The organism is Kitasatospora sp. NPDC001119, from assembly GCF_053598475.1.
On record NZ_JBSFKI010000026.1, the window covers coordinates 56,890 to 114,560 of the forward strand.

Below are 57,671 nucleotides of genomic sequence, written 5' to 3' on the forward strand. Positions count from 1 at the left end.
CCTCGGCCAGCTCACGGGAGGCGGCCTCGGCCAGGCCCTCGTCCGGGCGGACGAAGCCGCCGGGCAGCGCCCAGTACCCCTGGAACGGCGGCTCGCCTCGTCTGACCAGCAGGGCGCAGAGCGAGTGGTCGCGCACCGTCAGCACCACGAGGTCAACCGTGACAGCGAACGGGGGGAAGGCCGACGGATCGTAGCGCGACATGGCGACGATCATAGTCGTCTCTCTGACGATAAGCACAGGCCCGTGCGTGGCCGCTCCTGGCCGGTGGCCCCCGCCCGACCCGGCGCGGTTCGTGTACGGGCCGCGCCGGGCCGGGAGCGGACGGGCCCGGTGCCGGTGACCCGGTGTCACCGGCGCCGGGCCCGGACGGGCGGTGGCGGGCGGCGGCGGGCTCAGCGGGCGACGAGTTGCAGATCCTCGGACGCCTCCTCCACCATCGCCACGCCGATCCTGCTCACCCGGACGGAGAAGGGCTCGCCCGCCACCCGCAGACCGGTCAGCTCCAGCTCGCCGAGCGGTGCGGTGCTGGCCGGGCGGACCAGCACCCGGCCGCCCGGGACGTCGGGCCGGACCCCGGCGAGGGCGAACACCGCGTGCACGGCACCGGCTGCGGAGACCGCCGCCGGGCGGCAGGCGGCCGGGTGCGGCACCGGCGGGCAGCCGGGGGTGCGCTGCTCCCCCGCGTACATCTCCGGCAGGCGCCCCTCGAAGTGGGCGCTCGCGGCGAGCAGGCCCTCCAGCAGGGTGCCGGCCTCGTTCTCGTGACCGGCCTCGGCCAGGCCGGCGACCGCCAGCGCCGTCTCGTGGACCCGCACCGCGCCGCCGCGGTGGCCCAGCGGGTTGAAGCGGAGGGACTTGGCGCTCAGAGTGCGCAGGCCCCAGCCGCTGTCCAGCTCCGGCGCGACCAGGCGCTGGGCGAGCAGCCGGGTCTGCTCGCGGTCCAGCAGGCTCTCGTGCCGGCCGCCGTCGACGGCGAGCCCGGTGTCCAGCAGGTGCACCAGGGAGGAGGCGACGGCGGGCAGCGGCTGGCCGCCCGGGGCCAGCCCGGCCGCGGGGCGGCCGCCGGAGAGGTCGTCGACCCAGAACCGCTCGCGGAAGCGCCGGCGCAGCCCGGCGGCCCAGCCGCGCCAGTCCTCGGCGTCCGGTCGACCGAAGGCCTCCAGCAGCTCGGCCCCGTGCAGGGCGGCGCGGTGGGCCTGCGCCTGGACCTCGGCGCGGGCGGCGACCGGGTGGGCGGAGCGCTCCTCGGCCGGGCGGCTCAGGTCGGTGACGAAGCCGTCGACCAGACCCTCCCGCAGGGCGACCAGGGCCCGCTCGGCGGTCGGCAGCAGCTCGGCGACCTCCGCCGGGGGCAGGCCCCAGCGCCAGGCCTCGGCCAGCACGGTGACGAACAGCAGGGTGGCCTCGGTGGCCGTGCAGGTGGGTGGCAGCTCGGGACCGCCGTGGCGCAGGGCGCCGGGCAGCAGGCCCTCGGTGCGGCCCGGGGCGGGGGCGAGCTGCTGGCGGCGGGCCAGCGCCCGGAGGGTGCCGGCCGCCAGCCGGGTGCCGAGCGGCAGGGTCAGGCGGGCGGCCCAGAGCGCGTCGGCCGGGGCGAGGCCGAAGCGCCAGGGCGCTCCGGAGGCCGGGTAGAGGTCGGTCGGGCGGTCCGGGTCGGCGAACAGCAGCCCGCCGAGGGCGTCCAGCGAGCGGGAGACCAGTGGGGCGGCCCGGGTGTCGTCGCTGCGGACCTCCGGCTCGGACCAGGGCAGTGGCGCGCCGGTGCCGCGGCCGCCCGGCGGGCGCGGGCCGCCGGCGGCGGTCTCCAGCTCGGTGTGCAGCTCGACCGACCAGCGGGCGCCCGGCTGGACCTCCAGGTCCCAGCGGAGCACGCCGGCGCCGGCCAGGACGGCGTGCGGGGAGGGCTGGGCGCTGACCACGGCGCTGTGCACCGGGCCCGTCCAGCGCAGTCCGGCGGACTGCACCTGCCCCGGCAGGTCGGGCTGGCGGTGCCCGGCCGCGATCTCGGCGACCGGGCCGAGGTCGGTGCCGAGGGCTATCTCCAGTGGCAGCCGGGCGGGCCGGGGGCCGGTGTTGCGCACGACCACGGTCTCCACGCCGTCCGCGTGCCGCAGCCGCTCGACGGTGAGTGCCGGATCCGGGTCGAGGTCGCCGGGGATGCGGACGGCGCCGAGGAAACGGGCCTGGGCGGTGCTGGTCAGGGTGCCCTGGAGCGGCAGCGGCTCCATGCCGCCCAGCCGCAGCTCCATCCGGGCGAGCACCCGGACGCCGTTGCGGTAGAAGCCGTGCAGGCCGTGGCCGCGCAGCTGGCCGTCGGGGCCGGAGGCGGCCATCGCCGGGGCGTTGACGCAGATCACCGCATGGTGGACGGCGGGCGGCTGCGGCCGCGGCGGGGCCGCGGCTCGGCCCGGGCCGAGCGGTGCGCCCGCGGGCCCGGCCGCCGGGGCCTGGTCGTGGCGGCCCACCGGCCTGGGCGGCGCGCCGACCACGCTCTCGGCCGGCATGGCCTGTGGTGGCCTCATGGCGGTCACCGGACTCTCCTCCCCTCGGCGGTCCGGTGGCCGGGTCAGGCCGGTGGGCCGCGAGCATGCTCGATCGCGTGCTGATGATGCCGGGCCGGCGGGGCCGTCCCGTCGGCGGGTGTGCCGTTTCTGGCCGTACCCGGTGACGGGTCGTGCCATGCGGTGCTCGGTACCGGGCCGGTACCGGCGCGCCGCGCCTTCGTTCCCGGGGCCCCTCGCCGTGGCCCGGCACGCCGTCAGGTCCGGCGGCCCGGTCGGCCGGTGACGCCCTTCCCCCGCGGCCCGCACCCGCCGTGACGCTCGGCCCCCTGGTGGCCACCGGTCATGGTGCCGCACGCGGCCGCCGACGGCTGCCGGTGTCCGGGCGCTCTGGTCCGCACCGCCCGGTGATCGGCCCGCCCGAACCGGGCGGAGACCCCCGGAGTGAACGCCGCGCACCGCCACCAGGTCACGCCCCGCCGCTGCGCCGCTGGTCGGGACGGTTCTGCCGGGCGGCCGTACAGCTTCCGTCGGAACGTCACCGGGGCCTCGGCGCGGGCGCGTCACCGTCCGCGATCCGGGGCCGGCACTCGTCTTGCGGGCCGCCGTCGGGCCCGCTCGGGGCGGTCGTCGGCCGGGGTCGGCCGACCGGTCGGACGGACGGGGCGGTCGAACCGGTGCTCGACCGCCGCCAGGATACGGTGCGGGGGTCGCGGCCCCCGCACCCGGTGACCCCGTGAACCGCGACGCCATCGCTGTGACCAGCAGAGACCGAGGAGTTGCATGTCCACCATCAGCCGGCTGCCCGGGATTGTCACGACCGACCACGTGTTCCAGCTGCCGCTCGACCACGCCGCCCCGCAGGGCGAGCAGATCGAGGTGTACGCCCGCGAGGTGGTCGCCGCCGGCCGCGAGCGGGCCGACCTGCCCTGGCTGGTCTACCTCCAGGGCGGGCCGGGCGGCAAGGCCGCCCGGCCGCTCGGCCGGGACTCCTGGCTGGAGCGCGCCCTGGACGACTACCGGGTGCTCCTGCTCGACCAGCGCGGCACCGGGCGGTCCACCCCCGCGACCCGGCAGACCCTCGCCCGGCGCGGTGGTCCGCAGGAGCAGGCGGACTACCTGGCCCACTTCCGCGCGGACTCGATCGTCCGGGACGCCGAGCTGATCCGCGAGCGGCTGCTCGGCGCCGACCGGCGCTGGAGCGTGCTGGGCCAGAGCTTCGGAGGCTTCTGCACCCTCACCTACCTCTCCATCGCCCCCGAGGGCCTGACCGAGGCCTTCATCACCGGTGGCCTCTCCGGTCTCGGCAGCTCGGCCGACGACGTCTACCGCGCCGCCTACCCGCGGGTGGTCGGCAAGAACGAGGGCCACTACGCCCGGTTCCCGCAGGACGTCCAGGCGGTGCGCCGGATCGCGGCCCACCTCGCCGACTCCCCCGCGACCCTGCCGGACGGCGGGCTGCTCACCGTCGAGGCGTTCCAGGCGCTCGGCATGCTGCTCGGCGGCGGCAGCGGCTCCGGCACGCTGCACTACCTGCTGGAGGAGGCCTGGGTGGAGGGCGCGGCCGGGGCCGAGCTCTCCGACACCTTCCTGGCCGGCGCCCAGGCGCAGCTCTCCTTCGCGGGCGGCCCGCTCTACGCGGTGCTGCACGAGTCGATCTACGGCCAGCGGTCGGTGGACCAGGGCGGCACCGCCTGGGCGGCCGAGCGGGTCCGCAAGGAGTTCCCGCAGTTCGACGCCCGGGCCGCGCTGGAGTCCGACGCGCCGGTGCTGTTCACCGGGGAGATGATCTACCCCTGGATGTTCGACACCGACCCGGCGCTGCGCCCGCTGAAGGAGACCGCGGACCTGCTCGCTGCCCGCACCGACTGGCCCAACCTGTACGACCGGGTGCGGCTGGCCACCAACACCGTGCCGGTCGTGGCGGCCGTGTACCACGACGACATGTACGTGGACACCGCCGACTCGCTGGAGACCGCCCGCGCGGTGCGCGGCCTGCGGACCTGGATCACCAACGAGTGGGAGCACGACGGCCTTCGGATGAGCGGCGGCACGGTGCTGGACCGCCTGATCAAGATGGCGCACGGCGAGGCGTAGCGGCCCTCGGGCCGGCGCCGCGGCACGGAGCGGCTCAGTGCGCACGGTGGCCTCCTCCCGCCGCCCGCCGGACGCCCCGGCAGCGGTGGTGGCCGGTCCGGGCGGCGGCGGGCACGCAGGCCGCCGCCCGGCCGAGCCGCAGGCCCCGGGCGAACCGCTCCCCGGCCACCCTGGCGTGCCCGGGCGCCACGGCCCGTCCGGGCGCCGACAGCAGGGCGACCGCCCCGGCACCACCGCCGTCCTGCTCCGGGCCTCCCGAGCCGTCCGGGGCGCCCTGACCCGGATCCGTCGGTACCGACGCCGTGGACGAGCCCTTCCGGCGACCGCCACGCCGGTGCCGCCGCGCGCCGGCCGACCGCCCGGGCCGCTCACCGGGGGCCTCGCCGGCGCCCGGGGCGGCGGGCCCGGGACCCGCGTCGTCGCGGAGGGGCGCCCCCTGGGCGGGCGGCGGCGCCTCGGCGTTCGGCGCTCCGCCCGCCGGAGGCCGCAGTTCCTCGCCCGGGGCCGTGGCGTCCCCGGACTCCTCGCGCCGCCGGCGCTGGGCCTCGACGGCGGCCAGCAGCCCCTGGGGCGTCATGCCGTCGTTGAGCGACTCGTAGAGCAGCTCGGCCAGCAGGTAGCCCGGGGCGAGCCGCAGGACGTGCCCGAGCACGACCCGGGCCGTCGCCGTGTCCCCGGCGACCCAGGACGTCCAGGCCAGCAGGGTGAGCGGGGCCACCGCACAGCCCTCGTACGGCGGCACGGCCCGCCGGGCGAGGAAGCGCCAGAGCCGCTCGGCCGGGGCCAGTTCGTCGGGCCTGGCGTACTCGACGCCGCGGTCCCGCACCAGGCGGTCCCGCAGGGCGAGCAGCAGCTGGGCCGTCCGGTCCGCGTCGAGTTCCCTGGCTCCGGCCCGGAACTCGGCGAAGGCCTGGTCGAGCAGGGCGAGGCGCTGCTCCCTGGCGAGGGCGTCCACGGCCTCAGCCCGGGCGAGCGCCTCGCGCTGGGCGGCGTCCGCCGGCGGACCGACCGGGTCCAGCCCGCCGATGATGGCCTTGCGGCTGCCGCGCGGCACCAGGCCGGCCACCGTCGCGGCGGCGGCCGCCGGACCGGGCTCCGGGCTGCGCCGCACCGGATTGCCCGCCGCGTCGCAGCACCCGTCGCCGCGGCAGAGGAAGGACCACCAGCGGCCGTCCGAGACGCACAGCGCCTCCTTGACGGCCACGCCCCGGCGCCCGAAGGCCGCCCGGAGGGCCTCCGCCAGCGGCCGCAGCCCGTCCACCACCGGCGGGGCGTGGGCCGTACCGCGGTCCTGGCAGAGGTAGAGGAGCACCTGGAGCGGCCGGGCGCCGTGCCGCTCGGAGAGGGCGACCAGCAGGGCGGCCGTCTCCTCCGCCGCGGCCGGCCACTGCGCGGGCGACCGCGGCAGGTCCGCCCGGATCACCCCGCCCTGGTGCAGGCCGGGGCCGTGGAGCCCCACCGCGACGATGCTGTCGTCGGGGTAGAAGCCCAGGAAGTACGGAAGCAGCTCGGCCATGTCGGCCGGGCCGCGCATGACGACCTGCCGGTGGTCGGAGGCCGGTCCGAGGGACAGAATGACGTGTTCGTTGTTCATCGCGTTCATGGCCGCAAGAGTGGACGCAATCCGCGAACGATGTCGGAACCGACTTTTTTCCTGTGGATAACTCCGCCCCCGAATTTTCCCTCACTCATTCGGAGCAGGCGACACTCCCTCCCGCGAGTGGATTTTGACCGCCGTTCAGCGGATCAGCGGATGAAATACACCCCGCCTTCCCCCGTCTCCGCTCCCCGGCATTCGTCGCTTGTCGGCGGTACGGGGTTACATGGACGCCATGCAGCAGCCCGACATCCACACCACCGCCACCGCCGACCGCACCGAGGTCCGGGCGCGGGCCGAGGCCGTCCTGCGCGAGCTCGCCGGCCCCGGAGCCACCCTGCGCGAGGACCAGTGGACGGCCATCGAGGCCCTCGTGGTCGACCACCGCCGCGCCCTGGTCGTCCAGCGCACCGGCTGGGGGAAGTCCGCCGTCTACTTCATCGCCACCGCCCTGCTCCGGGCCCGCGGCGCCGGGCCGACGGTGATCGTCTCGCCGCTGCTCGCCCTGATGCGCAACCAGGTCGAGTCGGCCGCCCGGGCCGGCATCCACGCCCGCACGATCAACTCGGCCAACACCGACGAGTGGACCGCGATCCAGGAGGAGGTCGCCGACGGGAAGGTCGACATCCTGCTGGTCAGCCCCGAGCGGCTGAACAACCCGGACTTCCGCGACCAGGTGCTGCCCGAGCTCGCCGCCTCCACCGGCCTGCTTGTGGTCGACGAGGCCCACTGCATCTCGGACTGGGGGCACGACTTCCGCCCCGACTACCGCCGGCTGCGCACCATGCTCGCGGACCTGCCGCCCGGCGTCCCGGTGCTGGCCACCACCGCCACCGCCAACGCCCGGGTCACCGCGGACGTCGCCGAGCAGCTCGGCACCGGTACCACCGACGAGCACGCCCTGGTGCTGCGCGGGCCGCTCGACCGGGAGAGCCTCACCCTGGGCGTGCTCTCCCTGCCCGACCCGGCGCACCGCCTCGCCTGGCTGGCCGACCACCTCGACCGGCTCCCCGGCTCGGGCATCGTCTACACCCTGACGGTGGCCGCCGCCGAGGAGGTGACGGCCTTCCTGCGCGAACGCGGCTTCCCGGTGGCCTCCTACTCCGGCCGCACCGAGGACGCCGAGCGCCGCACCGCCGAGGCCGACCTGCTGGCCAACCGGGTCAAGGCGCTGGTCGCCACCTCCGCGCTCGGCATGGGCTTCGACAAGCCCGACCTCGGCTTCGTGGTGCACCTCGGCTCGCCCAGCTCGCCGATCGCCTACTACCAGCAGGTCGGCCGGGCCGGGCGCGGAGTGGACCGGGCCGAGGTACTGCTGCTGCCCGGGCGCGAGGACGAGGCGATCTGGCGCTACTTCGCCTCGCTGGCCTTCCCCCCGGAGGATCAGGTGCGCCGCACCATCGACGCGCTGGCCGAGGCCGGCCGGCCGCTCTCCACCGCCGCTCTGGAGCCCCGGGTGGACCTGCGCCGGGCCCGGCTGGAGACCATGCTCAAGGTGCTCGACGTGGACGGCGCCGTCCGCCGGGTCAAGGGCGGCTGGACGGCCACCGGCCAGAGCTGGGAGTACGACACCGCCCGCTACGCCAAGGTCGCCGCCTCCCGGGAGGCGGAGCAGCGGGCGATGCGCGACTATGCGGCGGGCACCGGCTGCCGGATGGAGTTCCTGCGCCGCCAGCTGGACGACGAGGAGGCCGCGCCGTGCGGCCGGTGCGACAACTGCGCGGGGCCGCTGCACACCCCGGACGTCTCCGCCGAAGCGCTGGCCGCCGCCCGGGCCGCGCTCGGCCGCCCGGGCGTGAGCTTCGAGCCCCGACGGCTCTGGCCGACCGGGATGGACGCACTCGGGGTGCCGCTCAAGGGCCGGATCCCGGCGGGCGAGCAGGCGGAGACCGGCCGTGCGCTCGGCCGACTGTCCGACATCGGCTGGGGCAATCGGCTGCGCGCCCTGCTCGCCGAGCAGGCGCCGGACGTGCCGGTGCCCGGCGAGGCGGTGGACGCCCTGGTGGCGGTGCTCGCCGACTGGGCCCGCGGTCCGGGCGGTTGGGCCGGGCCCGCGACCACGGAGGGAGCTCGGCTGGACCGGCCGGTCGGCGTGGTGACGATGGCCTCCTCCGCCAGGCCCCGGCTGGTCGGCAGCCTGGGCGCGCGGATCGCCGAGATCGGGCGACTGCCGCTGCTCGGCCGGATCGAGTACGCCGGCGGGCTGCCCCCGCACGGCGCCCGCAGCAACAGCGCCCAGCGGCTGCACTCGCTGGCCGGCGCGCTGGTCCTGCCACCGGAGGTCGAGCAGGCGGTGGCGGCCGCCGGTGGGCCGGTGCTGCTGGTGGACGACCTCGTCGACTCGGGGTGGACGGTCACCGTGGCCGCCCGGCTGCTGCGCCGGGCGGGGGCGAGCGCGGTGCTGCCGCTGGTGCTGGCCGTGCAGGGGTGACCCGACGCCGGAAAACCGGCGAAGGAGCCCTCTCGTTCACTCGAATGGCCCAACAGAAAGGATCAAGCGAAGCGATTTCGATCACACCGGTCGAACGGCCCGAGAAAGGAGTGACCACCGTGCCGATGACGGCTCACCCTGCCCTCCGAGCGTTGTGGATCAAGGCTCGGCGGCACCTCCACGGCGTTCGGGCGACCGTGGAACATATCCGGCAGACCATGGGCTATCGGATGGCGTTCATCATTTCATCGTTGCCGCTCCGCCCCCGATGCCCCGAGAATTGGGGGGTACCCGAAATCCGGTCCGCTGGACCCGCCCTTCGGCGTACCCAGGCACCCGCCTGCCCACGGGCCAGGAAGGAGGATCGTGATCAACGGTATCGGCCGAGGTCAGAATCCCTTCTCCGGGAGCCCGGAACCCAGACGGGTGCTGGACCTGGAGACCTGGACCGCCTCGGGGATCCCGTTGCTGCGCGACCCGCGCGAGTTCGTCGTGGAACTGCACCAGCGCCACCTGCCCCAGCCGGGCACCGTCGTGGTCGCCGTCCTGGACGCGCTCCACCACCTCGCCGCCTCGGCCTCGTTCACCCCCTGGACGCACGACACCGACGGATGGCAGCACCGCAATGCGCTGCTGGCGAACCTGCGCCGGATCATCCCGCACGACCTGCGACTGCCCGAGCCGACCCGGACGGCCCTACTGCTGCGCTGCCGCGACGGCGCACCCGGCTGGACGGCGCAGGACGGCGCCTGGATGTGGGCGCTGCGGGACGCGTCCGCACTGCACGGACTGCGCTGCGGGGCGTACATCGGACTCACCCCGGCGGGCTGGCAGGTCCTCGGGGACGGTCGGGGCGGGCGCAAGCCGCACTCGGGCTCCTGGGCCGAGGGGCCGGTGCACACCGTGACGGAACTGCCGCCGCGTTCGGCGCTGGAGGCCCCGCGCGGCCAGCGGACCCGCCTGCTGGCGGCCGACCAGGCCAAGCGCGGCGAGGACACGGCGCGCTCCCCGCAGTCCGAGCCCCCGTGGGCCGCGACGCGGGCCGCGGCGGCCGAACCGACCCGCCGTACCGGCACGCGCTGAGTCCGCGGCAGCCCTCGGCCGTCGGGCCGTCAACACCGGCCTTCGACAACGGCCGTCGGCACCGGCCGTCAGCCACCGGGGGCCGCGGGACGGACCTCGGGCCCGGCACCGTACGGCGGCGCCGGGCCCGAAGTGGACGGCTGTGGTCAGGCCTTGCCCGGGCGGCCCGGCGTGGTTCCGGCCGCGCCCTTCGCGGCCGGGCCGGCGTCGCCGCAGACCACCAGCAGCACGGTCGCGTGGTCGAGCGCCCTGGCGTACGCCTCGGCGGCCCGGGCGGACGGTCCGCCGTTGACCACCAGGACGACCACCTCGCGACGGACCGGACGGGTCAGCGCGGCATCCGCGTAGAACACGTCCCCGCCCTCGGCGAGCTGCGCCCAGTAGCGCTCCTCGCCGAAGGACAGCTCGTGCTGCTGCCAGGGGTGCGCTTCGCCGACCGTCAGCACCAGGATGTCGCCCGGAGTGCGGCCGGACTCCAGCAGCAGGTCGACCGCGTCGTCGGCGCGCTCCACCGCCTGTGCCGGAGTGGCGGCGATCCGCTGGACCTCCACCCGCGGTTCGGCGGGGGCCGGGCGGCGCGGTGCCGGCCCGGGCTTGGGGACCAGTTGCGGCGGGCCCGGACGGGCGGCGCGCGGCGGGGCCGGGCGCGGGGGCGCCGGACGGGGTCCGGGCACCGGAGCCGGGGCGACGACGGTGGTGGGTGCGGTGGCGGGGGCTTGTGCGTCCGACTCGCGGAGGAAGGGAACGCCGGGGCCCGGGAGGCTCTCGTGAATCTCCGGCTCCTCGGGGAAGACAGGCATACCCGGATATCTATCAAATGCCGGTCGGACGCGCACGGGCACCCCACCCCTTGGGCACCGACCTCCTGCCGCCCCCTCCCGGGGCAATTCCAGACGGACCGTCAGAAACCGAGCGTCAACTGTTCGTCGGCGGACCCCTGGCCGTCGCCCGCACCCTCGCGAACGCGCTTGAGATGGCGCCACTTCGGCAGTCCGTCCATGTACGCCCAGGAGAGCCGGTGGTGCTCGGTGGGGCCGAACTCCTCCAGCGCGGCACGGTGCACCGGGGACGGGTAGCCGGCGTTGTCGGCGAAGCCGTAGTCCGGGTACCCCTCGCCCAGTTCGGCCATCAGGCCGTCGCGGTGGACTTTGGCGAGCACCGAGGCGGCGGAGACGCAGATGCAGGACTGGTCGCCCTTGATCACCGTGCGCACCCGCCAGGGTCCGCCGAGGTAGTCGTGCTTGCCGTCCAGGATCACCGCGTCGGGTTCGACCGGCAGCGCCTCCAGCGCGCGGACGGCGGCCAGCCGCAGCGCCGCCGTCATGCCGAGCTCGTCGCACTCCTGCGGGGTGGCCTGCCCGAGCGCGTACGCGGTGACCCAGTCGGCGAGGACGGGTGCGAGCGCGCGGCGGCGCAGCTCGGTGAGCAGCTTGGAGTCGGTCAGCCCTTCCGGCGCCTTGCGCAGACCGGTGACGGCCGCGCCCACGGTGACCGGCCCGGCCCAGGCGCCGCGCCCGACCTCGTCGAGACCGACGACGATCTTGGCGCCGGCCCGGCGGAGCGAGCGTTCGACGGAGTGCGTCGGGGGGACGATGGGCATGGCGTAATCCGTTCAGCGGGGGCAGCCTCCAGCCTAAGCCCGCTCATGACCGCCGAATCCGCCTCCCGGGAGGGAGGGGTCCGGGGGAGGCACCGGGTCCGGCAGTGCCCGGGCCCGGCACCGACCGCCTCAGGCCCGGATCATCGGCTCCAGCACCTCGTCCACCAGCCGACCGGCGAACCCCGGCCCCATGTTCTCCAGCCCGCGGATCTTGACCTGGTAGAGCAGCACCGCCGGAATGACGTCGGCCACCAGCGGGGTGGCCGCACCGGGCCGGACGTCGCCGCGCTCGGCACCGCGACGCAGGATCTCCAGGATGGTCCGCGCGGTCGGCTCGATGACCCGGTCGGTGATGAAGGCCTTGAAGACCTCGGCCCGCTCCTGGTCGATCTCGCCCATCAGCGCATTGAGCGCGGAGCCCGTCGGGGAGGCCATCGCCTGCGTGAACCCCTCGACGAGCCGGTGGAGTTCGTCACGCGCGGACCCGAGGTCGGGGGTGTCGTAAGGGCGTGGAAGAGTGGCGTCCAGGGCGTCGATGACGAGTTCGTCCTTGGACGCCCAGCGCCGGTAGAGCGCGGCCTTCCCGGTCCGCGCCGCGCCGGCGACCCCTTCCATGGTGAGCCGCGCGTATCCGCCGGAGGTGAGCTGGTCGAGGGCGGCCTCGAAGATCGCGTTCTCCAGTTCCTTCCCCCGGCGCCGCGCCGGTCGCGTCAGCGCCTGGCGGGCGGCCCGCACCGGACAGAAGCCCGGTTCGCCACCCGGCACCGAGCCCGACCCGGCGCCCGACCCCCCTGGCGCCACCCCGACGCCCTCCTCCCCCGGTCGAACGGCCCCGGACCGGACAGCCCCGGACCGCACGGCCTCAGGCCGGAGGACCTCGGGCCGAACAGCCGCCTCTCCGGGCGCCGGCCCCGCCGAACCACCCGGCGACCGACCGGACCGGTCCGCCACCAGGCGTCGCACCAACCGCTCCATCGCCACCACCCTTAAGGAACGCTTGCGTTCACAATCACGGCCAGGATATCGTCCCGCTTAGTGAACGATCCCGTTCCTTCTCGGCCTGCGCAAGGGCGCAGTGCCATGCCCGGACCGGCGACTCCGCCGGCCCCGCACCACCGAGCACATAGCCAGCAGGGGGCACATTCGTGGCTATCTCCGACACGCTCAGCAAGAACCCACCACCGCGGACGAACCAGGGGCGGGGCAAGGGCATCACCCTGACCGTCATCGCCGCCACCCAGCTCATGGTGGTCCTCGACGCGACCATCGTGAACATCGCACTGCCGCACATCAGGGACGCCCTGGGCTTCTCGACCACCGACCTGTCGTGGGTCATCAACGCCTACACCCTGACCTTCGGCGGGCTGCTGCTGCTCGGCGGTCGCGCGGGTGACATCCTCGGCCGCCGAAGGGTGTTCATCTTCGGCACCCTGCTGTTCGGCCTGGCCTCACTGCTCGGTGGTTTCGCGCAGGACAGCAGCCTGCTGCTGGCCGCCCGCGCGCTCCAGGGCATCGGCGGCGCGATCTGTTCCCCGACCGCCTTCGCCCTGATCGCCACCAACTTCGACGAGGGACCGGAACGCAACCGCGCGTTCGGCGTGTTCTCGGCGGTGGCGGGTTCCGGCGCCGCGATCGGCCTGCTGGCCGGCGGTCTGCTCACCGAGTACCTGAACTGGCGCTGGGTGTTCTTCGTCAACGTGCCGATCGCCATCCTGATCGCGATCGCCGCGCCGCGCCACATCGCCGAGTCCGAGCGCCACCCGGGCCGCTTCGACCTCCCCGGCGCCCTCACCTCGACGCTCGGCCTGGTCGGCCTGGTCTACGGGTTCATCCGGGCCGCCTCGGACGGCTGGTCGGACGGCATCACGCTCGGCTCCTTCGCGGCCGGCGCGATCCTGCTCGCCGCCTTCCTCGTGGTCGAGAGCCGCACCGACCAGCCGATCACCCCGATGCACCTGTTCGCCAACCGCAACCGCACCGGCGGCCTGGTGATGATGCTCTGCCTGGCGGCGGCCATGTTCGGCATCTTCTTCTACGTCGTGCTGTTCGTGCAGGGCCCGCTCGGCTACAGCCCGCTGAAGGCCGGCGTCTCCTTCCTCCCGATCAGCGTCGCGATCATCATCTCCGCGCAGATCGCCTCCAACCTCCAGGCCAAGTACGGCCCGAAGCCCTTCATGGCGGGCGGCGCACTGCTGGTCACCGTCGGCCTCACCTGGCTGACCCAGATGAGCAAGGACAGCGGCTACCTGGACGGGGTCCTCGGCCCCACGGTGGTGTTCGGCTTCGGCATGGGTCTGATCTTCGTCCCGGTGATGCTGCTCGCGGTCGCGGGCGTCCCGGGCGAGGAGACCGGCGCCGCCTCCGGCCTGCTCAACTCGATGCAGCAGATCGGCGGTTCGCTCGGCCTGTCGATCCTGACCACGGTCTTCGCGCACTACGCCACGGCCGAAGCCGCCGTGCAGCTGCCGAAGTTCATGGAGAGCGCGAAGCCTGAGCAGCTGGCCTACCTCCAGCAGCACCACGAGTTCCCGCAGGGCACCGACGCCGCGAACACCGTGCTCACCCAGGGCATTTCGCACGGCTTCATCGTGGGCGCCGCGCTCGCGGCGGTCGCCCTGCTCGTCGCGGTCTTCGTGATCAAGGCCAAGGCCAGCGACCTGCCGAGCGGCTCCTCCGCCGTCGCGATGCACTGACACCGTCACCGTCACCGTGCGCCGACGCCGCCACCGCGCGCCGACGCCGTAGGTGACGGACCGGCGCCGCACGACGCCAAGGGCCGGCCGGGAGCAGCACGCTCCCGGCCGGCCCTACCGCTGTCCGCGGCCCCCGCCTCCACCCTCGGGCGGCTTACCAGGCCTCGTACGCCAGCCCCGCCTGATCGCAGGCCGTACGGCCGACCGTCGTCGAGTCGACCCGCGGCCGCTCCGCCAGGATCTCCCGGGCCCGGGTGGCCGCGAGGTTGGTCGCGTACCAGGGCTTCGACTCCGCTCCCAGGCCCTGCCCGATCAGCTGCAGCGCACAGCTCCGCTGCGGCTCGGGGAGCCGGTCCAGGGCAGGCACCGCGTCCGCCGAGAGCCCGCGGACGTTGCGCAGGTCGATGGCCGCAGTGCGCGGGTCGTCCCGCAGCGCCTGCTCGTACCGGGTGACGTTCTGCTCGGCGACGATCGCGTCCGGGCCCATCAGGCCGTAGACCGCGACGGTGAGCATCCCGCTGAGGACGACGACGCGCGGCAGCCAACCGGCGCGGCGGGTCAGCCCGGCGGCGATCAGCAGCAGGAAGACGGCACCCAGCCAGACCTCGACCACCAGCACCCAGAGCCGCAGCCTGGTGAGCCCGGAGGCGTCCACGTAGAACCACATCCGGCCGAGCGCCGAGGCGACCACGGCCAGCGCCAGCAGGCAGAGCAGCCCGAGCAGGATCCGCGCCACCCGGCGGTCGGCCACGGTGGTGCGCGGCGCCCAGCGGTTGGCGACCGCCACTACGACCAGCGTCAGCACGGTGATCACGCTCAGCTGCCAGAAGCCCTGCCGGGCGTACTCAGAGCGGCTCATCCCCGTGTTGCTCAGCACGGCGTCCGCGCCGCCGAGCACCACCACGGCCTGGATGACCGCGAAGACACCGAACATCAGGTTCAGCGCGATCAGCGGAAGCGCCCACTCCAGCCGCCGCCGCTCCCGGCCCGGCCGGATCACCGTACGGTCCCAGCGGCGCGGGCCGGCGGCCATATGCGCGAAGCCCAGCACGGTCACCGTTCCGAGCACGAACAACGCGCCGCGCCCCGGGAGCTGGTCGAGGTCGAGATCCGGGCTGAGACCGCCCAGCAGATCCGCCATGGCGGCGTCGGCGCTGGCGAACAGCAGGCCGAAGACGGTCAGCAGGGCGGCGGCGACCCCGAGCGCCTTGAGCACCGGGACGATCCGGTCGCGGCCGGGCAGCGGCCGCCGGTCCATGCTCTCCCAGACCCAGACCACCGAGGACACCAGCTGCCACACGATGCCGGGCAGCGGGAACAGCACACCCGGCCAGCGACGGCCGCCGTGCAGCGCCAGCGAGGCCAGCGCCAGCGCACCGACCACGGCCGGCACCGCGGGCCAGCCGGCGTCCCACCGGGCCGGGACGGCGAGCAGGGCGAGGGCGAGCAGGCTCCACACCGCCGTCCAGGGTCGGATCCGGCGCCCGGCCGTCCGGGCGGCGATCCCCGCCCCGACGGCGGTGGCGGCGCCGAGCAGCAGCAGGTTGGGCCCCAGGCCGTCGTAGAGCAGCCAGGCCGTCAGCAGGCCGGTGAGCAGGGCCGCCAGGAGGATCTTGGGGGTGGCCCCCGCCCGGCGCTCGGGGGCGCTGGGGCCCAGCCACGCGGGGGGCGAGGGCACGGCCACGCCGGGCGCCCGGCCCGGGCCCGGCCTGCTCTGCGGGTGGGTGCCCGTCGGGCGGTACGGACCGTACGGGTCGAACGCGTCGTACGGGTTGGACAACTGGGTCGGACCCGGCGCGACTGGATCGGGCGACCTGGTCGGGTCGGGTGACTCAGTCGATCCCGGCGTGACCGGATCGGGCGACTCGGTCAGGTCAGGTGCCCCAGTCAGGTCAGGAGACTCGGTCAGCCCCGGCGCGACTGGATCGGGCGACCCGGTCAGGTCGGGCGACTCAGTCAAGTCGGACGACCCAGTCGCCCCCGGCGCGATCAAGTCGGGTGACCCAGTCAAGTCAGGTGACCCAGTCGGATCGAGCGACTCAGTCGACCCCGGCAAGGTCGAGTCGGCCGACTCGGTCGGACCGGGCGAATCGGACGGGGCAGGCGTGGACGGGCCTGGCATGAGTCCCCCTCAGTGGTCGGCAGGCATGCGGACGCCACCCGTCGGGCGGTCCGCGGACCGGCGCGCTCAGCGCCCGGCCGCTGCCGACTGTAGACCATTCTGAACAAGTTCAAAAATCGGTTTCGAACGCGTTCAGAACGCCCTCACCACCACAGGACTCCCCTGGCTACCCCTTCACCGATCCGGCCAGCAGCCCCCGGACGAAGTAGCGCTGGAGGCTGAAGAAGACGATCAGCGGAACGATGATCGACAGGAACGCCCCGGCCGTGAGCAGCTCCCAGCGCCCGCCGAGGGAGCCGGACAGCTGCGCCAGTCGCACCGTCATCGGCGCCACCTCCGGCGTGCCGCCCGCGAAGGTCAGCGCCACCAGCAGGTCGTTCCAGACCCACAGGAACTGGAAGATCGCGAACGAGGCCAGCGCCGGGGTGCACAGCGGCAGCACGATCGAGCGGAAGATCTTGAAGTGCGAGGCGCCGTCCACCACCGCGGCCTCCATCAGGTCGCGCGGCAGCTGGGCGATGAAGTTGTGCAGCAGGAACACCGCCAGCGGCAGCGCGAACATGGTGTGCGCCAGCCAGACCGGCGCGTAGCTGCCCTTGAGGTCCACCGCCGGGATCAGCGTCAGCGAGCCCAGGTGCGCACCGCCGGCGAACAGCCGCAGCAGCGGGATGAGCGCCATCTGGAGCGGCACCACCTGGAGCGCGAACACCGTGAAGAAGACCGCGTCGCTCCCCCGGAACCGCACCCAGGCCAGCGCGTACGCCGCCATCGCCGCCAGTGCCAGCGGGAAGACCGTCGCCGGGACGCTGATCGCCAGCGAGTTGACCAGGAAGGGCATCAGGCCGGTGGAGGCGCCGGACCCGCCCTCGAACAGCACCGAGTGGTAGTTGCCGAGGCCGAGGTCCGGATGGAGGAAGGCGTTCCACCACCCGCTGGCCGTCACGTCCTGCTTGGGGCGCAGAGAAGTCACCAGCAGGCCCAGCGTCGGGATCGTCCAGAGGACCGTCATCGCGATCACGAACACCGAGGCCAGCGGACTGCTGAAAGCCTTCCGCACCGGCGGCACCGGCCGCACCGCCTTCACCGACCGCACCGACTTCGCCAGCCGCTCCCGGCCGCCCGTCCCGGTCACCGGACCTCACGCTCCTTCCGCAGCTGCACGATGTTGTAGGCCACCAGCGGCAGCACCGCGAGGAAGAGGAGCACCGCGAGGGCACTGCCCCGGCCGGAGTTGAACTGCACGAAGGATTGCGAGTACATCTCGTTGGCCAGCACCTGGGTGCCGAAGTTGCCGCCGGTCATGGTGCGGACGATGTCGAAGGCCTTCAGGGTGATGATCATGACGGTGGTCAGTACGACCATCACCGTGGTGCGGATCATCGGCACGGTGACGTACCAGAACAGCCGCACCCCGCTCGCGCCGTCCAGCCGGGCCGCCTCCACCACCTCGTCCGGGATCGCCTTGATCGCCGCCGACAGCACCACCATCGCGAAGCCGGTCTGCACCCAGACCATCACCGCCATCAGCAGGAAGGTGTTCAGCGGCTGCGAGAGCAGCCAGTTCGGCGGATCGTCCCAGCCCACGGCGACGGCGAGTTGGCTGAGCAGGCCGATCTGCGGCTGGCCCGGCCCGCGCGACTCGTAGACGAACTTGAAGATGATCGACGCGCCGACCAGCGAGATCGCCATCGGCATGAAGATCAGCGACTTGTACACCGACTGGCCGCGCATCCGGTCGACCAGCAGCGCCAGCACCAGCCCCAGCCCGGTCGCCACGAGCGGCGCGACCACCAGCCAGAGCAGCGTGTTGACCAGCACCTTCTGCACCGAGTCGGAGGTGAGGGCCCAGCCGAAGTTCTCACCGCCGACGAACCGGGTGCCGTCGTCGTTCTGGAGGCTGAGGTAGACCGTGCGGACCAGCGGCACGACCAGGCCGACGGCCAGCAGCAGCACCGCCGGGCCGAGGAACACCGCGACCGCCAGCGGTCGGGCCAGGCGGCCCCGGGCCCGACCGGCGGCCAGGAAGACCACCAGCAGGATGCCCAGGAAGCCCGCGACGGCGCCGAAGGTGTTGCCGAACTTGACCGCCGCGTCGTTCCAGGAGCCGGCCGCGAGATTCTCGGCGACCAGCCTCCCGGCGGCCGATTCGGCGACGGGTGACGGGAATCCGGTTACGGACATGGCTGCGCTTCCCTTCGGGTGTGGTGGGAAGGGGGGCGGGCGGTGCGGGTGGGTGGCCCCGCACCGCCCTCGACAGGTGGTCCTCGGTGTGCCCGACCCCCGGGAACCGGCTCCTCGGTGTCGGCCCCGGAGGCCGGCGCCGGGCCCAGGACCGAAACCGGGGCCAGGGCCAACTCCGGGGCCAACTCCGACTCCAACTCCGGCTTCGGCTCCGAGAGCAGCCCCGGAACCAGCCCCGGAACCGAGCAGGACGGACGGCCCGGCTACTGCGGCCAGGCGGCGTCGATGTCGGCGGCGGTCTTCTGGATCGACTGCCCCTCGGCGAACCAGGCGGTCAGCGACTTCCACTCCTGCCCGGCGCCCACGGCGGCCGGCATCAGGTCGGAGCCGTCGAATCGGAAGGTGGCCGACGGGTCCGTCAGCGCCTCGGCCGACAGCTTGTCAATCGGGTCGGTGTAGAGGCTCTTGTCCACGCCCTGGTTGGCCGAGACCCAGCCGCTCGCGGTCTTCACCCGGCTGCTCGCCCAGTCCGAGCTGGACAGGTAGTTCTGCACCGCCTGCACCTCGGGCCGCCCGGAGAAGGCCGCCAGGAACTCGCCGCCGCCCTCGACCGGGTTGGCGACCGACGGGTTCACCGCGGGCAGGTGGAAGGCGAAGACGTCCCCGTCCGGGCCGACCTTGGTGCCCTTGGGCCACTGCGCCTCGTAGAAGGAGGCCTGCTGGAGCATCAGGCACTTGCCGCTCAGGATCGGCGTGCCCGCGTCCTGGAAGGTGGTGGTGGCGATCGACTTCACGTCACCGAAGCCCGCGTTGACCCAGGCCGGGTTCTGCATCCAGTCGGCGACCGTCTTCATCGCGGTGGTGATCTTCTGGTCGGAGAACTTCACCTGGTGGCCGACCCACTGGTCGTACACCTCGCCGCCGTACGAGCCGAGCACCACCTCCTCCAGCCAGTCGGTGGCCGGCCAGCCGGTGGCCGTCCCGGAGGCGATGCCGCCGCACCACGGCTTGGCGCCGCCGGCCTTGGCGATCCGGTCGCTGAGCGCCATCAGGCCGGTCCAGGTCTTGGGCACGTCGTAGCCGGCCGCCGTGAAGGCCTTCGGCGAGTACCAGACCAGGGACTTCATGTTGGCGCTCATCGGGGCCGCGTAGTAGGTGCCGTTGACCGAGCCGTACGTCTTCCAGATCGGGCTCCACTTGTCCTGGTTGGCAACGGTCTGGGCGGGCGGCTTCACCACCTTGCCGCTCTTCACCATCTGCGCCAGCAGGCCCGGTTGCGGGATGATCGCGAAGTCCGGGGCGTTGCCGCCGGAGACCCGGACCGGCAGCTGGGACTCGAAGTCGTTCGAGCCCTCGTAGCTGATCCTGATCCCGGTGCACTTGCTGAACTCGGCCCAGGACTTCTCCAGGTTGTCCGACTCCGGGCTCAGGATCGAGGCGAACATCGTCACGGTGGTGCCCGAGTGTCCGGCGTACGGCTGGTACTTGGCGCAGTCGCCGGACAGCGAGGCGGCCGATCCGCCTCCGCCGCCACCCGAACCGCCGGAGCTGTTGGAGCAGGCCGCGGTCAGCGCCAGTGCCGCCACCAGGGCGGGCACGGCGGCCAGACGGCGGCGGGAACTCGGTTGCGGCGCGGTCGGGTTGAGGGTCAATGCGGTTCTCCTCGCCAGGGCATGCTGCCGACAGTGGGCTGAACGACATTGCGCTGTACCGGAGATGGGCCTACACGGGGATCGCGGACAGGTTCACGGGAACGGAATCGCGGAACGGATTCGCGGAGCGGGATCACGAGCGGGATCACGAGCGGACGGCGGCCGGACTGATCGAAGACGTTAACGCAGCCGCCGCCCCCCGCCAAGGTCCCCGTTCGACCTTCACAAGCCGGTGTCCCGACCGTGACCCGCGACCGGAAGCCGAAGGCCCCGACCGGACGTTCAGCCGGACGTCCAATTGGACATCCACCGTAAATCCAGCCGGGGCCTTGCGATATGACCGAACGTCAGAAGAGCCGCACCGGCAGCTCCAGCAGGCTGTTGACCACCAGCGAGGGGCTCGGCCGCAGGTCCGCGTCCGGCACCGCGAGCGACAGCCCCGGGAAGCGCTCGAACAGCGCGGGCAGCGCGACCCCCGCCTCCAGTCGGGCCAGCGGGGAGCCCGGGCAGACGTGCGGGCCGTGGCCGAAGGACAGGTGGCGGGACGGGTCCCGGGTGATGTCGAAGACCTCGGCGGTCACCCCGTGCTGGAGCGGGTCGCGGCCGATCGCGTTGTACGAGACCAGCACCGGTTCGCCGGCCGGGATCACCACCTCGCCGACCGGTATGGGCTCGGCGGCGAACCGGAACAGGAAGTTGCTGGTCGGCGGTGTCCAGCGGAGCGACTCCTCCACCACCGCGTCCCAGGACACCTGTCCCGAACGCACCAGTTCCAGCTGGTCCGGGTGGGCCAGCAGGGCCCGCACCGCGTTGCCGATCAGGTTCACCGTCGTCTCGTGGCCGGCCGCGATGATCACCCGCAGGGTGGCCGCCGCCTCCGCGTCGCTCAGCGCCCCGCCCTCCGTGTCGGCCGCCAGCAGCACGCTCGCCAGGTCCTCGCCGGGAGCCGAACGGCGCTGCGCCACCAGGCCGTTGACGAAGGCGTTCAGCCCGGCGACGGTCGCCTGGATGCCCTCCGGGTTCGGCTTGATGCCGAAGAACCGCTCGTACAGGTCGCGCAGCAGGCCGTGGTCCGACTCCGGTACGCCCAGCAGCGAGCAGATCACCGTCATCGGCAGCGGGAAGGCGAAGGCCGTCTTGAGGTCCACCAGCGGCTCGCCCGCCGCCAGGGTGTCCAGCAGCGCGTGGGTGATCTCCTCGACGCGCGGCCGCATCAGCTCCACCCGGCGCGGGGTGAAGGCCTGCGCGACCAGCGCCCGAAGCCGGCGGTGCTCGGCCCCGTCGGTGGTCACCATGCTCGGGCCGGGCACCGCCAGGCCGATCAGCGGCCAGGTCTTCGGGACCTCGCCGCGCTGGTAGGCCGCCCAGTGCGCGGCGTCCTTCACGAGCCGGGCGTCCGTGAGCAGGTCACGTGCGGCGGCGTGCCGCGTCACGGCCCAGGCGGCGACCCCGCCGGGCAGTTCGACCGGCACCACCGGGCCGGCGGCCCGCAGCAGGGCGCCCTCGGCCGCGTTGTCGCGGGCCAGCGGGTCGAGGGCGATTCGGGCCGGGGCAGCGGTCATCGACGTCTCTCTTTCGAAGCTCTGGAGAAGCTCTCTCGAAGCCTTTCGAAGCCATTCGAAAACAGCCGAAGCCTTTCGGAGGTTTCGAGGGCGTTCGAGGGGTTTCGCGGCTCTTTCGAACGGCGGGTGCGGATGGATCAGGCCGGATGGCCGGGGGTGAACGAGACCGGCAGCGCCACCAGCCCGCGCACCCAGGCCGACGGCCGCCACACCAGCGCGTGCTCGGCCACCGCCAGCCGCAGGTCCGGCAGCCGGTCGAGCAGCACCTCGATCGCGGTGGTGGCGATCACCTCGGCCGCCTCCTGTGCCGGGAACGGGCAGCCGTGCTCGCCGTACGAGTAGCTCAGGTGCGCCCGGTTGCCCTCCGCCGGGCGGCCGTCCGGCTGCCGGACGGCCGGGTCGGCGTTGGCCCCGGCGATGCCGAGCAGGACCATGTCCCCCTCGCCGATCCGCTGGCCGCCCACCTGGGTGTCGCGGACCGCCCAGCGTCCGGCGAAGATCTGGGTCGGGGTGTCCTCCCAGAGCGCCTCGTTCAACGCCTGGCTGATGCTGCGCCGGCCGCCGGCCAGCGAGGCCGCGAACCGCTCGTCGGTGAGCATCAGCCGCAGCGTGTTGGAGATCCAGTACGAGCTCGGCTGGTGGCCGGCGATCAGCAGCACCCGCAGGTCGCGCATCACCTCGTCGTGGGTCAGCCCGGCCGGGTGCGCCAGCATCCGCGAGGCGATGTCGGCGCCCGGGTGCTCGGCCTTCTCCTCGACCAGCGCGAGCATCAGCTCCAGCAGCCGTTGGGCGCCGGCCGGCGCGTCCGGGCCGCCGTCCAGCATGGCCAGCAGCGCCGCGATCAACTGCGGCGCCTGCTCCTCGTCCAGGCCGAGCACCCGGCACAGCACCAGCAGCGGCATCCGGTGCGCGTACTCGGCGACCAGGTCGGCCTCGCCGCGCCCGGCGAACTCGTCGATCAGGCCGTCGGCGATCTCCTCCGCGTGCTTGCGCAGCTCGTACGGGTCGATCCCGGCCAGCGCGTCGGTGACCGCGCGCGAACGCCGGACGTGCTCCTCGCCCTCGGCGTAGAGGATCGAGGGGACGGGGGCCATCATCGGCTTCAGCGGCCAGTCGGCGGGCAGCGTCGCCCAGGCGTGCCAGCGGCTGGAGTCGCGGCCGAACAGCTGCGGCCGGCCGGTCACCTGCTGCAGCTCGCGGTAGCCGATGACCAGCCAGGCGGGCACGCCGCCGGCCAGCTCGACCGGGGCGACCGGGCCGTGCGCGGCGCGCAGCTCGCGGTAGAGCTGGGACGGGTCGGTCTGGAAGCGCGGCCCGTACAGCGGCGTGGCGCCGGCGTGCGCCGGGCAGCCCGGGGGCGGGGTGGCGGCGGGCTCGGTCACGGGGTGCTCTCCTCGTAGATCGCGGTGCGGGGCCCGGCCGGGGCTGGCCGCGCGGCGGGGGCCGTCTCGTCCTCCCCGGCGGCAGCGGCCGGGACGGCTCCGTCGGCACCGGCCAGGACGGCTCCGTCGGCACCGGCCAGGGCGGCCTCGTCGGCCCCGGCCAAGGCGGCCAGGTGGTGGACCAGGGCGATCAGCACCCGCTTGCCGGACTCGCGGTCGCGCGCGTCGCAGTCCACCAGCGGCACCTCGGCCGGCAGGTCCAGCGCCTCGCGGACCTGCTCCAGGGTGTGGCCCGGCTCGCCGAAGTTGTTGCGGGCCACGATGAACGGCGTGCCGTGGTGCTCCAGCCGGTCGATGGCGTACCAGGAGTCCTCCAGGCGCCGGGTGTCCACCAGGACGACCGCGCCCAGGGCGCCGCTGAACAGGCGGTCCCAGAGGAACCAGAAACGTTCCTGCCCGGGCGCGCCGAACAGGTACAGCACCTGCCGCTCGGAAAGGGTGATCCGGCCGAAGTCGAAGGCGACCGTGGTGGAGCGCTTGCCCCAGGCGCCGGCCGGGTCGATGCCCTCGCCCGCCTTGGTCATCACCTCTTCGGTGTTCAGCGGACGGATCTCGCTGACCGAGCCGACCAGGGTGGTCTTGCCCACGCCGAAGCCGCCGACCACGACGATCTTCAGCGCGTTGTCGGCCGTCGCCCGCAGCGGGGTGCGCGCACCGGCGGGCCGGACGTCAGCAGCGGCCCGGACATCGGCAACGGGCCGGCCCTCCACGGCGGTCCGGACGCCGCCGACGGCCGAGACGTCAGAGCTGTTGAAGGCCATGCAGCACCTGCTTCAGCGTGTCGAGGTCGGGCAGCCGGGCCTTGTTCGGCGCGAACCGGGGGTGGCGGGCGGTGACCGCCCCGGACTCCAGCAGGTCGCCGAGCAGGATCTTCACCACCGAGACGGGCAGCGCCAGTTCCGCCGCCACCTCCACCACGGCGGTCGGGGCCTCGCACATCCGCAGGATCCGGGCGTGCTCCGACTGCATCCCGGGCGCCGGCTGCCGCTCGGCGACGATCAGGGTCACCAGGTCGAAGGCGTTCTCCGGGGAACGGCTGCGGCCCCGGGTGATGGTGTAGAGGCGGTCCGGGTCGTCGTCGCGCCCCGGAAGCACCGGCCCCGGACTCATGCGCCCACCTCGCTCCGCGCGGCGGGGGCGTCGACCCCCGCGACCCCCGCGACTCCTTCGACCGTCCGCTCGCTCCGCGCGCTCATATGACCGCGCTCTCTTGCGCGGCCTCGCCTTCCGCCGCCCGGGCGGGCGCGCTGAGGTGGACCCCGATCTGCTCGATCAGGCCGTGCATGTTGTGGCCGACCACGCCGACGTCCGCGTCGTCGTCCGTGACCACCGCCAGGTGCGCGCCCTCGCCGGCCGCCACGATGCACAGGATGCCGCCGTGGAACTCGGTCATCGACTGCCGCACGCCGCCGCTGCCGTCGCCGAACTCGATCGAGGCGCCGTGCGCCAGGCTCTGCAGACCGGAGGCGATGGCGGCCAGCTGGTCGGCCTGGTCGGTGCTCAGTCCGGCGGTGTGGCAGAGCTTGAGGCCGTCGGCGGAGAGCACCAGGGCGTGCCGGGTGCCGGGGGTCGCCGCCAGCAGGTTCTCCAACAGCCAGTCGAGGTCACGGTCGGTGGCACTGCTCATCAGGTGTCCTTCTCGGTGACGGGGGAAGCGTCGGGCGTGGTGTCGGGGGCTGTGGTCGGCACCCCGGAAGGGTCGGTGGCCGGCGGCCCGGCAGAGTCGGTGGCCGGAGCCCCGGCAGGGTCCGTGACCGGCGTCCCGGCGGGGCCCTCGGTCGGAGCCCCGGCGGCGGGCTGCCCGGCCGCCGCCGGACGGGCGGCAGCGGCCCGGCGGAACGCGCCGAACCGGCCGGCCGCACCCGCCGCGTCGGTGCCGGCGGGCTTCGCCGCCCGGTCCGTCGCGGGGGCGGCGGTGGCCAGCGTCTGTCCGCGGCGGCGCTGCGGCAGGCCGCTGTCGGTCGTCCGGACGGGCGCGGCCGGCAGCGCGGGCGCGGTGGCGGTCCGCGTCCCGGCCGCGGCCTGCGTCCCGACGCGGGTCCGCTGCGCGGAGGGAGCCGGAGGCAGGGAGGCCGGGGCGGGGCGCGCCGAGGTGAGCGCGGGGCGCGCGGTCTCCGCGGGCGACGCCTGCACCGGTACGGACACCTGGACGGGCGCCGGGGCCGCGGCCGGTGCCGGGTGGGTGACCAGCTGATGCGGGATCAGCATCACCACGCCGGTACCGCCGCGCGCCGAGGGCCGGAAGGAGATCTGCAGCCCGTGCTTGCGCGCCAGCACGCCGACCACCGCCAGCCCCAGGCGGGTACCCGCGGAGAGCGTGGTGAGGTCCAGCGGTTCGGCGGAGACGGCCCGTTCGGCCCGGCGCAGCCAACTGTCGCTCAGGCCCAGCCCGCTGTCCTCGACGGTGACCGCCAGCCCGGCGGGCACCTCCTCGACATAGACGTGCACCTCGGCCGGCGGGGCGGAGAAGTTGGTGGCGTTGTCCAGCAGTTCGGCCAGCGCGTGCATCACGCCCTCGGCCGCGTACCCGGCGACCGCGGCGGTGCTGGCGTTGTGCAGCCGCACCCGCTGGTAGGCGCCGATCCGGCCGAGCGCGCCGCGCAGCACCGACTCCACCGCGATCGGCTTGGCCCAACGGCGGCCCGAGCGGGCGCCGGTGAGCACGGCGATGCTGTCGGCCATCCGGCCCGCCTGGGCGGTCGAGTGGTCCAGGCTCAGCAGGTCGCCGAGGACCTCCTCGTCGTGCCGGTGCTGCATCTCGCGCAGCTCGGCGTGCATGCTCGTGGCCAGCGCCTGGACCCGCCCGGCAGCGGTCGCGCACACCGCGAGCGCGGCGGCCCGCAGCCGCTCGCCGCGGCCGATCTCCTCGCCGACGGCACGCAGCAGCGGGTACTGGGGGTGCTTGCGGTGGACGGCCAGCGCACTGTCCACCGCCGCGCCGGCCCGCAGCTTCGCCACCACCTCGGGCAGCACGCCCTCGGGGATCCGGGCCAGCTCGGCGCGCTCGGCCTCGACCCGGGTCCGCTCAGCCTCCGCCCCGGCCCGCTCGGCGTCGAGTTCGGCCCGCAGCCGGGCCAGCTCGGCGTGCGCGGTGGTGACGTCGGCCTCGGCCCGGGCCTGCCCGGCGCGGGCGGCGTCCCGCTCGGCGAACGCGGCGGCGGCGCGGTCGACGGCGGCCGTCTCGGCCTGCCGGGCCGTGCCCGCGGCGACCAGCGCCGCCCGGGTCTCCTCGTGCTGCGCGGCCAGCTCCTCGGCCAGCCCGCGGGAGCGCTCGACCCCGGCCGCCGCGAGGCCGACGGCGATCAGCCAGAGCACCGTGACGGCGCCCACCGCGAGGGCGGTGAGCGGCTGGTGCGCGCCGAGCGCCCGGGCGACGCCGACCGGCGCGGCGACCAGCGCCAGCAGCACGGCGGCCGCGGTCAGGGCGACGGTGCGCGGCGCGGGCCGGCGGCGCGATCGGCCGTCGGGGCTGGTGGCTTCTCTCATCGGTGCGGTCCTCGGCAACGTCGGCGGGCGGCGGCGCGGGCGGCGGGTCGGCGACGGTTGCGGCCGCCGACAGCTGGTCGGGCGCATACCAGTCCGCCCGGCGACGTAGCGAAACATCTCCGGGCGTCTGATCGGTTCACGCTTTCGGCCGATCATATCGATTCAGACATAGGCCTCAAGCGGCCAGTTGACGGCCAATCTCCTACCTTCACGCCGCCCACACCACACGACGACGCCCCGACGCCCACCCGAGCGCCACGCCTCACACCGTGGGCGCCCGCCCTGTGCCGGCGGCCGCCGACCTCAGCGGCCGCCGAACCGTCGCTCCAGTGCCTCCTCGAAGGTCCCCCGGCCCACCGCCCGATCCGGCGTCAGGTTGCCGCCCGCCCGCAGTCCGCGGCCGGTCGCTCCCGGGAGGGGCAGCGGCAGCAGCAACCGGCGCCTGCCCGCCGCCCGCAGGTAGGCCTCGGCCAGTTCCCGGTACGAACGCACCTGCGGGCCGCCGACCTCCGGGGCGAAGCCGGCGGGCTCCTCCCCCGCCAGGTCCGCGACCGCCGCGGCCACCTCCCGTACGTCCACCGGCTGGCACGCCACCCCGCTCAGCACCGGGAGGACCGGCAGCTTCACGGAGGCGTCGAAGACCTTCAGCACCAGGTCGTGGAACTGCGTCGCCCGCAGCACCGTCCAACCCAGCCCCGACTCCCGCACCACCCGCTCGCAGGCGAGCTTCGTCGCGTAGTACGCGAACGGCACCCGGTCGATCCCGACAATCGACACGTACACCAGGTGCCGCACCCCGGCCTCCCGGGCCCGGGCCACCAGCGTCCGGACCCCGGCCACGTCCGCCTTCTTCTGCGTGGTCGCGCAGTCCACCACCACCTCGACCCCGGCCATCGCCTCCGCAACCCCGGCCCCGCCGACCAGGTCCCCGACCACCCACTCGGCCCCGTCGCCCCCGTCCCGCACCCGCCGGCTCAGCCCCCGCACCGCCACCCCGCGCGCCACCAGCAGCCGCACCACCTCCCGCCCCAACGTCCCCGTCGCCCCGGTCACCAGCACCGTTCCCACCACCGCGCCACTCCTTCCCTGAGAAAACCCGTCACCCCCTACAGACCGGACACCGCCCCCGAACGTGACATCGGCACGCCGGACGCGCTCCGGGACGTCCGGCCCCGCCTGACCGCAGTCCGGATCCGGTGGCAGTTCGCACACACGGCCTCGCACTTGGCGATCTCCGCCGCGACCTCCGACCACGGCTTCCGCTCGGCGATCAGCTGCGACACGTTCGCCGACTTGGCGCCGCGCACGTGGTCCCAGTCGAGGCCCCGGGCCCATCCCCGCCAACCGCAGTCGGCGCAGCCCCGCGCCAGCTTCAACCGGTCGTTCCGCGCCTGGGCCTCCACCATCCGGGCCCAGGACGGAGGCAGCCGTTCCGTCGAACGCCCGCGCTGCCGCATCGTCCGCGCTCGATGGCAGCGGGCGCACCGGACCTCGCACTTGGCGAGCTCGGCCAGCAGCCGGTCCTTGGCGACGCACAGCTGCACGAGGCGGGATATCGTCCCCGCCTTCTGCGTCGGGTCCAGGTGGTCAGGGTCCAGGGCCCGTACATCGGCGTACCCGCAGTCGACGCAGCCGCCGCTCTTCCACTCCGTCACCACGGCCTGAAGCCTGGCCCGCGACCGGCGCAGATCGTGCCCGGCACCGAGCTTCGCGCGCCGAGCGCGCTGCCGCTCCAGTGCGGCGGCCCGGACCTCCGGCCGTTCCCACTTCTTCCGCCGGGCCCGGTTCGCGGCCTCGCGGGCCTCCGGCCTCGCCGCCCTCGCCCGGACGGCCTGCTTGCACTCGCTCTGCAGACCGCTCGGCCTGCTCGCGTTCCTTGGGAAATCAGCGGCCGGGTGGTGGTCCCGGCACGCCGGGCACCAGATCGGGGTCTCCGGTGTGATCTCCGCCGCCGGTGGCCGTCGTGGTGCCCGCTTCGCTGCTCCTGTCGCCATGCGCGCAGCAAAGCAACCCCGACCGACAGAAAAGGCGGGGCGAGGACGTGAAGTCCTCGCCCCGCCTCAGGTTTTCACCTCATCGGGTGAAACCGGGGTCGGGCGCGGTCAGCTGCAGCCGCTGGTGGAGCCGCAGCCCTCGCAGAGGTAGCAGCTGCCGGCGCGGCGCATCTTGGTGCCGCAGGAGAAGCAGAGCGGGGCGTCGGCGTTGAGGCCGAGCTGGATCTCCATCAGCTCCGTGGAGTTGTGGGCCTGCTTCGGGGTCGCCTTGGGTGCCTCGACGACGACGGGGGCCGGGGCCGGGGCCGGGACGGCGGCCGGCTTGGCGGCGACGGGGGCGGACTGGGCGAGCGACTCGGTGTCGAGCTCCTCGGCCTCCAGCGGCTCGTACGAGCCCGTCTCCAGGTGGCGCTGGCGCTCCTCGACGGAGTGGATGCCGAGCGCCGAGCGGGTCTCGAACGGCAGGAAGTCGAGCGCCAGGCGGCGGAAGATGTAGTCGACGATCGACTGCGCCATCCGCACGTCCGGGTCGTCGGTCAGGCCGGCCGGCTCGAAGCGCATGTTGGTGAACTTCGAGACGTAGGTCTCCAGCGGCACGCCGTACTGGAGGCCGACCGAGACGGCGATGGAGAAGGCGTCCATCATGCCCGCGAGGGTCGAGCCCTGCTTGGACATCTTCAGGAAGACCTCGCCCAGGCCGTCGTCCGGGTAGGAGTTGGCGGTCATGTAGCCCTCGGCGCCACCGACCGTGAAGGAGGTGGTGATGCCCGGACGGCCCTTGGGCAGGCGCTTGCGGACCGGGCGGTACTCGACGACCTTCTCGACCACGGCGGCCGGGGTGACCGGGGCGGCCGCCTCGGTCTTCTCCTCGGAGTCCTTCTTCTTGGCCGAGAGCGGCTGGCCGACCTTCGAGTTTTCGCGGTAGATGGCGAGCGCCTTGACGCCCATCTTCCACGCCTCGAAGTAGATCTCCTCGACGTCCTCGACGGTCGCGGCGGCCGGCATGTTCACGGTCTTGGAGATGGCGCCGGAGATCCAGGGCTGGATCGCGGCCATCATCCGCACGTGCCCCATCGGCGAGATGGAGCGCTCGCCCATCGCGCAGTCGAACACCTCGTAGTGCTCCGGCTTCAGGCCCGGGGCGTCCACCACGTTGCCGTGCTCGGCGATGTGGGCGACGACCGCCTCGATCTGCTCGTCCTGGTAGCCGAGGCGCTTGAGGGCGCGCGGGACGGTGCCGTTGACGATCTGCATCGAGCCGCCGCCGACCAGCTTCTTGAACTTGACCAGGGCCAGGTCGGGCTCGACGCCGGTGGTGTCGCAGTCCATCATCAGGCCGATGGTGCCGGTCGGGGCGAGCACCGAGGCCTGGGCGTTGCGGAAGCCGTTCTGGGCGCCGAGGCGGAGCACGTCCTGCCAGGACTTGTTGGCGGCCAGCCAGACCGGGGCGTCCAGGTCGTCGTGGGAGACGGCGTCCAGCGAGGCGTCGGCGTGCTGCTTCATGACCTGCTGGTGCGGGGCCGCGTTGCGGGCGTAGCCGTCGTACGGGCCGACCACGCCGGCGAGTTCGGCGCCGCGGCGGTAGGCGGTGCCGGTCATCAGCGAGGTGATGGCGCCGGCCAGGGCGCGGCCGCCCTCGCTGTCGTAGGCGTGGCCGGTGGCCATCAGCAGGGCGCCGAGGTTGGCGTAGCCGATGCCGAGCTGGCGGTAGGCGCGGGTGGTCTCGCCGATCTTCTCGGTGGGGAAGTCCGCGAAGCAGATGGAGATGTCCATCGCGGTGATGACCAGCTCGACGACCTTGGCGAAGGTCGCCGCGTCGAAGGAGTCGTCGTCGCGGAGGAACTTCATCAGGTTCAGCGAGGCGAGGTTGCAGCTGGAGTTGTCCAGGTGCATGTACTCGGAGCAGGGGTTGGACGCGTTGATGCGGCCGGACTCCGGGCAGGTGTGCCAGTGGTTGATCGTGGTGTCGTACTGGATGCCGGGGTCGGCGCAGGCCCAGGCGGCCTCGGCCATCTTGCGGAACAGCTTCTTCGCGTCGACGGTCTCGATGACCTCGCCGGTCATCCGGGCGCGCAGGCCGAATTCGGTGCCGTTCTCGACGGCGGTCATGAATTCGTCGTTGACGCGGACCGAGTTGTTGGCGTTCTGGTACTGGACGGAGGTGATGTCGTCCCCACCGAGGTCCATGTCGAAGCCCGCGTCGCGCAGGGCGCGGATCTTCTCCTCCTCCTTCACCTTGGTCTCGATGAAGGCCTCGACGTCCGGGTGGTCCACGTCGAGCACGACCATCTTGGCCGCGCGGCGGGTGGCGCCACCGGACTTGATGGTGCCGGCCGAGGCGTCGGCGCCGCGCATGAAGGAGACCGGGCCGGAGGCGTTGCCGCCGGAGGAGAGCAGTTCCTTGGAGGAGCGGATCCGGGAGAGGTTCAGGCCGGCGCCGGAGCCGCCCTTGAAGATCATTCCCTCTTCCTTGTACCAGTCGAGGATCGAGTCCATGGAGTCGTCGACGGACAGGATGAAGCAGGCGCTGACCTGCTGGGGCTGCTTGGTGCCGACGTTGAACCAGACCGGCGAGTTGAAGCTGAACACCTGGTGGAGGAGGGCGTGGGTCAGCTCGTGCTCGAAGATCTCGGCGTCGTCCTTGGAGGCGAAGTAGCCGTGCTTCTCGCCGGCGGCGCGGTAGGTGAGCACCACGCGGTCGATGATCTGCTTGAGGCTCCACTCGCGCTGGGGGGTGCCGACGGCGCCGCGGAAGTACTTGGACGTGACGATGTTGACGGCGTTGACCGACCAGAAGTCGGGGAACTCGACGCCGCGCTGCTCGAAGTTGATCGAGCCGTCACGCCAGTTGGTCATGACGACGTCCCGCCGCTCCCAGCGGACCTCGTCGTACGGGTGCACGCCAGGAGTGGTGTAGATGCGCTCCATCCGGAGACCGCCCTTCGGGGCCTTGGCGCCCTTGGCCGCGGCCTTCTCGGACTTCGACCCGCGTGCGGAACCGCTCGTGGTGTCTGTCACTTCTCGCTCCTCCTCCTGGGCAAACGCCCGAAGTGCCCTGAAAAGTCCGGGCACTGCTGGTTCGTTCTTCCGGTGTGCGGGCAGGCAGGAACCCTGCCTGCTTACGCACGGTTTGTAGTGTTCTGTGCCCCGTTTTCGGGCACGCGTGGGCCCCGCGGGGCCGTGGTGGTGCGGGTGGCTGGGCCCGCGAGGGGCCCGGCGCCTCCTAGGGCGCGGCGGCGGACACGGACACGCAGGTGTCGTCCGCCTCGGGGGTGCGGGGCCGTTCTGCGCGGAGCTCCGCGATGGCGGCCTCGAAGTCTTCCAGTCCGTCGTACGCCTGGTACACGGAGGCGAAGCGCAGGTAGGCGACCACGTCGAGTTCCTTGAGCGGGCCGAGTATGGCCAGCCCCACGTCGTGGGTGGTCAGCTCGGCGCTGCCGCTGGCGCGCACGCACTCCTCGACCCGCTGGCCGAGCTGGGCGAGCGCGTCCTCGGTGACCGGGCGGCCCTGGCAGGCCTTGCGGACGCCGGTGATGACCTTCTGCCGGGAGAACGGCTCGGTGACGCCGCTGCGCTTGATGACCATCAGCGCGGCCGTCTCCACCGTGGTGAAGCGGCGTCCGCAGTCCGGGCACTGCCGACGACGGCGGATGCAGCTGCCGTCCTCGGTGGTCCGGCTGTCGACAACACGGCTGTCGGAGTGCCGGCAGAAGGGGCAGTGCACCTCGGGGTCCCTCCCTGGCAGAACGTTCGGACCTGTTGAGTCTATGCGATGCGCCCCCGGCCTCGGCAAGCTGATCATGCGGGGCGACCACTAGTACTGGGCACGGAGAGGACTGTAGCCACTACATCTAGGAGTCTGGGGGAGGTGAGCGCCTTGGCGTGTCGATGTCGCGAGGGGCCCGATTAGACTGCCGGGGGCGAGTTTCGCTCGAACATTTACTCGATGTACAACAAAGCCTTGATCGAGTCAGTCAACTCCCGAATAATTCACTCGAACGTGTGTTTGGCGCAACCTTTCGATAGGAGGCGCGTTGGGCTGGAAAAGGGGAGAGGACAGCCGTCGAGAGGGGCCGCCGTGAACACGATCGAAAGCAACACCATCCCGGTGCAGGAACACTCCCAGTTCAAGGTGGGGCAGCGCACCACGAATCAGCAGGGTGTGGACAGCAGCATGGACCGTAGCGAAGACCACCGCCTCTCCGGCGCGGCCCTTTCCGGGGCGACCCGCGTTCCCGACCAGCCGATCGAACACTCCACCGCCATGGACGACTCCCACACCTCCCCCGCCCGGGCGATGCCAGGTCGCCCCCCCGGCATCCGCACCGACGAGGCCGGCCTCACCGAGCGCCAGCGCCGGGTGATCGAGGTCATCCGGGATTCCGTCCAGCGCCGCGGCTACCCGCCGTCCATGCGCGAGATCGGCCAGGCCGTGGGCCTGTCCAGCACCTCCTCGGTCGCCCACCAGCTGATGGCCCTGGAGCGCAAGGGCTTCCTGCGCCGGGATCCGCACCGCCCGCGCGCCTACGAGGTCCGCGGCGTCGAGGTGGCCCGTCCGAACACCGCCGAGACGGCCGGCCGGCCCTCCACCTCCTACGTCCCGCTGGTCGGCCGGATCGCCGCCGGCGGGCCGATCCTGGCCGAGCAGACGGTCGAGGACGTCTTCCCGCTGCCCCGCCAGCTGGTCGGCGAGGGCGAGCTGTTCGCGCTCACCGTGCGCGGCGACTCGATGATCGAGGCGGCCATCTGTGACGGCGACTGGGTCACCGTGCGCCGCCAGCCGGTCGCCGAGAACGGCGACATCGTGGCCGCGATGATCGACGGCGAGGCCACCGTGAAGCGGCTCAAGCGCGAGGACGGCCGGATCTGGCTGATGCCGCACAACCCGGCGTACGAGCCGATCAACGGCGACAACGCGACCATCCTGGGCAAGGTCGTCGCGGTCCTGCGCCGCCTCTGAGCGCACCCACGCCGCCCCTGGGCGGCCCCGTGCGCCTCTGAGCGCACCCGCGCCGCCTCGGCGCGCGCAGCAACACGCACCAGCACGCACCGCACCACCACACACACCGGGAAGGGGCTCCTCCGCACAGTGCGGGGAGCCCCTCCGGCGTTCCACGGGCCGGGCGGCCGGGGCCCTCAGCCCCGCTTCACCACCAGCCGCACCGGCGCCGCCGAGGCGTCGATCGACGCCAGCGAGCGGCGCACCTGGTTGCGGTCCGTGGTGTACCAGAACTCCGGCATCGAGGAGCGGAAGAAGCTCCCGTACCGCTTGGTCTCCACCCGCGGGTCCAGCACCGCGACCACGCCCCGGTCGTCGGCCGCGCGCACCAGCCGGCCCGCGCCCTGCGCCATCAGCAGCGCCGCGTGGGTCGCCGCGACGGCCATGAAGCCGTTCCCGCCGCGCTGTTCGACGTCCTTCTGGCGGGCGCTCATCAGCGGGTCGTCCGGCCGGGGGAACGGGATCCGGTCCATCACGACCAGCTGGCAGGCCGAGCCGGGCACGTCCACGCCCTGCCAGAGCGAGAGCGTGCCGAACAGGCAGGTCGTCGCGTCCGAGGCGAACTCCCGGATCAGCTCGCCGAGGGTGTCCTCGCCCTGGAGCAGGACGCGGTGGTCCAGCCGCTCGCGCATCGCCTCGGCGGCCGTCTGGGCGCCGCGCATCGAGGAGAACAGGCCCAGCGTGCGCCCGCCGGCCGCGCCGATCAGCTCGGCCAACTCGTCCAGCATGTCGGGCCGTTCGGGATCGCGCCCGGGGTCGGCCAGGTGCTTGGCGACGTACAGGATGCCCTGCTTGGGGTACTTGAACGGCGAGCCGACGTCGATCCCGCGCCAGTGCGGCACCGCGTCCTCGCCGAAGCCCGCGTCGGCGTCCGGGTTGTCCCCGGCGGTGCGGACGTCCGGCAGCCGCGTCTCGGAGGGCAGGCCGACCGAGGCGGCGACGCCGTTGAAGTCCCCGCCGAGCTTGAGCGTGGCCGAGGTGAGGACGACCGAGCGCTCCTTGTACAGCCCCTCGCGCAGCAGCCCGGAGACGCTCAGCGGGGCGACCCGCAGCGAGGCGGTGCCCAGCCCGTAGCGGTCGCTGCGCTCGATCCAGACCACGTCGTACTCGGAGTCCTCCAGCAGCCGCTCGGCCGTCTCGTGCAGCGCCTCGGCCGAGGCCATCGCCTGCTTGCGGACGGCGTCCTCGTCGCTGAGCCCCTTGTCCCTGGTCTCGCCGAGCGAGGTGATCACCTGGCGGGAGGCGTCCCGGATCGCGGTGACCGCGTACGCGAGGTACTCGGGCAGCTCCTCGACCCGGCCGGGCTGGGCGGTCTCCATCAGGCCGTGGTAGTTCTCGGCGGCGGCCTGGAGCGCGTCCACCGCCTTCTCGTTGGCCAGCCGCGCGGCCCGCTTCACCGCCCGGTTGACGGCGCCGACGGTCAGCTCGGCGGTGGCGGCGCCGGTGACCCGGTTGACCAGCTCGTGCGCCTCGTCCACGATCAGCAGCCCGTGCTCGGGCAGCACCGGCGCGCCCTCGATCGCGTCGATCGCGAGCATCGCGTGGTTGGTGACCACGACGTCCGCCAGCTTGGCCCGCTCCCGCGCCTTCTCCGCGAAGCACTCCTGGCCGTACGGGCAGCGGGTGGCGCCCAGGCACTCCTTGGAGGTGACAGAGAGCTGGGCCCAGGCCTTGTCGGAGACGCCGGGGCTGAGGTCGTCGCGGTCCCCGGTGTCGGTCTCGTCGGCCCAGTCGCGCAGCCGCAGCACGTCCTTCCCGAGCTTCCCGGTGGGCCCGCCGAGCGCGTCCACCGGGTCGAACAGGCCCTCGCCCTCGTCGCTCGGGGTGCCTTCGTTGGCCCGGTGCAGGCAGAGGTAGTTGGAGCGGCCCTTGAGCATCGCGAACAGCGGGCGGCGGCGCAGCACCGGGTGCATCGCCTCGACGGTGCGCGGCAAGTCCCGCTCCACCAGCTGGCGTTGCAGCGCCAGGGTGGCGGTGGCGACCACCACCCGGTCGCCGTGGGCGAGCGCGGGCACCAGGTAGGCCAGGGACTTCCCGGTGCCGGTGCCGGCCTGGACGAGCAGGTGCTCGGCGTGGTCGACGGCGTCGGCGACGGCCTCGGCCATCCGGACCTGGCCGGGGCGCTCCACACCGCCGACGGCCGCCACCGCGGCGTGCAGCAGTTCGGGGATCCGCGAGCGCGGGACGGCGACGGCTTCCTCGGCCTCGTCGCCGAGGACTGCCGCCCGCTGGGATTCGGAGTCGTGGGATTCGGAGTCGTTCGTCATGACCCTCTCAGCCTACGGGGCGGGGGTGACAATCCGGTCCCGTTGCCCGGGCATCCGCACGTCCACGGCGACCAGCGCGTTCGGCACCGTCCCGTACCGGGCGGCGTGCGGGCGGTGCGGGCGGTCCTGGTAGCCGTCCATCAGCAGCCGGTTGCGGTTGAGGCAGAGCCGGTCGATCCGGGGGCGGAACAGGTCGAACAGCTCGAAGCGCTCGCGCAGCTCGGGGAAGCGGTCCTGGTAGCGCAGCACCTCGGCGCGCAGCAGGGCCCAGAACTCGGTCTCGGGCAGTCCGGTCTGCGCCTCCAGCAGCGGGGCGAGGAAGCGGAAGACGCCGATGAACAGCCCGGAGTGGATGAACTGGCAGAGCCCCTGCGGGCTCTCCCGCAGCAGCACCTCGGCCACCTCGTCGGGCAGGCCGCGCAGTTCGGGCAGGTCCTGGGCGCTGAGGTTGACGTCGTCCACGAAGTCCTTGACCGCGAGCCGGACCGGCGCGTCGGTGGGGTCGAAGACCACGATGGCGTTCTCGCCGTGCGGGGAGAAGACCAGCCCGTAGCGGTAGAGGAAGTGCAGCAGCGGCGGCATCATCGCGGCGAACAGCCGGGCGGTCCAGTCGCCGGGGAGCAGGCCGGAGCGGTCGATCAGCTCGGCGGCGAGCGCCCGCCCGTCGGAGCCGGTCTGCAGCAGCGAGGCCAGGGTGCGGGCTCGCTCGCCGCCGTCCAGGAAGGGGCCGAGCGGCTGGCGCCAGATCGCGCCGAGCAGCTCCTTGTACTGGTACGGCGCCTCGGGCAGCTCGCGGTAGAGCGGGTGGTCGACGGTGACGGAGGCGATCTCGCCGAGCAGGATCACCCGGCACTCGTCGCGCAGGTACGGGTCGGTGTCGCGCAGGCCGAGCAGCCAGGCGGTGACGGCGGGCGCGGCCAGCGTGCGCTCGACCGGCAGGCCGCGCCAGACCAGGGTGTTGAGGATGGACAGCGGCAGCTTGACGGTGCAGCGCTCGGGGTGGGCGGTGTTGAAGAAGGAGCGGATGGACTGCTGGGGCAGCCGTGGGTCGCCGTCCGAGGGCAGCGGGACGATCTCGCCGGAGGCGATCCAGGGCGCGAACAGCGGCAGGACCGTCTCGTCCCACTGCCAGGGGTGGACGGGCAGCAGCAGGTAGTCCGCGGCGTCCGGGCCGAGCGCGGCGCGCAGCGCGTCCACGTCGTCGAGCTCGCGGGCGTACAGCTGCTCGGGCCGCTCCAGGCCGGGCACGCCGCGGTACTCGGCGAGCCGGCGGTGCACGGCGATCCACGGCAGCGGGCGCGGGCTGCGGGCCTCCGGGGCCCAGCGGGCGGCGTCGGCGGCGGAGAAGCCGATCCGGCCCTTGTTGGGGACGATCCAGGGGTGGCCGGTCTGCCGGCCCTCCAGCGCGGCGTGGTCGAGGTCGGCGAGTTCGGCGGCGGTCAGCGCGGTGGCGAGCTGGCGGGCGTCGGCGGTGAGGGTGGCGGAGAGCTCGCGGATCAGGTGGCCGGTGGTCTCGCCGCGCAGGCCGAGGGTCTGCCGGGCGTACGGGAGGAAGCGCAGCGGGTCCAGGCCGTCCGGGCGGGAGCAGCGGACGGACTCCGGGTCGACCTGCCAGCTGTCGTAGGAGCCGCGCCGGGCGGTGAAGCGGTACTCGGCCTCGGGCAGCTCCAGCCGGTACTCGCCGGGCTCGTCGCCGGGGACGGGTCGGAGCAGTTCCTCGTAGGCGAACTCGCCCAGCATCTTGGCCAGCAGGGCGCGGCCGGCCCGCTGCCAGTGCCCGGCGGTGAGGTGCGGGGGCAGGTGGAGCGGCGGTTCAGCGGCCGACGGTTGCGGCACGGGTCAACTCCTGGGGGCGGGGGACGGCGGGGGTGGGCTGTTCCACGGGACCGGCGGGGGTGGGCTGTTCTACGGGACCGGCGGAGGTGGGCTGGTCGGCGGGCCCGGCGGGGCCGGGCGGCGCGAAGCCGGTCCAGGCGGTGCGGCCGGGCAGCCGGTGGACGGTGCGCCCGGTGACGGCGTTGAGGATCACGGCGGCCCGGTGGGCGCCGAGTCCGAGGTCGGGGGTGCCGACGCCGTGGGTGTGCAGTTCGGCGTTCTGGACGTACAGCCCGCCGGTGAGTCCGGGCCGGGTGGCGACCCGGTGGTCCGGGTCGACCCGGTAGCGCCCGGCCTCGTCCCAGTCGATCAGTTCGGCGAGCGGTTCGAGCGCGGCCGGGCGGGCCGCCCGGTAGCCGGTGGCGAGCACCACGGCGTCGGTGCGCAGCAGGTGTTCGGCGCCGGAGTCGGTGTGCCGGCAGTGCAGTTCGAGGCCGCCGCAGGGGCCGGGGCGGGCGGCGTCGACGGCGGTGCCGGGGGTGATCTCGACCGGGGCGGCGTCGATCGGGCGGCCGATGGTGCGCTCGTAGAGGTGGTCGTGGATCTCGGCGAGGGTCTCGGCGCTGGCGGCCTTGTGCAGCTGCCACTGGGCGGTGACCAGCGCGTCCCGGACGGCCGCGGGCAGGCCGTGGAAGTAGCGGGTGTAGTCGGGGGTGAAGTGCTCCAGGCCGAGCTTGGAGTACTCCATGGGGGCGAGCGCCCTGGTCCGGGTGAGCCAGCGCAGCCGGACGTCGTCGCCCTCGTGGCGCCGGAGCAGGTCGAGGAAGACCTCGGCGCCGGACTGCCCGCTGCCGACGACGGTGATGTCGCGGGTGCCGGCCAGGTCGGCACGGCGGTCCAGGTACTCGGCGGAGTGGAAGGCCCGCGGGTGGCCGGCCAGCGCGGCGAAGGCCTCGGGCAGTACCGGCCGGGTGCCGACGCCGAGGGCGAGGTTGCGGGCCCTGACCTCGGAGCGCCGGCCGGTCGCGGTGTCGGTCAGTTCGGCGCGGTACCAGGGCGCCTCCCAGTGCAGGGCGGTGACCTCGGTGCCGAAGCGGCAGTTGGCCAGCCGCTCGGCGGCCCAGCGGCAGTAGTGGTCGTACTCGCGGCGCGGCAGCTGGAAGCGCTCGGCGAAGTAGAACGGGAACAGCCGGTCCTGGTCGCGCAGGTAGTTGAGGAAGGACCACGGGCTGGTCGGGTCGACCAGGGAGACCAGGTCGGCGAGGAACGGCACCTGCATCCGGGCCCCGTCGACCAGCATCCCGGGGTGCCAGCGGAACTCCGGGCGCTGGTCGCAGAAGAGCGTGCGCAGGCCGGGGACGGGTTCGGCGAGTGCGGCGAGCGAGAGGTTGAACGGGCCGATGCCGACGCCGAGCAGGTCGTACGGAGGGGGTGTCGAGGTGTCCACAGGGTCGTCCTAGGCGGGGAGTTGGGCCTGCGCGGCGGGCCCGTCGGCCCGGTCGCGGACCATCAGGGCGGCGCGCTTGTCGGGCAGGTCGAGTTCGGCGGCGGCCCGGAATCCGGCCCGTTCGAAGGCCCGGACGGACCGCCGGTTGCGGACGTCCGGCTCGGCCACCACCCGTTCGCAGCGCGGATTCCGGCGGAGAATCAATTCTGCGAGGGCGGCCAGCAGGACGGCGCCCAGGCCGCGGCCGCGGCTGGCGGCGGGGCCGAGCAGCAGGTGCACGCCGGTGTCGTACGGCCGGGCCGGGTAGTGCGCGGCGAGCGGGTCGAGGTCGGCGCGGTAGACCTCCCAGTAGCTCATCGGCTCGCCGTCGAGCAGTCCGAGGCACGGGAGGCTGCGGCCGTCGCCGTCCAGTTGGGCCCGGACGTGCCGTTCGGTGACCTCCGGCGGCCCGGCGAGCTCCCAGAAGGCGTCGACCTCGGGGTCGTTCATCCACCCGGCGAGCAGCGCCAGGTCGGCGGGCAGCCGGACCGGGCCGAGCCGGAACTCGCCGACCGGGGTGGGGACGGCGCCCCACCCGGACAGGCCGTCCGGCACCCGGCACCCGTCGTCCGTCATCAGGCACCCCCCACCGGGTTGGGGATGTCCACGTACACGGACTGGCTGGCGACCGGGCCGACCAGTTCGTCCATGCCGTTGACCCGGGTGAGCAGGTTGGCCTTGCAGGGCAGCGCGGGCGCGTCCAGCAGCAGCGCGGGCAGCGCCGAGCCGGTGGCGGCGGCCCGGGGGCCGGCCAGGAACCGGCGCAGCGCGGCCAGCAGCACCGTCTCGTCGGCGAGCCGCTGGGAGCCGAGGGCGCCGATCAGGCCGAGCACGTGGTTGATGCCGAGGTAGTAGGCGAAGTGGTGGTCGATCACGTCGTCCGGCAGGAAGGTGTCGCTGTCCGCGCCGAGTCCGGGCAGCCGGGCGGCGAGCCGCGCGGCGGCGCTCTCCCGGTAGTAGTAGCCCTGGTTGTCGCGGTAGCGGCCGCCGCAGGGCCAGCCCTCGGCGTCCAGCAGGACGAGGCTGTTCTGCTGGTGCGCCTCCAGGGCGATGCCGCCCCGGCCGTCCAGCCAGAGGATCGGCAGCACGACCGCGTCCAGGTAGCGCAGGAACCATTCGGCGGCCACCGTCGGCAGCGGGCGGGCGCAGCGGACGGCCAGGGCCCGCAGGGTGTCGCCGAGCCGGGAGGGCACGGTGTCGCCGGTGCCGAGCGGCTGTTCGGCGACCAGGCCGGCGACGCACAGCGCCCGGTCGGTGGGCGCGAAGGGCTGGGCGCGCAGCACGGTGTCCAGGCCGCCCGGGTCGCCGAGGGCGGGGTGGTCGACGCCGATCCAGGCCGGGTCGCGGACGATGTCGAAGCCGGGGTGGGCGGCCCGCCACTCGGCGGCCAGCCCGCTCTCCAGCAGCCGGTGCATCTCCAGGCCGCGGTGCAGTTCCTTGCGCAGGTTCTCCCGGCGGGAGTTGGTGATCCGCAGGCCGAGCGAGAGCTTGAGCATCCACGGGGTGCCGGGCCGGTAGACGGTGCGCACCGAGGAGGTGGGGTACCAGGGGTCGCCGGCCGGGCCGAGGTCGTGCAGCAGCCCGTCGGCGAGCAGGGCGGCGACGGCCGGGCGGTGGGCGAGTTCGCGGGCCTGCCAGGGGTGCAGCGGGACGGCGGCGGTGCCGGGCGGCAGCGGCACGGCGCCGTCGAGCAGGCCGGCGGTGAGCCGTTCGGCGCTCTCGGCGACGGCGGAGCCGGCCGCGAGCAGTTCGCGGTCGACGGCGTACCAGTGCAGTTGGAAGGAGCCGTGCAGTTCGGGCGAGTAGGCGGCGCTCTGGGCCGGGCCGAGGCCGTCGCGGCTCTTCGGCGTGGGGTGCAGCGGGTGGCCGAGCAGCAGGGACTGCTCGGCGGCGAGGAAGTGCGAGCGCTCCGGCCCGCCGGGTACGGCGGCGGTGCGGCGGTGGGCGAGGATCTCGGCGGTGCGCACGACCGAGTCGCCGACCCTGGCGGCCAGGTCGGCGACCTGCCCGGGGTCGGGCCGTTCGGCGGCCGCGGCGGCGAGCAGCGCGGCGGCGGTGACGGCGTCGACGGGGGCCTCGCGGACGTCCCCGGCCGGGCCGGTCTCCCCGACCGCGAGGGTGGCGGGTCCGAAGCGGTGCCAGCCGCCGGGCGACCAGTAGCGGACCGGGGCGGTGAGCCGGGCGGCCCCGCCGAGGACGGCGATCCGCAGCCGGCCGTCCGGGCCGGGCCGGGCTCCGGTCTCCCGGGTCCAGCAGCGCAGCAGGGCCTCCAGTCCGGCCTGTTCGGCGGCGACGGCCGGGTCGGGGTGCAGCAGGAGGTCGTGCCCGTGGGCCCGCTCCACGGTGGGCGACGGTACGGGCGGGGCGACGGTGAGGGCGGCGGTGCTCAAGGCTGCTCCTTGGGGCGCGTGGGGGTGCGGACGCGCACTGTGGTGGAGGGGTCGGCGGGCGCTCGCACCGTCGCGTCAGGTAAGGGTTACCTATCCCTGACGGGTGATCACAAGGAGGACTCACTCGTCAGGGTGAAGATCGGGGATTGTCCACCAACGGGGCCCGATGCCCTGCTGCGTCGGCGGACCGGGCGGGCCCGGATCACGGATCGGTGACCTCCGGCCCGCACCGCAACCCGGGGGGCGGGCAGCGCCGTCCTCGTCCGCGATGGAAGACTCCATGGCGGCGAACCGCCGCACCGCGAACCGGCCGGACACGCACCACCGCGGTGCGCAACCGCCGGCCGTGACACCACCGGGCGGCCCGGCACCGACCGGCACCGACCGACCGAGCACAGGGGGAAGCGCACAGATGCCCACGATCCACCGGTCAGCCCTGGCCGCCGCCCTGGCCGCGGGCACCCTGCTCGCCGTGACCGCCTGCGGGCCGGACGGCCCGGCGGGCGGCGGGACGAGCCCCGCACCGCCGCCCTCCACCGAGTCGACCCAGGCCGCGGGTTCGGGCGGCGTGATCGGCGGGATCCCGCTCCCGTCCGGGCTGCCGACCAGCCTGCTGGAGGGACTGCCCAGGAGCTGGGACGACCTGAAGAAGTGGAAGTACGAGGACTGGGACAAGTGGGCGTCCAAGCACGTCTTCAACAACCCGGTGGTGAAGGACTTCTGGGACCCGGACAAGATGGGTGACTCCAAGCCCGCCGACCCGGCCCCGCCCACCGCCAAGCCCGCCCCCGCCACGCCCAAGCCGGCCACCGACGACGGCGTGACCGACCCCGATCCCGCGGCGGTCAAGGCCGTGACGGTGCCCCGCCCGTACCTGAAGCAGCCCTCCGGCAAGGTGTTCTTCTCCGCCCAGGGCGGCCGCGGCAACTGCTCGGCGACGGTGATCGCCGACCCCCAGCACCCGGGCAAGAGCAACCTGGTCTGGACGGCCGGGCACTGCGTGCACGAGGGCAAGGGCGGGAACTTCTACAAGGACCTGGTCTTCGTGCCCGCCTACAACAACTCCGGCGCCTCCAGCGGCGGCAAGCGGGCCCCGCTGTCCGAGCTGGCCCCGCTCGGCACCTGGTGGGCCGACCAGGTCACCACCTCGCCGCAGTGGATGGTCGAGGGCGGCGGCACCGGCGACGCCGCCAACCAGTACGACTTCGCGGTGATGCGCGTGCACAACCAGAACGACACCGGCAAGTCCCTGGAGGAGACGGTCGGTTCGGCCGTCCCGGTCTGGTTCGACGCGCCGCGCGACCAGCTCAAGGTCTCGGCCGTCGGCTACCCGCTCGCCAAGCCGTTCGACGGCCAGGAGCTGTACAAGTGCGACGGCGGCAAGCCCACCCGGCTCTCCTTCGACGCCAAGCGCCCGACCATGCTGACCATCGGCTGCACCATGACCCAGGGCGCCAGCGGCGGCGGCTGGTTCGCCACCATGCCGGACGGCCGGACCGCGCTGGTCAGCAACACCTCGATCGGCACCCAGGAGCACACCTCGCTGAGCGGCCCGTACCTGGAGGCGGTCGCCCGGCAGGCGCTGGACTGGATCTCCAAGAAGTAGCCGCCGCCGACGGGGGGCGGTAGGGAACCACCAGCACAGCACGGGGGGACGAGCCAGCATGCCGAGAACCACCAGCCGTCGGCGCCGGGCCGCGACGGGCGGCGCCGCGCTGCTCGCCGCGCTCGCGCTGGGCGCGGCCGGGTGCGGCCCGGACGGCCCCGCCCGGCCCGCCACCGCGCCCCTCGCCCTGCCCAGGTCGTCGCCCACCAGCCCGGGCGACCTGAGCGGCTGGAAGGTGGACGACTGGGCCCGCTACGTCGCCGAGAGCGCCTTCGCCAACGACGCGGCGCCCGGCGCCTGGACGGCGGCCCGGATGGACGCCGCCAGGCCCCGGCCCACCCCGGAGTACTCGCTGACCGCCCCCGCGGCGGCCGGCGTCGAGCGGGACGCCCCGCCCGCCGCCGTCCCGGCCAAGCCGCAGCCGCACCCGTACGGACCGGTCGGCTCGGTGGTCGGCCGGCTCTTCGCGACCACGCCGCAGGGCGACGTGTCCTGCTCCGCCACCGTGGTCTCCGATCCGGTCAACCCGGGCCGCAGCAACCTCGTCTACACCGCCGCGCACTGCCTGCACGACGGCAAGGGCGGCGGATGGCTGAAGAACCCGGTCTTCGTGCCCGGCTTCAACCGGGACGGCCAGGCGGTCCACGGCAAGGCGAACGCCGACCGGCTGGTCGCCCCGTACGGCCGGTGGACGGCGGTGCGCGCGCTGGTCTCGCCGACCTGGCTCCAGGAGAGCGGCGTCGGGGCCCACCACCAGTACGACTACGGCGTCCTGCGGGTGCGCGGCGAGGACGGCTCCGGGAGGTCCCTGGAGGAGACGGTCGGCGGCTCGGTGCCGATCTGGTTCAACGCCCCGCGCGACCAGATCACCGGGACCGCCGCCTACGGCTACCCGGCCGAGCGGCCGTTCGACGGCCTGGAGCTCGAGCACTGCGACTCCCCGCTCGCCCCCGGGCTGCTCTCCTTCGACCGGGACCGCCCGCCGATGTACGTGATCGGCTGCACCATGACGGCGGGCGCCGCCGGCGGCGGCTGGTTCGTCATCCGGGACGGCAAGCCCAACCTGGTCAGCGTCGGCGCGGTCGGCAACCGCAACCCGGCCGGCTACCAGGCCGGCCCCTCCCTCCAGGACCAGGCGAAGCAGGCCTTCGACTACTTCGCCAAGAACGTCCGGTAGCACCGCCGGAAACACGGAGGGGCCCCGGGACGGCGATCCGTCCCGGGGCCCCTCCGTGCGCTTCGGGCTCAGCCCTGCAGGGCCACCGCGAAGTACTCCAGCTCGGCGGCCAGCTCGGCCGGCACCTTGGCGTGCAGCAGGGTGCCCTCGCCGGTGTGCTCGGTGGAGAGCAGCTCGCCCTCGGCGTGCACCCGGGAGACCAGCGCGCCCTGGGTGTAGGGCACCAGGGCCCGCACCTCGACCGCCGGACGCGGCAGCTCGTCGTCGATCAGCCGCAGCAGCTCCTCGATGCCGGCGCCGCTGCGGGCCGACACCACGATGGCGTGCGGCTCGCGGCGCAGCAGGCGCTGGAGCACGTGCGGATCGGCGGCGTCCGCCTTGTTGATCACCACGACCTCCGGCACGTTCTGCGCGTCGACCGAGACGATGACCTCGCGGACGGCGGCCAGCTGCGTCTCCGGCTCGGGGTGCGAGCCGTCCACCACGTGCAGGATGAGGTCCGCGTCGGCGACCTCCTCCATGGTCGAGCGGAAGGCCTCGACCAGGTGGTGCGGCAGGTGCCGGACGAAGCCGACGGTGTCGGCCAGGGTGTAGAGCCGCCCGGTCGGGGTCTCGGCCCGGCGCACCGTCGGGTCCAGGGTGGCGAACAGCGAGTTCTCCACCAGGACGCCGGCGCCGGTGAGCCGGTTGAGCAGGGAGGACTTGCCGGCGTTGGTGTACCCGGCGATGGCCACGGACGGCACCTGGTGGCGCCTGCGCTCCTGGCGCTTGGTGTCGCGGCCCTTCTTCATGTCGGCGATCTCCTTGCGGAGCTTCGCCATCTTCTCGCGGATCCGGCGCCGGTCGGTCTCGATCTTGGTCTCACCGGGACCGCGGGTGGCCATGCCGCCGCCCGAGGAGCCGGAGCCACCGCCACCCATCTGCCGGGACAGCGACTGACCCCAGCCGCGCAGCCGCGGCAGCATGTACTGCATCTGCGCGAGCGAGACCTGCGCCTTGCCCTCCCGGGACTTGGCGTGCTGGGCGAAGATGTCCAGGATCAGGGCCGTCCGGTCGACGACCTTGACCTTGACCACGTCCTCCAGGTGGATCAGCTGGCCCGGGGTGAGCTCACCGTCGCAGACCACGGTGTCGGCGCCGGTGGCGGCGACGATGTCGCGCAGCTCCTTCGCCTTGCCGGAGCCGATGTAGGTGGCCGCGTCGGGCTTGTCACGGCGCTGGATGACGCCGTCCAGCACCTGGGAGCCGGCCGTCTCGGCGAGCGCGGCGAGCTCGGCCATCGAGTTCTCCGCCTCCTCCAGCGTGCCGTCCGTCCAGACGCCGACGAGCACCACGCGCTCCAGGCGGAGCTGGCGGTACTCGACCTCGGTGACGTCTTCGAGTTCGGTGGAGAGGCCGGCGACACGGCGCAGGGCGGCTCGCTCGCTGCGGTCGTACTGGTCGCCGTCGTAGTGGTGGCCGCGGTCCTCGTCGATGGCCGCGAGGTCCTCGTCCATGAGGGCTTCCGCCCGCAGACCGTCGAGGCGGCGCGGAGCGTCGGCGTGGTCGCGGGTGTCGAACGTGGAGGTCATTCTGTCCTTTGGCTGGCTGGTACGGGTGGCCTTCGGGGACCGCGGTGGCGGTCCCGTACGGAGTCTGCCCAGCTGCCGCCCCGGCTACCGTCCGGGCGGGGTGAGCTACCCCTCAGGTCCCCGGGTGCCCCCGGGCTCCTGTGCCCGGAGAACGCCGTGGACCGGCCGTGAATTCCCCATGATGGTCGCACGCCCGGCGCGGGCCGGTCATCCCCATTTTCCCCGGGACGGCGGCCCCTACGAACCCTCCGGGGCCTGCGGCCGGCTCACGTCGTACACCCCGGAGACCTTGAGCATCGCCCGCATCAGCCCGGGCAGCGCGGCCGGCTCGGGCAGTTCGACGGTGTAGGTGTGCCGGACCCGGGACTCCTGCGGCGGCTCGACCTCGGCCGAGACGATGCCGACGCCCGCGCCGGAGATCGCCGCGGTGAGGTCGGCGAGCAGCCGGGGCCGGTTCAGCGCCTCGGCCCGCAGGGTGGCCCGGTGCCCGGCGGCCGGCGCGCCCTCCGACTGCCAGCGGACCTCCAGCTCGGCCCGCCCGTCCGCGCGCATCCGCTCCCCCGCCGGGCAGCCGGTGCGGTGCACCGCGACCGCGCCGCCGCGGATCGGGTAGCCGGCCACCTCGTCCGGCGGCACCGGGGTGCAGCAGCGGGCCAGCCGGACCGACGCCCCGGGCCGGCCGGCCACCGCGACCGGGGCCGCCCGCCGCTCGGCGGCCGGGCGCCCGGGCGGGGCGGGCTGGCCGCCGGCCGGGCCGGTGCGGACCACCGGCTGCCGGGCCGGGGGATCGGCCAGCCAGCGCTCGATGGCCAGCCGGGCGGCGGGGGTGCGGGCGTGCGCCAGCCACTCGGGGGCGGGCCCGGAGGGCGGTCCGCCGCCGGCCGGGAGGGTCTCGGTGAGCACCGCGATCTGGTCGCCGTCCTCCAGCACGGTGGACAGCGCGGTGAGCCGCCCGTTGACCCGCGCGCCGATACATCGGTGGCCGGTCTCCTCGCCGAGCAGGTAGGCCGCGTCCACGCAGGTGGCGCCGGCCCGCAGCTGAAGCGTTTCGCCGCTCTCCGTCACCACGGTGATCTCGCGGTCGCCGGCCAGGTCGGCGGTGAGCGCGGACCAGAAGGCGTCCGGGTCGGGCGTCTCCTGCTGCCACTCCAGCAGCCGGCTGAGCCAGCCCGGGCGGGCCGGGTCGGTGCGGTCCAGCTCGTCGGCGTCCTGGACGGCGCCGGCCGGGGACGGGTCCCCGAGCGCGACCACCCCGGTCTCGGCCACCTCGTGCATCCGCCGGGTGCGGACCAGCACCTCGACCACCGCGCCGCCGCTCAGCGCCACGGCGGTGTGCAGGGACTGGTAGAGGTTGAACTTGGGCGCGGCCACGAAGTCCTTGAACTCCCCGGGCAGCGGCGTCCAGCAGGTGTGCAGCTCGCCGAGCACGGCGTAGCAGTCGGCGTTCTCCTCGACCACCACCAGCAGCCGCCCGAAGTCGGCCGGCCGCGGCCCCTGCGGCCGGCCGTCCGGCCCGGGCACGGCGGCCCGCCGGAGCAGCACCCGGTGCAGCGAGACGCAGTGCCGGGGCCGGACGGTCACCTCGGCGGCCACCCCGCCCTCGGCCAGCTGGCGGGCCAGCTGCCGGGCGAAGGGCTCCAGCAGGGTGTCCGGCTCGGCCTCGTGACCGGTCATCAGGGCGCGGGTGCGGGCGTGCTCCTCGGGGTGCAGGGTGGCGAAGACGATGTCCTCCAGCTCCGCCTTGAGCACCTGGATGCCGAGCCGCTCGGCCAGCGGGATCAGCACGTCCCGGGTGACCTTGGCGATCCGCGCCTGGCTGGCCGGCTTCATGTGCCGGATGGTGCGCATGTTGTGCAGCCGGTCGGCGAGCTTGATCACCATCACCCGGACGTCGTCCCCGGTGGCGACCAGCATCTTGCGGAAGGTCTCGGCCTCGGCGGCGGCCCCGAAGTCGACCTTCTCCAGCTTCGTCACCCCGTCGACCAGGTAGGCGACTTCCGGCCCGAACCCGGCGCCCACCTGGTCCAGCGTCAACTCGGTGTCCTCGACGGTGTCGTGGAGCAGCGAGGCGACCAGGGTGGTCGTCCCGGCGCCGAGTTGGGCCAGGATCATGGTGACGGCCAGCGGGTGGGTGATGTACGGCTCGCCGCTCTTGCGCTTCTGGCCGCGGTGGCTGGCCTCGGCGAGCCGGTAGGCCCGGGCGAGCAGGCCGAGGTCGGCCTGCGGATGGTGCCGGCGGTGGACCCGGACGAGCGGTTCCAGGGCGTCCGGCACGGGCGGCCGGCCGGTGGCGAGCAGGGCGGCCCGCCCGGCCCGGCCGAGGGCGGCCAGGCCGAGCTCCCCGAGGGGCCGCCTGGCCCCTCCCTGCCGTACGGTCGTCGGCTGCCCCAGGGGCTGCCCGGCTTCGATGGTCATCGGCACCTCCGGCAACGGTCGCCGGGCGCCGCCCCGTCCGAGGGGGTGATCTCGACACCCCTCCCCATGGGGTGATCGACCCGGTGGTCCATGCTACCGAGCAGAGCACGTTCCGCGACGCCCTGATTCCCGTCCGCGACCGGTATCACCCGATCGGGGGGATTCATCACCGAACGAATTGGGCAAACCGGGCTGCCGGCCCCCGGGCCTGTCGCCCCGCGGACGCGGGTTCGAAGACGAGCCCTACCGGAGACGGGCCCCACCGGAGACGGGCCCTAACGGACCGACTCCCACCAGCTCCCGTCCAGCCGGCCCTCGGCCACGATCACCGCCGGCCCGGCCATCTCCACCCGGCCGTCCGGGTGCTCGGTGATGACCAGCCGGCCGCCCAGCACGTCCACGGTGTACGAGACCGCCTCGCCGGTGACCGCCGGGTCGGCGCCGTCCCGGCGGATGGCCGCCACCGCCACCGCGCAGGCGCCGGTGCCGCAGGAGCGGGTCTCGCCCGAGCCGCGCTCGTGCACCCGCATCGCGACGTGCCGCGGCCCGCGGTCCACCACGAACTCGACGTTGACGCCCTCCGGGTAGGCGTCCGCCGGGCTGGTGAGCGGCGCGGTGTACAGGTCCCCGGCGTGGTCCAGGCTCTCCACGAAGGCCACCGCGTGCGGGTTGCCCATGTTGACGTTCAGGGCCGGCCAGCGCCGCTCGCCGACCGCGACCTCGATGCCGTCCGGCCCGGGCAGCCGGGCCCGGCCCATGTCGATGGTGACGTCGCCGGGCGTGCCGTCCGCGGCGGCCCCGGCGACCTTCGCGGTGAGCACCCCGGAGCGGGTGGCGACGGCCAGTTCGCCCGGCTCGGCCAGTCCGGCCTCGACTAGGAAGCGGGCGAAGACCCGCAGGCCGTTGCCGCACATCTCGGCGATGCTGCCGTCCGAGTTGCGGTAGTCCATGAACCACTCGGCCCGGTCGGCCATCGCCGCGGCGGCCGGGTCGGCGGCGGCGCGCACCACGCGCAGCAGCCCGTCCCCGCCGATGCCGGCCCGCCGGTCGCACAGCGCGGCGACGGTCTCGGGACCGATCTCCAGCGCGCCGTCCGGGTCCGGGACGATGACGAAGTCGTTCTGGGTGCCGTGGCCCTTGAAGAAGGGGATGCCGACCTGCTGGGGGGAGGATGCGCTCACCCCTCCGATGGTACTGAGCCGCCGGGAGGCGCTCAGCGCAGGTAGGCGACCCGCCAGACCGCGAGCGCGCAGGCGGCCAGCGCGATCAGGGTGTAGACCGCGATCGCCTTCCAGCCGGCCCGCTGCCCGGAGCCCCGTCGCGGCAGCCCCGGCCACGTGTAGCCGGCGTGCCGGGCGGCCATCGCGCCCCAGCCCATCGAGGCGGCGGTGAACAGCAGCCCGAGCATCCCGACCATGGTGGCGCGCGCCCCGGCCGAGCCGAAGGCGAGCGGGAAGGCGAACATCAGCGAGCCGAGGGTGCCCAGCAGGGCGATCGGCAGCGTCTGCCACCAGCGCAGCCGGCGCAGCGGGCGGATCTCCCGTTCGTGCACCGCGCCGCCGGGCGGGGTGCGGGTGTCCAGGGCGGGCACCGCGGCCGCGTAGGAGGTCGGCGCCTCCAGGCCGGTCAGCACGGGCAGGTCGCCCATCGTCGACTCGTCGAACTCCTCGGCCGGTACGGTGACGCTCCCGCCCTGGCCGGATTCGGGGCCGGTACCCGTCGACACACGGCCTCCCCTGACAGTTCGACACGAGCGGACTCGCGGCCGGGCACGGCCGGCCCGTTCGGTCGACCCCTACGGCATCGATGATGGCATGTCCAGAGGGGCGTTCCGGGCCTGACCGGGGTCGACGGGTGATCCGTGGCCATCACGTGATCGGCCCGTGACCGCCGGTTCGTCCTGCACGGTCGCCTGCGCGCGCAGGTGCACCGCCGGATTGGCCGGAAACCCTTCCTACGCGGCCGGAACTCCCTGACGGTCGATCAGTTCCAGGGAGCGTTCCAGCAGCTCGACGGGGTCGGTGCCGGCCGGCCGGGAGAGCCAGTGGATCCGGTCGTCGCGGCGGAACCAGGACTCCTGGCGGCGGGCGAAGCGCTTGGTGGCCCGGACGGTCTCGGCCCGGGCCTCGTCCTCGGTGTACCCGCCGGCGAAGTGGTCGAGCACCTGCTGGTAGCCGAGCGCCCGGGAGGCGGTCCTGCCCTCCCGCAGTCCGACCTTCTCCAGCTCCCGCACCTCGTCCAGCAGTCCGGCCTCCCACATCCGGTCGACCCGCAGCGCGATCCGCTCGTCCAGCTCGGGGCGCGGCACGGCGACGCCGATCTGCACCGCCTCGTAGACGGCGGTGTTGCTCGGCAGGTTGGCGGTGAACGGCTGCCCGGTGATCTCGATGACCTCCAGGGCGCGGACGATCCGCCGCCCGTTGCCGGTGAGGATCGCCTCTGCGGCCGCCGGGTCCAGCTCGGCCAGCCGCCGGTGCAGCGCGTACGGGCCGGCGTGCTCCAGCTCGGCCTCGAGCCGGGCCCGCACCGCCGCGTCGGTGCCCGGGAACTCCATCTCGTCGATCGCCGCCCGGACGTACAGCCCGGAGCCGCCGACCAGGACGGGCGTGCGGCCGGCGGCGAGCAGCCGGTCGATCTCGGTCCGGGCCAGCCGCTGGTACTCGGCGACGCTGGCGGCCTCGGTGACGTCCCAGACGTCCATCAGGTGGTGCGGCACTCCCCCGCGCTCCTCCATCGTGAGCTTGGCGGTGCCGATGTCCATGCCCCGGTACAGCTGCATCGAGTCGGTGTTGATCACCTCGCCGTCGAGACTGCGGGCGATGGCGACGGCCAGGTCGGACTTGCCGGCGGCGGTCGCGCCGACGATCGAGATGACGCACGGGGTACGGGAGCTGCTCACCGCTCCAGTCTCGCAAAACGGCCGGGCGCCCGCGGACCGGGCTGCCACCCGCCCGCGACTGCGCGAGGATATGACTGTTTCCCGGACACTTTCCGGCCGTTTCCCCGGTTGGGTCGGTTTGCGAACGCTTTGCCGAGCCCGGTCGTTGTGCGGGGAACAGCGGATGAAGGAGATCGCCATGGGTCTGATGGACAACCTCAAGGGCAAGGCCGAGGAGCTCAAGGACAAGGCCAGCGAGTTCGCCGGCAAGCACAGCGACCAGATCGAGAAGGCCGTGGACAAGGCCGGCGGCGCGATCGACAAGGCGACCAAGGGCAAGTACAGCGACAAGATCGAGCACGGCGCCGGCAAGGCCAAGGGCGCGGTCGGCGACTTCGCCCACAAGCCGAAGCCCGGCGACGAGGAGCAGCCCCCGCAGGCCCCGCGGTCCTGAACCGCAGGCCTGCCCCGCCGACTTGCTAGGACCAGGACGCCACGAAGTACCCGACCCCGTACGGCGCGTCCTGGTAGCCCAGCCGCCCGGTGAGGCCGGCGCCCTGCGCGGCGCCGGCCAGCACCTGCCAGGGCGCCCGGCCGTCGGCCTTGAGCTCGGCGGCCAGGCCCGGGTCCAGTGCGGCCAGGGCGGGCAGGTCGGCCGTGCCCAGGGCGGCGGCCAGCGCGGTGTCGAAGCCCTCGGCCCGCTCGTCCAGGTAGCCGGGCGCCTTCACCGAGCGGCAGGCGCTGCCGTCGCCGAGCACCAGCAGGGCGACCCGGTCGGCGAGCCCGGCCAGGCCCTGGCCGAGGCCGAGCATCCGGTCGGCGGGGGCGTCGGCGGGCACCGCGCAGGCGTGCGTGGGCAGGCCCACCCCGGCGCGCTCCAGCAGCCAGGCGCCGACGGTCAGCGAGGGGGCCAGCTCCGGCCCCTCGACCCGCTCGCCGGGCAGCTTGGCGACCAGCGGCACCCCGTAGCGGTGGAAGGAGCCGGCCCCGCCCTCGGTCCACACCTCGGCCGCCGGCCCGGTGCCGACCACCACGACCAGCTGCGGTCCGGCCGCGACCAGCGCCGCGAGCGCCTCGTCGCAGGCCGCGCGCAGGCCGTCCAGCTCGGGCGCGGCCCCGGCGGCGACCTCGGGGACGAGCAGCGGCGGACAGGGGCACACGGCGGCGGCTACCAGCATGCGGATCACTCTAGCCAACGACGACGGCGGCCCGGCGGGAGTGGATCCTCCCGTCAGGCCGCCGTACCGGGCACGGTGTCAGTCGCCGCAGCAGGCCCCGCCCGCCGGCGCGGCCAGTGGCAGCTCCGCCGGGGCGCCGATCTTCGGCAGGCCGAGCAGCACGCCGGCCGGCTTGGCGGCGGGCGCGGCCTGGCGCTTCTCCCAGGCGTCGCCGGCCCGGGTGCGGCGCACCGCGAGCGCGGGGCCCTCGGCGAGCAGGTGGTGCGGGGCGGCGTAGGTGATCTCGACGGTCACCGTGTCGCCGGGGCGCACCGGCTCCTCCGGCTTCGTGAAGTGCACGAGCCGGTTGTCGGGGGCGCGGCCGGAGAGCCGCCGGGTCTGGTCGTCCTTCTTGCCCTCGCCCTCGGCGACCAGGATCTCCAGGGTCCGCCCGACCTGCTTCTTGTTCTCCTCCCAGGAGATCTCCTCCTGGAGGGCGATCAGCCGGTCGTAGCGGGCCTGCACGACCTCCTTCGGCACCTGGTCCGCCATCTCCGCGGCGGGGGTGCCGGGGCGCTTGGAGTACTGGAAGGTGAAGGCGTTGGTGAAGCGGGCCTCGCGGACGACGTGCATCGTCTCCTCGAAGTCCTCCTCGGTCTCGCCGGGGAAGCCCACGATGATGTCGGTGGAGATCGCCGCGTCGGGCATCGCCTCGCGGACCTTCCGGATGATCCCGAGGAAACGCTCCTGCCGGTAGGAGCGGCGCATCGCCTTGAGGACGCGGTCCGAGCCGGACTGCAGCGGCATGTGCAGCTGGTGCATCACGTTCGGGGTCTCGGCCATCGCGGCGATCACGTCGTCGGTGAAGTCGCGCGGGTGCGGCGAGGTGAAGCGGATCCGCTCCAGGCCCTCGATCTGGCCGGCGGCGCGCAGCAGCCTGGAGAAGGCCTCGCGGTCGCCCAGGTCGGAGCCGTAGGCGTTGACGTTCTGGCCGAGCAGGGTCACCTCGATGACGCCCTCGCCCACCAGCGCCTCGATCTCGGCGAGGACGTCGCCGGGACGGCGGTCCTCCTCCTTGCCGCGCAGCGCGGGGACGATGCAGAAGGTGCAGGTGTTGTTGCAGCCGACCGAGATGGCGACCCAGGCGGCGTACGCGGATTCGCGGCGGGTCGGCAGGGTGGAGGGGAAGGTCTCCAGCGACTCCAGGATCTCGACCTGGGCCTTGCGCTCGACCGCGGCCCGCTCCAGCAGCGCCGGCAGGTGGCCGATGTTGTGGGTGCCGAAGACCACGTCGACCCAGGGGGCGCGCTTGACGATGGTCTCGCGGTCCTTCTGGGCCAGGCAGCCGCCGACGGCGATCTGCATGCCCTTGTGGCGGGTCTTGACCGGCGCGAGCTGGCCGAGGTTGCCGTACAGCTTGTTGTCGGCGTTCTCGCGCACCGCGCAGGTGTTGAACACCACCAGGTCCGGGTCGCCCTCGGGCCCGGCCTTGACGTACCCCGCGTCCTCCAGCAGGCCGGACAGCCGCTCGGAGTCGTGGACGTTCATCTGACAGCCGTGCGTGACGACCTTGTAGCTCTTCAATCCGCTCTCACCGCTCACCAGACCAGGGTACGGGCAGCGGCGAAGGGCTTTTCCCGGAGCTTCCACCACCCGTTCCCCTCCCGTTCGGCCGGAGCGCCTGGCAGTATCCCTGCATGACCCCCACCACTCCGTACCGTCCCGGCGCCGCCGTCCGTGCCGCGGCCCGCAGCCCGTTGTGGCGGACGGTGCTGGTGCTGGTGCTGCTGGTGGCCGGGTTCGGCGGCTGGTGGCTGTCGGCGGGCCGCTCGCCCGGGTACCCGCGCGGCGAGGTCCGCTTCGCCACCGGGGTGCAGCGCGGCGTCTACGACCGGTACGGGCAGCTGCTCCAGGGCCACGTCTCGCGGGCGATGCCGGGGGTGCGGCTGGCCCTGGACAACTCCGAGGGCTCGGTCGACAACATCGGCCGGGTGATCGACGGCCGGGACACCTTCGCGATCGCCACCGCCGACGCGGTCGCCGACTACCACGAGCCCGGCAAGGAGAAGCTGCGGGCGATCGCCCGGCTGTACGACGACTACCTGCAGCTGGTCGTCCCGGCCTCCTCCCCGGTGCGGCGCACCGCCGACCTCAAGGGCCTGAAGGTCGGGGTCGGGCTGCCGCAGTCCGGGGTGAACCTGGTGACCAGGCGGCTGCTGACCGCCGCCGGGCTGGACCCGGACCACGACATCGTCCCGGTGTCGAAGGGCGTCGGCGAGGCGGCCGACGACCTGCGCGCGGGCACCCTGGACGCCTTCTTCTGGTCCGGCGGCCTGCCCACCAGCGCGCTCACCGACCTCTCCGAGCACGTCCGGATCCGGATCGTGCCGCTGAGCGACCTCGCCGAGGCCCTGCACAAGGCCGAGGGCGGCGGCACCGACGCCTACCGGGCGGCCACCATGCCCAAGGGCACCTACCCGAACGCCGAACCGAAGGACGCGGTCGCCACGGTGGCCGTGCCCAACCTGCTGATCACCCGGGACGACGTGGACCCGGGCCTGGTCGAGGGCATGACCCGCGCGGTGATCGACAGCCGGGACCAGATCGGCGCCCAGGTGCACGCGGCCCAGCTGGTCGACCTGCGCACCGCCGTCTACACCGACCCGCTCCCGCTGCACACCGGCGCGGCGCGCTACTACCGCTCGGTGAAGCCGTAGGCCCCGCCCCGGCGGCTACTTCTCCGGCTTCTCCGGCCGGGGCACCGCCAGCGTCACCGCGAGCCCGGTCGGCTTGACCGGCGCGAAGCCGAGCGTGCCGCCGCCGGCCGCCAGCAGGGTGCGGGCGATGGACAGCCCGAGCCCCGAACCGTCCACGTTCTGGTGCCGCGGGCTGCGCCAGAACCGGTCCCCGGCCCGGGACAGCTCGTCCTCGGTGAGGCCGGGCCCGGCGTCGGTGACGGTCACCGCGACCTCGTCCCGGCGCACCGCGACCCGCAGCCGCACCTCGCTGCCGGGCGGGCCGAACTTGAGCGCGTTGTCGACCACGGCGTCCAGGGCCGAGCCGAAGCCGATCGGGTCGGCCATCCCGATCGCCAGCGCCGGGCCGTCCCAGCGCAGCGTGATCCCGCGCTGCTCGGCCGCCGGCCGCCAGGCGTCGACCCGGGCCAGGGTGAGCTCGGCGAGGTCGGTGCGCTCCGGTTCGGGGCGGGCGTGCTCGGCGGTGGCCAGCCCGAGCAGGTCGTCCAGCACCCGGGCCAGCCGGACGCCCTCCTCCCGTACGCCGCTGAGCTCCTCCTCGTGGCCCTCGGGCAGTTCCAGGCCGAGCAGTTCGACCCGCAGCAGCAGGGCCGACAGCGGGTTGCGCAGCTGGTGCGAGGCGTCCGCGACGAAGGCCTTCTGCTGGTCCATGGCGAGCACCACGTGGTCCGCCATCTCGTTGAACGAGCGGGCCAGCCGCTGGAGTTCGGGCGGTCCGCCGCCGGGGGCGACCCGGGCGGCCATCCGGCCGGTGGCGATGTCGTGGGTGGCCCGGTCCAGAGTGCGCACCGGGCGCAGCACCCACTCGGTGAGCCGGACGGCGAGCAGCACGGCGACGATCATCGCGGCGGCCTCGCCCGCGACGATCACCAGCCACTTGTGCAGCACCCGGGTGCGCAGCGCCTCGGTCGGGGACTCGCTCAGCACCACCGCGACCACGTCGCCGTCGCGCACCACCGGGGCGGCGACGATGATCGTCCGGTCCGGCGTCCACGGCCAGACCTGCGGCGGGTTGTGGCTGCGCCGCCCGTCCAGCGCCTCCTGGAAGGCCTGGGCGCCCCAGCCCTCGCCGGGCACCCGCCAGTCCTCCGGGGCGGCGGCGATCGCCACCCCGTCGCGCTGGAAGATGCCCAGGCGGACGCCGTACAGGTCGTGGTAGCGGCGGACCTCGGAGAGGATCGCGCGCTGCCGGCTGAGGTCGCCCGGGGCGGGTTCCGGTTCGCCCTTGCGGGCGGAGTCGGCGGCGCCGGAGGTGGGCAGGTCCTGGGCGAGGCGGGCGGCGTCGTCGAGCCGGTCGACGACGACCTTGGTCTGCTCGGCCGCCGCGACCGCCGCCGCGAGCGGCAGCCCCAGGGCGGCCAGGACGCAGAGCATGAGGGCGATCAGGATGCCGAGCAGGCGGGTGCGCACGTGCGGTCAGTGCTCCGCGGGAGCGGGGGCGGACGGGGCGGGGGCGGCGGGCGCCGGACAGTCGGGGATCAGCCGGTAGCCGACCCCGCGCACGGCCTCGACCAGGCCGGGCAGCGCCAGCTTGTTGCGCAGCGAGCCGATGTGCACCTCCAGGGTGCGCCCGTTGCCCTCCCAGCCGCTGCGCCAGACCTCGCTGAAGATCTGCTCGCGCCGGTAGACCACGCCCGGGCTCTGGGCGAGCAGCGCCAGTAGGTCGAACTCCTTGCGGGTGAGCGGCACGTCGCGGCCGTCCACGCTGACCCGGCGGCGCTCCCGGTCGATCCGGATGCCGCGGGACTCCAGCGGGCCGCGCTGCTGCGGCACGGTGTCGGGCGCGGGCACCGGCACCGCGGCGGGGGCGGCGCCGCGGCGGGCCACGGCGTGGATGCGGGCGAGCAGCTCGCCCATGTCGTACGGCTTGGTGACGTAGTCGTCGGCGCCCAGGTTGAGGCCGTGGATCCGGGAGCGGACGTCGGCGCGGGCGGTGACCATGATCACCGGGACGCCGCTGCCGGCCCTGATCCGGCTGCACACCTCGAAGCCGTCGCGGTCGGGCAGCCCGAGGTCGAGCAGCACCACGCGGTACGGCTCGTTGCCGTCCGGCACCAGGGCGTCCAGCGCCTCGTGCCCGCTGCGGGCGTGCCGGACCTGGAAGCCGTGCCGGCCCAGCACCGCGACCAGCGCGGCGGCCACGCGTTCGTCGTCCTCGACGAGCAGAAGTCGCATCCTGTTCTCCTCCTTCCCCCACCTGATCACCAGTGATCACCGGGCCGATCGGTCAGGTCCCGGTCCTGCGCAGTATGAGCCAGTGAACGGCCCGACGCCAGGTTCGACCGCGCACCGGGCCCGTGGGGGACGGGGAGCACCGGAGCGGATTCCCGCTGTGACATGCCCCGTCGGCGCCCGCGCGAACAGCGCGTGGGCGACGCGTGGCCGTTTCGTGATCCTCAAGTTCCGCTCAGATCGGCTGACGGCGAACGGTCACGGCTCCTAAGGTCGGCCCACCGGGGGCTGCGGCTCCGCCGGCCGCGGCCCCCGGATTCGCACCACCACTGCCTCCCAAGGGAGTTGAGACTTCTCGGGCAGGCGTTATTCGACGACAGAGGGAGCAGGCGCGATGACCGAGAGCCCGGTCGAGGACTCAACCACCGCAGCCGCCCCCCTGGTCGTGCTGAGCAAGGTCAACAAGCACTACGGCGCGCTGCACGTGCTGCAGGACATCGACCTCAGGATCGCCCAGGGCGAGGTGGTCGTACTGATCGGCCC

At 74.0% G+C, this 57,671-nt stretch carries 44 protein-coding genes (2 of these 44 only partly in view); 10 read left to right on the forward strand and 34 right to left on the reverse strand.

The genetic code is table 11. The features are described from left to right. Both ACWDD9_RS29030 and ACWDD9_RS29035 read right to left on the reverse strand, forming a co-directional pair. On the reverse strand, positions 1–202 hold the beginning of the coding sequence (locus tag ACWDD9_RS29030; RefSeq protein ID WP_074005708.1) for an NUDIX hydrolase. 557 nt of this gene lie to the left of the window's left edge; only the first 202 of its 759 coding nucleotides appear in the window; the start codon lies at positions 200–202; the stop codon falls past the left edge of the window. Positions 203–393: 191 nt separating this feature from the next. Continuing rightward, positions 394–2,520: an amylo-alpha-1,6-glucosidase gene (locus ACWDD9_RS29035; protein ID WP_449813215.1), complete on the reverse strand. Its 2,127-nt coding sequence runs from the start codon at positions 2,518–2,520 to the stop codon at positions 394–396. 762 nt (positions 2,521–3,282) lie between these two features. On the opposite strand from ACWDD9_RS29035, the gene ACWDD9_RS29040 reads away from it, so the two are divergent. Then, positions 3,283–4,596 carry an alpha/beta fold hydrolase gene (locus tag ACWDD9_RS29040; protein ID WP_449813188.1) on the forward strand — a complete coding sequence of 438 codons (1,314 nt, stop codon included), beginning with the start codon at positions 3,283–3,285 and terminating at the stop codon, positions 4,594–4,596. Between the two features lie 34 nt (positions 4,597–4,630). On the opposite strand, the gene ACWDD9_RS29045 is transcribed toward ACWDD9_RS29040, so the two are convergent. Continuing rightward, complete coding sequence (locus ACWDD9_RS29045; protein WP_449813189.1) at positions 4,631–6,199, reverse strand: DUF4192 domain-containing protein; 1,569 nt, start codon at positions 6,197–6,199, stop codon at positions 4,631–4,633. Between the two features lie 229 nt (positions 6,200–6,428). On the opposite strand from ACWDD9_RS29045, the gene ACWDD9_RS29050 reads away from it, so the two are divergent. Continuing rightward, positions 6,429–8,624: a RecQ family ATP-dependent DNA helicase gene (locus ACWDD9_RS29050; RefSeq protein WP_449813190.1), complete on the forward strand. Its 2,196-nt coding sequence runs from the start codon at positions 6,429–6,431 to the stop codon at positions 8,622–8,624. 366 nt (positions 8,625–8,990) lie between these two features. Beyond that, positions 8,991–9,707, forward strand: a complete 717-nt coding sequence (locus tag ACWDD9_RS29055; RefSeq protein ID WP_449813191.1) for a hypothetical protein — start codon at positions 8,991–8,993, stop codon at positions 9,705–9,707. Positions 9,708–9,853: 146 nt separating this feature from the next. Here ACWDD9_RS29055 and ACWDD9_RS29060 read toward each other — a convergent pair whose 3' ends face one another. From ACWDD9_RS29060 to ACWDD9_RS29070, 3 genes are all read right to left on the reverse strand, one after another. Then, positions 9,854–10,507: a hypothetical protein gene (locus ACWDD9_RS29060; RefSeq protein ID WP_449813192.1), complete on the reverse strand. Its 654-nt coding sequence runs from the start codon at positions 10,505–10,507 to the stop codon at positions 9,854–9,856. A 101-nt stretch (positions 10,508–10,608) separates the two neighbouring features. Beyond that, positions 10,609–11,307: a ribonuclease HII gene (locus ACWDD9_RS29065; RefSeq protein ID WP_117489735.1), complete on the reverse strand. Its 699-nt coding sequence runs from the start codon at positions 11,305–11,307 to the stop codon at positions 10,609–10,611. A gap of 129 nt (positions 11,308–11,436) precedes the next feature. Next, positions 11,437–12,108, reverse strand: coding sequence for a TetR/AcrR family transcriptional regulator (locus tag ACWDD9_RS29070; RefSeq protein ID WP_449813193.1), 672 nt, complete (start codon positions 12,106–12,108; stop codon positions 11,437–11,439). Between the two features lie 344 nt (positions 12,109–12,452). On the opposite strand from ACWDD9_RS29070, the gene ACWDD9_RS29075 reads away from it, so the two are divergent. Then, entirely contained in the window at positions 12,453–14,000 is a 1,548-nt protein-coding gene (locus ACWDD9_RS29075) for an MFS transporter (protein ID WP_449813194.1), read from the forward strand. 154 nt (positions 14,001–14,154) lie between these two features. Here ACWDD9_RS29075 and ACWDD9_RS29080 read toward each other — a convergent pair whose 3' ends face one another. The 14 genes from ACWDD9_RS29080 to nrdR form a co-directional block, all read right to left on the reverse strand. After that, a complete protein-coding gene (locus tag ACWDD9_RS29080; protein ID WP_449813195.1) occupies positions 14,155–15,780 on the reverse strand; it encodes a DUF4153 domain-containing protein in 1,626 nt (541 codons plus the stop codon). Between the two features lie 508 nt (positions 15,781–16,288). Then, positions 16,289–17,254: a carbohydrate ABC transporter permease gene (locus tag ACWDD9_RS29085; RefSeq protein WP_449813196.1), complete on the reverse strand. Its 966-nt coding sequence runs from the start codon at positions 17,252–17,254 to the stop codon at positions 16,289–16,291. Beyond that, positions 17,251–18,303: a carbohydrate ABC transporter permease gene (locus ACWDD9_RS29090; RefSeq protein ID WP_079272796.1), complete on the reverse strand. Its 1,053-nt coding sequence runs from the start codon at positions 18,301–18,303 to the stop codon at positions 17,251–17,253. Before ACWDD9_RS29090 ends, ACWDD9_RS29085 begins: the two co-directional genes overlap by 4 nt. Before the next feature lie 263 nt (positions 18,304–18,566). Next, complete coding sequence (locus ACWDD9_RS29095; protein WP_449813197.1) at positions 18,567–19,955, reverse strand: ABC transporter substrate-binding protein; 1,389 nt, start codon at positions 19,953–19,955, stop codon at positions 18,567–18,569. A gap of 347 nt (positions 19,956–20,302) precedes the next feature. Beyond that, on the reverse strand, positions 20,303–21,517 hold the full coding sequence (locus tag ACWDD9_RS29100) for a cytochrome P450 family protein (RefSeq protein ID WP_449813198.1): 1,215 nt from the start codon (positions 21,515–21,517) through the stop codon (positions 20,303–20,305). Positions 21,518–21,654: 137 nt separating this feature from the next. Continuing rightward, entirely contained in the window at positions 21,655–22,899 is a 1,245-nt protein-coding gene (locus ACWDD9_RS29105; protein WP_449813199.1) for a cytochrome P450, read from the reverse strand. Continuing rightward, the gene (locus ACWDD9_RS29110) at positions 22,896–23,669 is read right to left on the reverse strand and encodes a GTP-binding protein (RefSeq protein WP_449813216.1); all 774 of its coding nucleotides are present in this window, start codon (positions 23,667–23,669) and stop codon (positions 22,896–22,898) included. The genes ACWDD9_RS29105 and ACWDD9_RS29110 overlap by 4 nt, the downstream gene beginning before the upstream one ends. 31 nt (positions 23,670–23,700) lie before the next feature. After that, on the reverse strand, positions 23,701–24,069 hold the full coding sequence (locus ACWDD9_RS29115; RefSeq protein ID WP_049653110.1) for a DUF742 domain-containing protein: 369 nt from the start codon (positions 24,067–24,069) through the stop codon (positions 23,701–23,703). Between the two features lie 82 nt (positions 24,070–24,151). Further along, the gene (locus ACWDD9_RS29120; protein ID WP_049653112.1) at positions 24,152–24,586 is read right to left on the reverse strand and encodes a roadblock/LC7 domain-containing protein; all 435 of its coding nucleotides are present in this window, start codon (positions 24,584–24,586) and stop codon (positions 24,152–24,154) included. Next, positions 24,586–26,445: an ATP-binding protein gene (locus tag ACWDD9_RS29125; RefSeq protein ID WP_449813200.1), complete on the reverse strand. Its 1,860-nt coding sequence runs from the start codon at positions 26,443–26,445 to the stop codon at positions 24,586–24,588. The genes ACWDD9_RS29120 and ACWDD9_RS29125 overlap by 1 nt, the downstream gene beginning before the upstream one ends. Positions 26,446–26,748: 303 nt before the next feature. Next, positions 26,749–27,516, reverse strand: coding sequence for an SDR family oxidoreductase (locus tag ACWDD9_RS29130; protein WP_449813201.1), 768 nt, complete (start codon positions 27,514–27,516; stop codon positions 26,749–26,751). A gap of 35 nt (positions 27,517–27,551) precedes the next feature. Next, entirely contained in the window at positions 27,552–28,103 is a 552-nt protein-coding gene (locus tag ACWDD9_RS29135) for a hypothetical protein (RefSeq protein WP_449813202.1), read from the reverse strand. Between the two features lie 444 nt (positions 28,104–28,547). Further along, a complete protein-coding gene (locus tag ACWDD9_RS29140; RefSeq protein ID WP_375876198.1) occupies positions 28,548–31,457 on the reverse strand; it encodes a vitamin B12-dependent ribonucleotide reductase in 2,910 nt (969 codons plus the stop codon). A 205-nt stretch (positions 31,458–31,662) separates the two neighbouring features. Then, a complete protein-coding gene (gene nrdR, locus ACWDD9_RS29145) occupies positions 31,663–32,163 on the reverse strand; it encodes a transcriptional regulator NrdR (RefSeq protein ID WP_049653458.1) in 501 nt (166 codons plus the stop codon). Positions 32,164–32,703: 540 nt separating this feature from the next. Between nrdR and lexA the strand changes: the two genes are divergently transcribed. Then, positions 32,704–33,399 (forward strand): transcriptional repressor LexA, encoded by a 696-nt coding sequence (lexA, locus tag ACWDD9_RS29150; protein ID WP_063780202.1) that lies wholly within the window; start codon positions 32,704–32,706, stop codon positions 33,397–33,399. 176 nt (positions 33,400–33,575) lie between these two features. Here lexA and ACWDD9_RS29155 read toward each other — a convergent pair whose 3' ends face one another. Genes ACWDD9_RS29155 through ACWDD9_RS29175 form a run of 5 tightly spaced genes read right to left on the reverse strand, consistent with a single transcriptional unit; the run spans position 33,576 to position 41,396 of the window. After that, positions 33,576–35,705, reverse strand: a complete 2,130-nt coding sequence (locus tag ACWDD9_RS29155) for an ATP-dependent DNA helicase (RefSeq protein WP_449813203.1) — start codon at positions 35,703–35,705, stop codon at positions 33,576–33,578. 12 nt (positions 35,706–35,717) lie between these two features. Continuing rightward, a complete protein-coding gene (locus ACWDD9_RS29160; protein ID WP_449813204.1) occupies positions 35,718–37,541 on the reverse strand; it encodes an IucA/IucC family protein in 1,824 nt (607 codons plus the stop codon). Beyond that, positions 37,519–38,967 (reverse strand): lysine N(6)-hydroxylase/L-ornithine N(5)-oxygenase family protein, encoded by a 1,449-nt coding sequence (locus ACWDD9_RS29165; protein WP_388050118.1) that lies wholly within the window; start codon positions 38,965–38,967, stop codon positions 37,519–37,521. The genes ACWDD9_RS29160 and ACWDD9_RS29165 overlap by 23 nt, the downstream gene beginning before the upstream one ends. A 9-nt stretch (positions 38,968–38,976) precedes the next feature. Further along, the gene (locus tag ACWDD9_RS29170) at positions 38,977–39,690 is read right to left on the reverse strand and encodes a GNAT family N-acetyltransferase (protein WP_388050183.1); all 714 of its coding nucleotides are present in this window, start codon (positions 39,688–39,690) and stop codon (positions 38,977–38,979) included. Continuing rightward, the gene (locus ACWDD9_RS29175; RefSeq protein WP_449813205.1) at positions 39,582–41,396 is read right to left on the reverse strand and encodes an IucA/IucC family protein; all 1,815 of its coding nucleotides are present in this window, start codon (positions 41,394–41,396) and stop codon (positions 39,582–39,584) included. The genes ACWDD9_RS29170 and ACWDD9_RS29175 overlap by 109 nt, the downstream gene beginning before the upstream one ends. A gap of 412 nt (positions 41,397–41,808) precedes the next feature. Here ACWDD9_RS29175 and ACWDD9_RS29180 point away from each other — a divergent pair, with 412 nt between their 5' ends. Then, entirely contained in the window at positions 41,809–43,002 is a 1,194-nt protein-coding gene (locus tag ACWDD9_RS29180; RefSeq protein WP_049658939.1) for a trypsin-like serine peptidase, read from the forward strand. Between the two features lie 58 nt (positions 43,003–43,060). Beyond that, positions 43,061–44,179: a trypsin-like serine peptidase gene (locus ACWDD9_RS29185; protein ID WP_380740134.1), complete on the forward strand. Its 1,119-nt coding sequence runs from the start codon at positions 43,061–43,063 to the stop codon at positions 44,177–44,179. Between the two features lie 68 nt (positions 44,180–44,247). On the opposite strand, the gene hflX is transcribed toward ACWDD9_RS29185, so the two are convergent. From hflX to miaA, 5 genes are all read right to left on the reverse strand, one after another. After that, complete coding sequence (hflX, locus tag ACWDD9_RS29190; RefSeq protein WP_049658942.1) at positions 44,248–45,750, reverse strand: GTPase HflX; 1,503 nt, start codon at positions 45,748–45,750, stop codon at positions 44,248–44,250. 237 nt (positions 45,751–45,987) lie between these two features. Beyond that, positions 45,988–48,165, reverse strand: a complete 2,178-nt coding sequence (locus tag ACWDD9_RS29195; protein ID WP_387973904.1) for a RelA/SpoT family protein — start codon at positions 48,163–48,165, stop codon at positions 45,988–45,990. A gap of 275 nt (positions 48,166–48,440) precedes the next feature. Continuing rightward, positions 48,441–49,346 carry a diaminopimelate epimerase gene (gene dapF, locus ACWDD9_RS29200; protein WP_388050111.1) on the reverse strand — a complete coding sequence of 302 codons (906 nt, stop codon included), beginning with the start codon at positions 49,344–49,346 and terminating at the stop codon, positions 48,441–48,443. 32 nt (positions 49,347–49,378) lie between these two features. Continuing rightward, positions 49,379–49,891 (reverse strand): hypothetical protein, encoded by a 513-nt coding sequence (locus ACWDD9_RS29205; protein WP_049658893.1) that lies wholly within the window; start codon positions 49,889–49,891, stop codon positions 49,379–49,381. 228 nt (positions 49,892–50,119) lie between these two features. Continuing rightward, on the reverse strand, positions 50,120–51,064 hold the full coding sequence (gene miaA / locus ACWDD9_RS29210; RefSeq protein WP_449813206.1) for a tRNA (adenosine(37)-N6)-dimethylallyltransferase MiaA: 945 nt from the start codon (positions 51,062–51,064) through the stop codon (positions 50,120–50,122). 163 nt (positions 51,065–51,227) lie between these two features. On the opposite strand from miaA, the gene ACWDD9_RS29215 reads away from it, so the two are divergent. Then, positions 51,228–51,497 carry an antitoxin gene (locus tag ACWDD9_RS29215; RefSeq protein WP_241853171.1) on the forward strand — a complete coding sequence of 90 codons (270 nt, stop codon included), beginning with the start codon at positions 51,228–51,230 and terminating at the stop codon, positions 51,495–51,497. Positions 51,498–51,522: 25 nt separating this feature from the next. On the opposite strand, the gene ACWDD9_RS29220 is transcribed toward ACWDD9_RS29215, so the two are convergent. Further along, positions 51,523–52,221 (reverse strand): class III extradiol dioxygenase subunit B-like domain-containing protein, encoded by a 699-nt coding sequence (locus tag ACWDD9_RS29220; protein ID WP_117489707.1) that lies wholly within the window; start codon positions 52,219–52,221, stop codon positions 51,523–51,525. Positions 52,222–52,299: 78 nt separating this feature from the next. Next, entirely contained in the window at positions 52,300–53,802 is a 1,503-nt protein-coding gene (gene miaB / locus ACWDD9_RS29225; protein ID WP_449813207.1) for a tRNA (N6-isopentenyl adenosine(37)-C2)-methylthiotransferase MiaB, read from the reverse strand. A 95-nt stretch (positions 53,803–53,897) separates the two neighbouring features. Here miaB and ACWDD9_RS29230 point away from each other — a divergent pair, with 95 nt between their 5' ends. Continuing rightward, positions 53,898–54,917 (forward strand): TAXI family TRAP transporter solute-binding subunit, encoded by a 1,020-nt coding sequence (locus ACWDD9_RS29230; RefSeq protein WP_074005693.1) that lies wholly within the window; start codon positions 53,898–53,900, stop codon positions 54,915–54,917. A gap of 15 nt (positions 54,918–54,932) precedes the next feature. Here the strand turns inward: ACWDD9_RS29230 and ACWDD9_RS29235 are convergent, their stop codons facing one another. Next, positions 54,933–56,366: a sensor histidine kinase gene (locus tag ACWDD9_RS29235; RefSeq protein WP_416875279.1), complete on the reverse strand. Its 1,434-nt coding sequence runs from the start codon at positions 56,364–56,366 to the stop codon at positions 54,933–54,935. A gap of 6 nt (positions 56,367–56,372) precedes the next feature. After that, the gene (locus tag ACWDD9_RS29240; protein WP_449813208.1) at positions 56,373–57,131 is read right to left on the reverse strand and encodes a response regulator transcription factor; all 759 of its coding nucleotides are present in this window, start codon (positions 57,129–57,131) and stop codon (positions 56,373–56,375) included. A gap of 391 nt (positions 57,132–57,522) precedes the next feature. On the opposite strand from ACWDD9_RS29240, the gene ACWDD9_RS29245 reads away from it, so the two are divergent. Then, positions 57,523–57,671 carry the 5' portion of an amino acid ABC transporter ATP-binding protein gene (locus tag ACWDD9_RS29245; protein ID WP_049655580.1) on the forward strand. It continues 625 nt past the right edge of the window, so only the first 149 of its 774 coding nucleotides appear in the window; it begins with the start codon at positions 57,523–57,525; its stop codon lies off the right edge, out of view.

Bases quoted from the DNA above. Each gene is read 5' to 3' on its own strand.
- ACWDD9_RS29035 (WP_449813215.1), bottom strand. From the start codon at position 2,520: ATGAGGCCACCACAGGCCATGCCGGCCGAGAGCGTGGTCGGCGCGCCG.
- ACWDD9_RS29040 (WP_449813188.1), top strand. From the start codon at position 3,283: ATGTCCACCATCAGCCGGCTGCCCGGGATTGTCACGACCGACCACGTG.
- ACWDD9_RS29045 (WP_449813189.1), bottom strand. From the start codon at position 6,199: ATGAACGCGATGAACAACGAACACGTCATTCTGTCCCTCGGACCGGCC.
- ACWDD9_RS29050 (WP_449813190.1), top strand. From the start codon at position 6,429: ATGCAGCAGCCCGACATCCACACCACCGCCACCGCCGACCGCACCGAG.
- ACWDD9_RS29060 (WP_449813192.1), bottom strand. From the start codon at position 10,507: ATGCCTGTCTTCCCCGAGGAGCCGGAGATTCACGAGAGCCTCCCGGGC.
- ACWDD9_RS29065 (WP_117489735.1), bottom strand. From the start codon at position 11,307: ATGCCCATCGTCCCCCCGACGCACTCCGTCGAACGCTCGCTCCGCCGG.
- ACWDD9_RS29090 (WP_079272796.1), bottom strand. From the start codon at position 18,303: ATGTCCGTAACCGGATTCCCGTCACCCGTCGCCGAATCGGCCGCCGGG.
- ACWDD9_RS29100 (WP_449813198.1), bottom strand. From the start codon at position 21,517: ATGACCGCTGCCCCGGCCCGAATCGCCCTCGACCCGCTGGCCCGCGAC.
- ACWDD9_RS29115 (WP_049653110.1), bottom strand. From the start codon at position 24,069: ATGAGTCCGGGGCCGGTGCTTCCGGGGCGCGACGACGACCCGGACCGC.
- ACWDD9_RS29120 (WP_049653112.1), bottom strand. From the start codon at position 24,586: ATGAGCAGTGCCACCGACCGTGACCTCGACTGGCTGTTGGAGAACCTG.
- ACWDD9_RS29125 (WP_449813200.1), bottom strand. From the start codon at position 26,445: ATGAGAGAAGCCACCAGCCCCGACGGCCGATCGCGCCGCCGGCCCGCG.
- lexA (WP_063780202.1), top strand. From the start codon at position 32,704: ATGGACGACTCCCACACCTCCCCCGCCCGGGCGATGCCAGGTCGCCCC.
- ACWDD9_RS29155 (WP_449813203.1), bottom strand. From the start codon at position 35,705: ATGACGAACGACTCCGAATCCCACGACTCCGAATCCCAGCGGGCGGCA.
- ACWDD9_RS29180 (WP_049658939.1), top strand. From the start codon at position 41,809: ATGCCCACGATCCACCGGTCAGCCCTGGCCGCCGCCCTGGCCGCGGGC.
- ACWDD9_RS29185 (WP_380740134.1), top strand. From the start codon at position 43,061: ATGCCGAGAACCACCAGCCGTCGGCGCCGGGCCGCGACGGGCGGCGCC.
- hflX (WP_049658942.1), bottom strand. From the start codon at position 45,750: ATGACCTCCACGTTCGACACCCGCGACCACGCCGACGCTCCGCGCCGC.
- ACWDD9_RS29195 (WP_387973904.1), bottom strand. From the start codon at position 48,165: ATGACCATCGAAGCCGGGCAGCCCCTGGGGCAGCCGACGACCGTACGG.
- ACWDD9_RS29215 (WP_241853171.1), top strand. From the start codon at position 51,228: ATGAAGGAGATCGCCATGGGTCTGATGGACAACCTCAAGGGCAAGGCC.
- ACWDD9_RS29220 (WP_117489707.1), bottom strand. From the start codon at position 52,221: ATGCTGGTAGCCGCCGCCGTGTGCCCCTGTCCGCCGCTGCTCGTCCCC.
- ACWDD9_RS29230 (WP_074005693.1), top strand. From the start codon at position 53,898: ATGACCCCCACCACTCCGTACCGTCCCGGCGCCGCCGTCCGTGCCGCG.
- ACWDD9_RS29240 (WP_449813208.1), bottom strand. From the start codon at position 57,131: ATGCGACTTCTGCTCGTCGAGGACGACGAACGCGTGGCCGCCGCGCTG.